Source organism: Streptomyces sp. URMC 129 (assembly GCF_051386415.1).
In the GTDB taxonomy this organism is placed as follows: domain Bacteria; phylum Actinomycetota; class Actinomycetes; order Streptomycetales; family Streptomycetaceae; genus Streptomyces.
In genome coordinates, this window is sequence record NZ_JBPQTQ010000018.1 from 1 (window position 1) to 56,086 (window position 56,086).

The 56,086-nt window shown below is 72.7% G+C and carries 52 protein-coding genes and 2 CRISPR repeat arrays (1 of these 54 cut by a window edge); of the genes, 36 read left to right on the forward strand and 16 right to left on the reverse strand.

Features of this window, described 5'->3' with window-relative positions; translation table 11 throughout:
• Positions 1-256: 256 nt before the first annotated feature.
• Positions 257-1,144: a CRISPR direct-repeat array (repeat unit 28 nt; unit sequence GGAACACCCCCGCGTGCGCGGGGACCAC).
• 266 nt (positions 1,145-1,410) lie between these two features.
• The 6 genes from ACSNOC_RS05970 (at position 1,411) to ACSNOC_RS05995 (ending at position 6,558) form a co-directional block, all read left to right on the forward strand.
• Complete coding sequence (locus ACSNOC_RS05970; protein WP_436746188.1) at positions 1,411-2,610, forward strand: helix-turn-helix domain-containing protein; 1,200 nt, start codon at positions 1,411-1,413, stop codon at positions 2,608-2,610.
• Between the two features lie 235 nt (positions 2,611-2,845).
• Positions 2,846-3,340, forward strand: a complete 495-nt coding sequence (locus tag ACSNOC_RS05975) for a hypothetical protein (protein ID WP_436746189.1) — start codon at positions 2,846-2,848, stop codon at positions 3,338-3,340.
• Positions 3,337-3,594 carry a hypothetical protein gene (locus ACSNOC_RS05980; RefSeq protein ID WP_436746190.1) on the forward strand — a complete coding sequence of 86 codons (258 nt, stop codon included), beginning with the start codon at positions 3,337-3,339 and terminating at the stop codon, positions 3,592-3,594. Before ACSNOC_RS05975 ends, ACSNOC_RS05980 begins: the two co-directional genes overlap by 4 nt.
• Positions 3,595-3,681: 87 nt before the next feature.
• Positions 3,682-4,136: direct repeats of the CRISPR family, unit length 28 nt; unit sequence GGACCACCCCCGCATGCGCGGGGACCAC.
• A gap of 266 nt (positions 4,137-4,402) precedes the next feature.
• Complete coding sequence (locus ACSNOC_RS05985) at positions 4,403-5,590, forward strand: helix-turn-helix domain-containing protein (RefSeq protein ID WP_436746191.1); 1,188 nt, start codon at positions 4,403-4,405, stop codon at positions 5,588-5,590.
• Between the two features lie 108 nt (positions 5,591-5,698).
• Entirely contained in the window at positions 5,699-6,286 is a 588-nt protein-coding gene (locus tag ACSNOC_RS05990) for a hypothetical protein (RefSeq protein WP_436746192.1), read from the forward strand.
• The gene (locus ACSNOC_RS05995; RefSeq protein ID WP_436746193.1) at positions 6,283-6,558 is read left to right on the forward strand and encodes a hypothetical protein; all 276 of its coding nucleotides are present in this window, start codon (positions 6,283-6,285) and stop codon (positions 6,556-6,558) included. The genes ACSNOC_RS05990 and ACSNOC_RS05995 overlap by 4 nt, the downstream gene beginning before the upstream one ends.
• Before the next feature lie 60 nt (positions 6,559-6,618).
• On the opposite strand, the gene ACSNOC_RS06000 is transcribed toward ACSNOC_RS05995, so the two are convergent.
• From ACSNOC_RS06000 to ACSNOC_RS06010, 3 genes are all read right to left on the reverse strand, one after another.
• The gene (locus ACSNOC_RS06000; RefSeq protein ID WP_436746194.1) at positions 6,619-7,416 is read right to left on the reverse strand and encodes an aminoglycoside phosphotransferase; all 798 of its coding nucleotides are present in this window, start codon (positions 7,414-7,416) and stop codon (positions 6,619-6,621) included.
• 738 nt (positions 7,417-8,154) lie between these two features.
• Positions 8,155-8,667, reverse strand: coding sequence for a DinB family protein (locus ACSNOC_RS06005; RefSeq protein WP_436746195.1), 513 nt, complete (start codon positions 8,665-8,667; stop codon positions 8,155-8,157).
• 200 nt (positions 8,668-8,867) lie between these two features.
• Complete coding sequence (locus ACSNOC_RS06010; protein WP_436746196.1) at positions 8,868-9,617, reverse strand: class I SAM-dependent methyltransferase; 750 nt, start codon at positions 9,615-9,617, stop codon at positions 8,868-8,870.
• A 1,488-nt stretch (positions 9,618-11,105) separates the two neighbouring features.
• Between ACSNOC_RS06010 and ACSNOC_RS06015 the strand changes: the two genes are divergently transcribed.
• The 4 genes from ACSNOC_RS06015 to ACSNOC_RS06030 all read left to right on the forward strand — a co-directional run bounded on the left by ACSNOC_RS06015 (position 11,106) and on the right by ACSNOC_RS06030 (position 13,372).
• Positions 11,106-11,339, forward strand: a complete 234-nt coding sequence (locus ACSNOC_RS06015) for a hypothetical protein (RefSeq protein WP_436746197.1) — start codon at positions 11,106-11,108, stop codon at positions 11,337-11,339.
• A gap of 400 nt (positions 11,340-11,739) precedes the next feature.
• Positions 11,740-12,000 (forward strand): hypothetical protein, encoded by a 261-nt coding sequence (locus ACSNOC_RS06020; RefSeq protein ID WP_436746198.1) that lies wholly within the window; start codon positions 11,740-11,742, stop codon positions 11,998-12,000.
• Positions 11,972-12,502 carry a DUF6879 family protein gene (locus ACSNOC_RS06025; RefSeq protein ID WP_436746199.1) on the forward strand — a complete coding sequence of 177 codons (531 nt, stop codon included), beginning with the start codon at positions 11,972-11,974 and terminating at the stop codon, positions 12,500-12,502. The genes ACSNOC_RS06020 and ACSNOC_RS06025 overlap by 29 nt, the downstream gene beginning before the upstream one ends.
• Positions 12,503-12,523: 21 nt before the next feature.
• Positions 12,524-13,372: a helix-turn-helix domain-containing protein gene (locus tag ACSNOC_RS06030; RefSeq protein ID WP_436746200.1), complete on the forward strand. Its 849-nt coding sequence runs from the start codon at positions 12,524-12,526 to the stop codon at positions 13,370-13,372.
• Between the two features lie 345 nt (positions 13,373-13,717).
• Here the strand turns inward: ACSNOC_RS06030 and ACSNOC_RS06035 are convergent, their stop codons facing one another.
• The gene (locus tag ACSNOC_RS06035) at positions 13,718-14,113 is read right to left on the reverse strand and encodes a YunG family protein (RefSeq protein ID WP_436746201.1); all 396 of its coding nucleotides are present in this window, start codon (positions 14,111-14,113) and stop codon (positions 13,718-13,720) included.
• A 63-nt stretch (positions 14,114-14,176) separates the two neighbouring features.
• Here ACSNOC_RS06035 and ACSNOC_RS06040 point away from each other — a divergent pair, with 63 nt between their 5' ends.
• The 8 genes from ACSNOC_RS06040 to cas2e all read left to right on the forward strand — a co-directional run bounded on the left by ACSNOC_RS06040 (position 14,177) and on the right by cas2e (position 23,638).
• Complete coding sequence (locus ACSNOC_RS06040; RefSeq protein ID WP_436746233.1) at positions 14,177-17,077, forward strand: CRISPR-associated endonuclease Cas3''; 2,901 nt, start codon at positions 14,177-14,179, stop codon at positions 17,075-17,077.
• 221 nt (positions 17,078-17,298) lie between these two features.
• Positions 17,299-18,957 carry a type I-E CRISPR-associated protein Cse1/CasA gene (gene casA / locus ACSNOC_RS06045; RefSeq protein ID WP_436746202.1) on the forward strand — a complete coding sequence of 553 codons (1,659 nt, stop codon included), beginning with the start codon at positions 17,299-17,301 and terminating at the stop codon, positions 18,955-18,957.
• Positions 18,954-19,526 carry a type I-E CRISPR-associated protein Cse2/CasB gene (gene casB / locus ACSNOC_RS06050; RefSeq protein ID WP_436746203.1) on the forward strand — a complete coding sequence of 191 codons (573 nt, stop codon included), beginning with the start codon at positions 18,954-18,956 and terminating at the stop codon, positions 19,524-19,526. The genes casA and casB overlap by 4 nt, the downstream gene beginning before the upstream one ends.
• A gap of 68 nt (positions 19,527-19,594) precedes the next feature.
• Complete coding sequence (gene cas7e, locus ACSNOC_RS06055) at positions 19,595-20,791, forward strand: type I-E CRISPR-associated protein Cas7/Cse4/CasC (RefSeq protein WP_436746204.1); 1,197 nt, start codon at positions 19,595-19,597, stop codon at positions 20,789-20,791.
• Positions 20,792-20,795: 4 nt separating this feature from the next.
• Positions 20,796-21,590, forward strand: coding sequence for a type I-E CRISPR-associated protein Cas5/CasD (gene cas5e, locus ACSNOC_RS06060; RefSeq protein WP_436746205.1), 795 nt, complete (start codon positions 20,796-20,798; stop codon positions 21,588-21,590).
• 5 nt (positions 21,591-21,595) lie between these two features.
• Positions 21,596-22,399, forward strand: a complete 804-nt coding sequence (gene cas6e / locus ACSNOC_RS06065; RefSeq protein WP_436746234.1) for a type I-E CRISPR-associated protein Cas6/Cse3/CasE — start codon at positions 21,596-21,598, stop codon at positions 22,397-22,399.
• Positions 22,392-23,363 (forward strand): type I-E CRISPR-associated endonuclease Cas1e, encoded by a 972-nt coding sequence (gene cas1e / locus ACSNOC_RS06070; protein ID WP_436746206.1) that lies wholly within the window; start codon positions 22,392-22,394, stop codon positions 23,361-23,363. The genes cas6e and cas1e overlap by 8 nt, the downstream gene beginning before the upstream one ends.
• Positions 23,360-23,638, forward strand: a complete 279-nt coding sequence (gene cas2e / locus ACSNOC_RS06075; RefSeq protein WP_436746207.1) for a type I-E CRISPR-associated endoribonuclease Cas2e — start codon at positions 23,360-23,362, stop codon at positions 23,636-23,638. The genes cas1e and cas2e overlap by 4 nt, the downstream gene beginning before the upstream one ends.
• Before the next feature lie 308 nt (positions 23,639-23,946).
• Here the strand turns inward: cas2e and ACSNOC_RS06080 are convergent, their stop codons facing one another.
• Together ACSNOC_RS06080 and ACSNOC_RS06085 are read right to left on the reverse strand one after the other, a co-directional pair.
• Complete coding sequence (locus ACSNOC_RS06080) at positions 23,947-24,870, reverse strand: 1-aminocyclopropane-1-carboxylate deaminase/D-cysteine desulfhydrase (RefSeq protein ID WP_436746208.1); 924 nt, start codon at positions 24,868-24,870, stop codon at positions 23,947-23,949.
• A complete protein-coding gene (locus tag ACSNOC_RS06085; protein ID WP_436746209.1) occupies positions 24,867-25,379 on the reverse strand; it encodes a CGNR zinc finger domain-containing protein in 513 nt (170 codons plus the stop codon). Before ACSNOC_RS06085 ends, ACSNOC_RS06080 begins: the two co-directional genes overlap by 4 nt.
• 110 nt (positions 25,380-25,489) lie before the next feature.
• On the opposite strand from ACSNOC_RS06085, the gene ACSNOC_RS06090 reads away from it, so the two are divergent.
• Positions 25,490-25,864 (forward strand): VOC family protein, encoded by a 375-nt coding sequence (locus ACSNOC_RS06090; RefSeq protein WP_436746210.1) that lies wholly within the window; start codon positions 25,490-25,492, stop codon positions 25,862-25,864.
• A 72-nt stretch (positions 25,865-25,936) separates the two neighbouring features.
• On the opposite strand, the gene ACSNOC_RS06095 is transcribed toward ACSNOC_RS06090, so the two are convergent.
• Positions 25,937-27,265, reverse strand: a complete 1,329-nt coding sequence (locus ACSNOC_RS06095) for an LCP family protein (protein ID WP_436746211.1) — start codon at positions 27,263-27,265, stop codon at positions 25,937-25,939.
• Between the two features lie 109 nt (positions 27,266-27,374).
• Between ACSNOC_RS06095 and ACSNOC_RS06100 the strand changes: the two genes are divergently transcribed.
• Positions 27,375-27,899, forward strand: a complete 525-nt coding sequence (locus ACSNOC_RS06100) for an acyl-CoA thioesterase (protein ID WP_436746212.1) — start codon at positions 27,375-27,377, stop codon at positions 27,897-27,899.
• A gap of 6 nt (positions 27,900-27,905) precedes the next feature.
• On the opposite strand, the gene ACSNOC_RS06105 is transcribed toward ACSNOC_RS06100, so the two are convergent.
• The 3 genes from ACSNOC_RS06105 to ACSNOC_RS06115 all read right to left on the reverse strand — a co-directional run bounded on the left by ACSNOC_RS06105 (position 27,906) and on the right by ACSNOC_RS06115 (position 30,625).
• On the reverse strand, positions 27,906-28,322 hold the full coding sequence (locus ACSNOC_RS06105; RefSeq protein WP_436746213.1) for a DUF1992 domain-containing protein: 417 nt from the start codon (positions 28,320-28,322) through the stop codon (positions 27,906-27,908).
• A gap of 80 nt (positions 28,323-28,402) precedes the next feature.
• Positions 28,403-29,320, reverse strand: a complete 918-nt coding sequence (locus ACSNOC_RS06110; RefSeq protein ID WP_436746214.1) for a DNA-3-methyladenine glycosylase family protein — start codon at positions 29,318-29,320, stop codon at positions 28,403-28,405.
• A gap of 36 nt (positions 29,321-29,356) precedes the next feature.
• Complete coding sequence (locus ACSNOC_RS06115) at positions 29,357-30,625, reverse strand: peptidoglycan recognition protein family protein (RefSeq protein WP_436746215.1); 1,269 nt, start codon at positions 30,623-30,625, stop codon at positions 29,357-29,359.
• Between the two features lie 258 nt (positions 30,626-30,883).
• On the opposite strand from ACSNOC_RS06115, the gene ACSNOC_RS06120 reads away from it, so the two are divergent.
• The 4 genes from ACSNOC_RS06120 to ACSNOC_RS06135 all read left to right on the forward strand — a co-directional run bounded on the left by ACSNOC_RS06120 (position 30,884) and on the right by ACSNOC_RS06135 (position 36,265).
• Complete coding sequence (locus ACSNOC_RS06120; protein ID WP_436746216.1) at positions 30,884-31,636, forward strand: TIGR03089 family protein; 753 nt, start codon at positions 30,884-30,886, stop codon at positions 31,634-31,636.
• 39 nt (positions 31,637-31,675) lie between these two features.
• Complete coding sequence (locus ACSNOC_RS06125) at positions 31,676-32,437, forward strand: hypothetical protein (protein ID WP_436746217.1); 762 nt, start codon at positions 31,676-31,678, stop codon at positions 32,435-32,437.
• Between the two features lie 403 nt (positions 32,438-32,840).
• Positions 32,841-34,412 carry an LCP family protein gene (locus tag ACSNOC_RS06130; RefSeq protein WP_436746218.1) on the forward strand — a complete coding sequence of 524 codons (1,572 nt, stop codon included), beginning with the start codon at positions 32,841-32,843 and terminating at the stop codon, positions 34,410-34,412.
• A 62-nt stretch (positions 34,413-34,474) separates the two neighbouring features.
• On the forward strand, positions 34,475-36,265 hold the full coding sequence (locus ACSNOC_RS06135; protein WP_436746219.1) for an LCP family protein: 1,791 nt from the start codon (positions 34,475-34,477) through the stop codon (positions 36,263-36,265).
• 25 nt (positions 36,266-36,290) lie between these two features.
• On the opposite strand, the gene ACSNOC_RS06140 is transcribed toward ACSNOC_RS06135, so the two are convergent.
• The gene (locus ACSNOC_RS06140; protein WP_436746235.1) at positions 36,291-37,307 is read right to left on the reverse strand and encodes a glycosyltransferase family 2 protein; all 1,017 of its coding nucleotides are present in this window, start codon (positions 37,305-37,307) and stop codon (positions 36,291-36,293) included.
• A 102-nt stretch (positions 37,308-37,409) separates the two neighbouring features.
• Here ACSNOC_RS06140 and ACSNOC_RS06145 point away from each other — a divergent pair, with 102 nt between their 5' ends.
• Positions 37,410-38,483, forward strand: a complete 1,074-nt coding sequence (locus tag ACSNOC_RS06145) for an LCP family protein (RefSeq protein WP_436746220.1) — start codon at positions 37,410-37,412, stop codon at positions 38,481-38,483.
• A gap of 36 nt (positions 38,484-38,519) precedes the next feature.
• Here ACSNOC_RS06145 and ACSNOC_RS06150 read toward each other — a convergent pair whose 3' ends face one another.
• Genes ACSNOC_RS06150 through ACSNOC_RS06160 form a run of 3 tightly spaced genes read right to left on the reverse strand, consistent with a single transcriptional unit; the run spans position 38,520 to position 41,381 of the window.
• Entirely contained in the window at positions 38,520-39,905 is a 1,386-nt protein-coding gene (locus tag ACSNOC_RS06150; RefSeq protein WP_436746221.1) for a coenzyme F420-0:L-glutamate ligase, read from the reverse strand.
• On the reverse strand, positions 39,902-40,867 hold the full coding sequence (cofD, locus tag ACSNOC_RS06155; protein WP_436746222.1) for a 2-phospho-L-lactate transferase: 966 nt from the start codon (positions 40,865-40,867) through the stop codon (positions 39,902-39,904). Before cofD ends, ACSNOC_RS06150 begins: the two co-directional genes overlap by 4 nt.
• A gap of 13 nt (positions 40,868-40,880) precedes the next feature.
• On the reverse strand, positions 40,881-41,381 hold the full coding sequence (locus tag ACSNOC_RS06160) for a cysteine dioxygenase (protein ID WP_436746236.1): 501 nt from the start codon (positions 41,379-41,381) through the stop codon (positions 40,881-40,883).
• Positions 41,382-41,898: 517 nt separating this feature from the next.
• Here ACSNOC_RS06160 and ACSNOC_RS06165 point away from each other — a divergent pair.
• The 3 genes from ACSNOC_RS06165 (at position 41,899) to ACSNOC_RS06175 (ending at position 47,426) form a co-directional block, all read left to right on the forward strand.
• Positions 41,899-42,162 carry a WhiB family transcriptional regulator gene (locus ACSNOC_RS06165; RefSeq protein ID WP_049578918.1) on the forward strand — a complete coding sequence of 88 codons (264 nt, stop codon included), beginning with the start codon at positions 41,899-41,901 and terminating at the stop codon, positions 42,160-42,162.
• A 138-nt stretch (positions 42,163-42,300) separates the two neighbouring features.
• A complete protein-coding gene (locus ACSNOC_RS06170; RefSeq protein WP_436746223.1) occupies positions 42,301-45,876 on the forward strand; it encodes a glycosyltransferase in 3,576 nt (1,191 codons plus the stop codon).
• Positions 45,873-47,426: a DUF5719 family protein gene (locus ACSNOC_RS06175; protein ID WP_436746224.1), complete on the forward strand. Its 1,554-nt coding sequence runs from the start codon at positions 45,873-45,875 to the stop codon at positions 47,424-47,426. Before ACSNOC_RS06170 ends, ACSNOC_RS06175 begins: the two co-directional genes overlap by 4 nt.
• A gap of 39 nt (positions 47,427-47,465) precedes the next feature.
• On the opposite strand, the gene ACSNOC_RS06180 is transcribed toward ACSNOC_RS06175, so the two are convergent.
• Positions 47,466-47,855 (reverse strand): metallopeptidase family protein, encoded by a 390-nt coding sequence (locus ACSNOC_RS06180; protein WP_436746225.1) that lies wholly within the window; start codon positions 47,853-47,855, stop codon positions 47,466-47,468.
• Between the two features lie 215 nt (positions 47,856-48,070).
• On the opposite strand from ACSNOC_RS06180, the gene ACSNOC_RS06185 reads away from it, so the two are divergent.
• From ACSNOC_RS06185 to ACSNOC_RS06215, 7 genes are all read left to right on the forward strand, one after another.
• Complete coding sequence (locus ACSNOC_RS06185) at positions 48,071-48,451, forward strand: DUF3499 domain-containing protein (RefSeq protein WP_436746237.1); 381 nt, start codon at positions 48,071-48,073, stop codon at positions 48,449-48,451.
• A gap of 76 nt (positions 48,452-48,527) precedes the next feature.
• Positions 48,528-49,886: a phosphomannomutase/phosphoglucomutase gene (locus ACSNOC_RS06190; RefSeq protein WP_436746226.1), complete on the forward strand. Its 1,359-nt coding sequence runs from the start codon at positions 48,528-48,530 to the stop codon at positions 49,884-49,886.
• 119 nt (positions 49,887-50,005) lie between these two features.
• A complete protein-coding gene (locus ACSNOC_RS06195; protein WP_436746227.1) occupies positions 50,006-50,179 on the forward strand; it encodes a Trm112 family protein in 174 nt (57 codons plus the stop codon).
• 27 nt (positions 50,180-50,206) lie between these two features.
• Entirely contained in the window at positions 50,207-51,358 is a 1,152-nt protein-coding gene (locus ACSNOC_RS06200) for an SIS domain-containing protein (RefSeq protein ID WP_436746228.1), read from the forward strand.
• Positions 51,359-51,434: 76 nt separating this feature from the next.
• Positions 51,435-52,619, forward strand: a complete 1,185-nt coding sequence (gene manA / locus ACSNOC_RS06205; protein ID WP_436746229.1) for a mannose-6-phosphate isomerase, class I — start codon at positions 51,435-51,437, stop codon at positions 52,617-52,619.
• A 284-nt stretch (positions 52,620-52,903) separates the two neighbouring features.
• Positions 52,904-54,337: an adenosylhomocysteinase gene (gene ahcY, locus ACSNOC_RS06210; protein ID WP_436746230.1), complete on the forward strand. Its 1,434-nt coding sequence runs from the start codon at positions 52,904-52,906 to the stop codon at positions 54,335-54,337.
• A gap of 79 nt (positions 54,338-54,416) precedes the next feature.
• Entirely contained in the window at positions 54,417-55,055 is a 639-nt protein-coding gene (locus tag ACSNOC_RS06215; protein ID WP_436746238.1) for a hypothetical protein, read from the forward strand.
• On the opposite strand, the gene ACSNOC_RS06220 is transcribed toward ACSNOC_RS06215, so the two are convergent.
• On the reverse strand, positions 55,039-55,953 hold the full coding sequence (locus tag ACSNOC_RS06220) for an RDD family protein (protein ID WP_436746231.1): 915 nt from the start codon (positions 55,951-55,953) through the stop codon (positions 55,039-55,041). The genes ACSNOC_RS06215 and ACSNOC_RS06220 overlap by 17 nt on opposite strands.
• 38 nt (positions 55,954-55,991) lie before the next feature.
• Here ACSNOC_RS06220 and ACSNOC_RS06225 point away from each other — a divergent pair, with 38 nt between their 5' ends.
• Positions 55,992-56,086: the beginning of a stage II sporulation protein M gene (locus ACSNOC_RS06225; RefSeq protein WP_436746232.1), read on the forward strand. The gene runs 913 nt beyond the window's last position; the window shows 95 of its 1,008 coding nt (coding positions 1-95); its start codon is at positions 55,992-55,994; its stop codon lies off the right edge, out of view.

Here is a 56,086-nt window from a genome sequence, read left to right on the forward strand (position 1 = left end):
CCCCCAGAGCCACAGCCAGCACCCCGACCACCCCCACGACCCTGCGCCTCACCGCACGTGCCACGGTCATCCTCCCGAATCACACCGACCGTAACCTATGGTGCACGCATAGCCGCACAGCGTGAAGACGGCTAAGCCCCACGAACCCCGCGTGCGCGGGCCACCGGTCACGGTGATCGACTCGGGGCCTCGTTTTCGGAACGCCCGCATGCGCGGGGACCACCGCGGCCGGCGCACCCCGTCCCCGGACTGCGACGGAACACCCCCGCGTGCGCGGGGACCACGAAGACGATCGGCGACGCCGAAGGAGGTGGACGGGAACACCCCCGCGTGCGCGGGGACCACAGGCGGTAGCCGCGGGGGCGGTCCTTGGCGTACGGAACACCCCCGCGTGCGCGGGGACCACTCGTCCCGGGCGACCACGGTGGCGACGTCGCGGGGAACACCCCCGCGTGCGCGGGGACCACGGGTCAGGCGGGTGCGCAACAAAGTAGACGGACGGAACACCCCCGCGTGCGCGGGGACCACCGCAGCACTCCGGCATCTCGACCGGTCAGAACAGGAACACCCCCGCGTGCGCGGGGACCACACGGGGCGGCGGACCGGCCGCTCCACGTGTCCGGGAACACCCCCGCGTGCGCGGGGACCACCGCAGAAGGGACTGGCGGTCGAACCTGCCTGACGGAACACCCCCGCGTGCGCGGGGACCACGACTCCGCGGTGGCGGAGGCCGGGAGTTCGAGGGGAACACCCTCGCGTGCGCGGGGACCACGACTCCGCGGTGGCGGAGGCCGGGAGTTCGAGGGGAACACCCCCGCGTGCGCGGGGACCACCAGCCGTCCGAAGTCGCTCAGTACCGCAAGGCGGGAACACCCCCGCGTGCGCGGGGACCACAGGACCGCGTGGCTGGTCTCGGCGGGGTCGTAGGGAACACCCCCGCGTGCGCGGGGACCACGACAGTGTGCGCACCGAGTGGCCCCTCATCCCCGGAACACCCCCGCGTGCGCGGGGACCACCCCAAGGCCCCGGCCACGCGCCCCGCGCCGTGGCGGGGCGGAACACCCCCGCGTGCGCGGGGACCACGTCCGCCAGTCGGTTCTGCCCGTGCTGACCACCGGAACACCCCCGCGTGCGCGGGGACCACGCTAGTTGACCTGCGGCTTCTCCGAAGGATGAGGCCGTTTTCGTTTAGTGCGCACGACCTCTGTGACCTCATGCACGTTCCTTGGCAGTTGCCTTCGGTGCCTACCTGCACATCACCGTACTGCCCACCCGCCCACCACAGCAGGACCCGCGCCCCAGGGGCAGGACCGCACCCACCGCAGCGTCAACCCCGCGTAGTCGCACGCTGTTCCGCTGCCACCCCTCACGGGTACCGTCCTGGTGTCATCCCGAACGGAGCGTAACCCCATGGCCGCCAGCAGTTTCGGAGAGCGCCTGAAGGAGGCCCGCAAGCGCGCCGGCCTCCACCAACGGGACCTCGCCCGCGAATCCGGCGTATCGCTCTCCCTCATCCGCAAGCTCGAACAAGGCGACCGCCAGGACACCCGCCTGGAGACCGCCCGCAAACTCGCCGCCGCTCTCCGTATCCCCACCACCCGGCTCATCGCCGCCGAGGCCGGTGACGCCGACCCCGCAACCGGCTCCGACGCCGCACGATGGGCCGGTGTCCGCGCCGCCCTCACCACTACCCCACCCCGCGACGACATCGACGCACCCCCCACCGCCGCAGGCGTCCTCGACGCGCTGGACTCCGCAATCGCCTTGTACACAGGCGGCAATCTGGACGCGGTCGGTGAACTCCTCCCGCGCCTGATCCGTGACGCCACCACCCTCGCCGATCTGGACCCCAAGGGCCCGGCAGTCCGGATGCGCGTCATGCAGATCACGGGTCGACTCATGACCCAGACCCGGAACTACGACGCCGCCGAGCTGGCGTTCGCCACGGCCGAGCGCGACGTCCCGGACGCCGTCCACGGTGCCGCGCTCGCCAACAACCAGTGCTGGCTCCTGCTCCGCCGGGGACGGCTCGCGGAGTCGCGTGCGCTGGCGATCCGTTGGGCCGACGACCTCGAACCTCGCCTCTCCCAAGCCGGCGCGAGCGAGTTGAGCGCGTGGGGCTGGCTGTTGCTGCGGGTGGCCGCTACGGCATCGCGTGACAACCGGCCCGATGAAGCGCAACACGCCCTCCGTCTCGCGACAGCGGCAGCGGTCATGCTCGGGCCCGCCACCACCTCCGCCACCACACGCCGCGCCGGTTTCATCAGGCGCTTCTCGCGCCTCACCGTGGCGATGCAGCACGCCGAACAGGCCATGGTCGAAGAACGCCCCGACCAAGTGCTGCGCCTGGCAGGCAAGATCCATGCCACAGCCCTCCCGCCGACCTTCGGCAACCGGAACCGCCACCTGCTGGACCTCGCCCACGCACAGGTGCTCACCCGGCGACACGGCGACGCGATGGAAACCCTGCTCGGCGTGCACCGCGATGCCCCCCAGTGGCTGCCGCATCAGCGCTACGCCAAGGAGACCTTGGCGCTCATCGTCCGTAAACGCCGGACACTCACACCAGAGATGCGGGCCCTCGCGGAGGCGGTACGGCTTCCCCTGTAGCAGTGTGTGGCACTCCCCGAATCCGCCAGGTGATAGTGCCGTTGAGCAACGATCACCCAACTCCATAGCGTGCAGGCAGAGACGGTGCGTACACGAAACGTCACAGGAGAGGAACATGCCTGCTGCTCCACAACGCTCTCCCTTCCCACACCCCAGCCGTTCGCCCGAATGGCTGCCCGGCACGGGGCAGGGTGTGCGGACGCTGCCGTGCGGTCGGTGGTTCGACGCGGTACGGGTGCCGAGCAACACCGCCCTCTACGCGGTCGCGCGCCTTCGGGATCGGTCGGGTCCGGTGATCGAGGCCCAGGTGCAGCAGATACTGGCCTGGCTGGTCCTCCCAGGTGCGGCCGAGGACTGGCACCTTCCGGGCATCAAAGTGGCCGGCCGGGGACGTTACTTGGCGGTGCCACCCGCGTCATGGGTGAACGGCCAATGGTCGGGAGCTCCTTCCACCCGGTGGCTGATTCCGCCGCACGGCACGTGCCTGACGGACGCGAAGAGCCTTCACGACGTGCTGGCCGAGGTCATCAGGGAAACACCCGCCATGAACGGGACGGCCGGGTACCGCAGTCCGGAGTGCTGCATGAACGACCACGAGGCGTGCACGAAGGCCGAGGCGCCGCCTCCGCCGCGCGAGAGTTCGGTGATCTACGAGGCGTGCGACTGTCCGTGCCATGAGGCTCTGCGCCGGGCCCTGCGCCGGATCTCGCAGACGGGTGGTGAGCGGTGACGGCCGTTTCGGCGGGAGCCGGGGTGATGGTGACGGTGGAGGTCGACGCGTCCACGATCCGGCGTGGCGACCAACTCCTGGTCGGCGGCCAAGCGTTCACCGTCCAGGACATGTCCGCCCTCCCACAGGGCGGGAAACGCGTGCAGTTCGCCACCGGCGAGATCCTGACCCTCCGCCCCACCACGGTCCTGTGGGCCACCCGCCGCCAGACACCACACCGTATCCGCACCCGAAGCGGCAACGCCGCTCGCTGATCCACAGCGAATACCTGCTCCTTACCAACGCGCACCCGCATGCGCGGGGACTACCGCAGCCGCACGGCCTCGCGCTCGCACAGCACCGGACCACCCCCGCATGCGCGGGGACCGCGATGCGTACGTGGGCCGTCTCCGTGGGGACGCAGGACCACCCCCGCATGCGCGGGGACCGCACGACGGCGAGGGAAGAGGAGCTGGCGTCGAAGGGACCACCCCCGCATGCGCGGGGACCACCCCGGCGTCCACCGCGTTGTAACAGCGCGGGGAGGACCACCCCCGCATGCGCGGGGACCACTTCATGGCCGTGCCGCTGAACACGCCCATACCGGGACCACCCCCGCATGCGCGGGGACCACGCCGCAGCCAGCTCCTCCAGGTGGTCGCTCGTGGGACCACCCCCGCATGCGCGGGGACCACATAGCCCAACCCGAACGATGCACCCCAAAAGAAGGACCACCCCCGCATGCGCGGGGACCACCGATTAAGTCTCCGCCGCATAACCGGCACGGAAGGACCACCCCCGCATGCGCGGGGACCACACTAATTGACCTGCGGTTTTTCCGGGGGCAGTGGCAGTTTTCGTTTGGTGCGCACGTCATCTGTACCCCCGCGTACCCCCTTGGCAGGTTCGTCGCGCCCCCGAACATCAGGACCTCACCGTACTGCCCACCCCACTTCACGACCACAGAGTCCGTGCCGGGAGCAGGAGCCCCGCACCCCCGCCGTCAACCCGGAGGGGGCCGTTCGCTGTTCTCGCGCCACCGCTCACGGGTACGGTCTTCTTGTCACGCAGAACGGAGCTGGCATGCCATACAGCAGCACTGGCGAGCACACCGGCGCCCGTATCAAGCGGGCCCGGAAAGTCCGTCGTCTCACGCAGCGCGAGCTGGCGGATCTGTCCCATGTCTCCTACTCCACCATCACCAAAGTGGAGCAGGGCGTGATGCCGGCCAGTCCCTCCGTCATCGGTGCCCTCGCCCGCGCGCTCTCCGTCCCGGTCACCGAACTGACCGGCCAGCCCTACATGGACGAGTTGCGGCATGACCAACTCGACGGACTCATCCAGCCCATCCGCGAGGCACTGGATGTCTACGACCTCGGCCCCGACGAAGACGTGACGCCACGACCCCTGGCCGAGCTGGAGACACACGCCGAGGCACTGTGCGCCCTCGTCCGGGCCACCGACATCAAGAAGGCTGCCGCCCAACTCCCGGGTCTGATCCACGAGGCCACGACGACCGCCTACTCCACGCCGAGCGACCGATCATGGCGGCTGCTGGCGTCCACCTATCGCACTGCGTACGACGTCACCACGAAACTCGGCTTCACCGATCTCTGCACGGTCGCGCTGGACCGCATGGACTGGGCGGCCCAGCGCGGCTCCGCCGCGCCGCTCTCCAGCATGCGCCAGTACATGCGTGCGCTTGCCTACCTCCGGGACGGCAACTACCGGCGAGGGCAGCAACTCGTGGCCCGTGGCCTGGCAGTGCTGGAGCAGGCGGACTCAGGGCAGGAGCGCAGCGTCGTCACAGGGCAACTGCACCTCGGCGCAGCCGTACTCGCCGGCCGGGAAAAGGATCAGTCCGCAGCCGAGGGGCACTTGGCGGAAGCCGAGCGCATCGCCGACCAGACCGGCCCTGCCGAACGCGTGCACTGGTTGTCCTTCGGCCCCACGAATGTCATGGTTCACCGGGTGTCCGTACTGGCCGAACTCGACCTCTACGACGAAGCGGTGACCAGCGCCCGGCAGGTGACCGCACCGGCCGACTGGCCGCGCTCCCGGCTCGCGCATCACCACGCCGAAGTGGCCAGGGCACAGTTGTGGACCGGACATACCGACGCCGCCTTCGCCAGTCTTCAGGAAGCACGAAGGCTGGCGCCGCAGCAGACCCGGTACCACCCCACCGTTCGTGAGACGTACGCCGGACTGGACGCGGCGAAGCGGCAACTGCCGCACTCGTTCATCAGCTTCGGCTCCTGGCTCGGCATGTAGCCGAGCGTGAGGCGTTGCCCCTGACTATCAGTCGGCTCTGATAGTTGGGCCCCTTCCATGCCACCACCATGTGAGTGTCACTTCACTGTCTGTGCATGGGGGCCGACCATGACGACAACCTCGGCGGTACCCGAGTGGGTGCCCACCGACAACCACGGCGTGCGGACGCTGCCGTGCGGTCGGTGGTTCGATGCGGTGCGTGTGTCGAGCAATACCGCCTTCTATGGGATCGCGCGTCTCCACGATCGGTCGGGTCCGGTGATCGAGGACCAGGTGCAGCAGATACTGACGTGGCTGATTCACCCGGCGACGGCTGAAGGCTGGTGTTTGCCGGGCGTGAAGGTCGTCGGTCGGGGCCGGTACGTGGCTGTTCCGCCTGCCTCGTGGGTCAAAGGTTCGTGGTGGGGTGCTCCCAGCACTCGGTGGCTGATCCCGCCGCGGGGTTCGTGTCTGACGGATGCGAAGTATCTCCACGACGCGCTGGCCGAAGTGATCGGTGGGCCGGTGGAGGGCGGGATCCTGGCGGGGTACCGCAGTCCGGAGTGCTGTATGAACGATCACGAGGCGTGCACGAAGGCTGAGGCGCCGCCTCCGCCGCGCGAGAGTTCGGTGATCTACGAGGCGTGCGACTGTCCGTGCCATGAGGCTCTGCGCCGGGCCTTGCGCCGGATCTCGCAGACGGGTGGTGAGCGGTGACGGCCGTTTCGTCGGGGGCCGGGGTGATGGTGACCGTGGAGGTCGACGCGTCCACGATCCGGTGCGGCGACCAACTCCTGGTCGGCGGCCAGGCGTTCACCGTCGAGGACATGTCCGCCCTCCCACAGGGCGGGAAACGCGTGCAGTTCACCACCGGCGAGATCCTGACCCTCCGCCCCACCACGGTCCTCTGGGCCACCCGCCGCCAGACACCGCACCGCCGCGATAACCACAGCACCGGCTGGACCCCGTTTGTACAGCCACCTCGCTGAGGCGGCGACCCGGGTCCGAGCACGCCCACGGCCGCCGGAGGAGCGGGCAATCGCGGCCTGCTACTTGCTGCCTCGGTGTTCGGCCCAGGCACGTGCGGCGGTGGTGAGTGCGGCGCGGTGTGGGAGCGGGCGGGTCCGCTCCCATGTCTCCCATGCGCTGTGCACCGTGCGCGCGAACGTGGTCACGGCCTCGGCGGGGGCGGCGCGGAACGCGGGCACCTGCCGGACCGTGGCCTCGGCCTCTGCCGGGGTGTGGCCGGCGGCGATCAACCGGGGCACGCTGAGCGCGGCATCGGCCCAGACCGGTCCGGGGCAGGCAAGGGCCCAGTGCAGCAGCAGTTCACCGTTCGGGACGACAAGCATGTTCAGCGGTGACATGTCCGTGTGGGCCAGTGAGCGGCCGAGGAGTTCGGGCGGCACCTCGGGGGGCAGGAATTCGGCGTAGCGGTCGTTGAGCGGACGCTTCCGCAGCGCCTCGGGCCAGGGAGTTGCCGACACGGCGACGAGGGTGCGCATCAGGGCCGCGACGTCCGGCGACCCGGGGGACAGGTCCGGGTGTTGCCCGTCTACGTACTCGTATCCGGTGAGCAGCCATCCTCCCGCCTCGGCCTCCCACAGAACGCGCGGCGCGCGTGGCGCCACGCGGGTCACGGCGGCTTCGTGCCGGCACACCCATGCCCGCGGGTCTGTCACCCGTCCACCCTTGACGAACACGCGGCCCTCCCGGGAATGAACGGTGCACGCGAGCCGGGACATGACCCCGTGCGGCGCCCCCTCGGCCTTCACCACAGGCCCGGTATGCCGCTCGACGACGGCCCGCGCCGCCGACGGCAGATCGTGCCACTCGGTGCGATCCACCAGCGTCCTCCTGCCGGTTGTGTGCGAGGGGGCGTCCCCGCCCGGGCACAGCGTGGCACAGAGCGGGGACCGGCGGACAACCGTCCGGGTGGCCGAATCGGGGGTGGTTCGGGCACGGGAGGTGCCTCGGCAATCGAAGGCTGATCCGAGATCTGTCCCTCGTCCATGCCGAAGACACCTACGTGGATGACGACCGCCTTCCCCCCGACTGGGTATGAGGGTGAAGGCAGTCGTCGTCTCAGGGCCGGGCAGCGGGAGGCTGCGCCTGGCCCGCCGGGGGCTGATCAGATCAGCCAGCCCGCGAGGCGGGCGAGGTGGGCGAGCATGTTCGTCAGCATGGGAACTCCTCGGAGTGTGGGACGGCGCACGGCCCTTCTCCGGGGAGCGAGCCGTGCGGTCAACGCGACTGGTATGTCACGGGCGTTGGCGGGAAGCAATCGGTTGTGGGAGTAACTGTCCGAGATGGAGCGGGCCGGGCATCCAGGCAGAAATTTTTGATCAGGCGCCTGAAGACCATGCTCCTCCTGCGGAGCACTCCGGATTCCCGCGCGGGACGAGGTGTCGCCGCACGTTTGCTCCGGAGAAAGGAGATGCCTTCCGCGCCGAGCCTCGGCGACCGGGGAAGCGGCCAGTCCGGTCAGGCTCCAGATCGGAACGGCAGGTATGTCCTGCACGATGCTGTGACAGAGACCGGAACCGCGACGCGAACGGCCGGCGCCCGCGCGCCGTCGTCGGCAGCTATACGCCGGTGACGCCGTCGATGCGTTCCCGGATCAGGTCGGCGTGGCCGTTGTGGCGGGCGTACTCCTCGATCATGTGGACGTAGATCCAGCGGAGGCTGACGTCCTGTTCCATGAAGCGGCCCGTGTCCGTCAGGGCACGGTCGGCGCAATGCTCGCGGGCACGGGCGACTTCCGCGCGCCAGGTGGCGAGGGCATCGCGCAGGGTGGCGCCCTCAGCGAGCGCGAAGCCACCGTCGGGACCGTCCGGATCGGCCCGCGGGTCGTAGAGGGGAGGGGCCTGTTCTCCGGCGAACACCCGGCGGAACCAGTTCCGTTCCACCTCCGCCATGTGCTGGACGAGGCCGGTCAGAGTGAAGCCGGACGGTGGTACGGACGCGACGGCGGCCTGCTCATCGTCCAGACCCTCGCACTTCATGGCGAGGGTGGCACGGTGAAAGTCAAGCCATCCTTCGAGCGTGGTGCGCTCGTCGGCGTTCATGGGCGGAATCGGGCGTTCGACGACACTCACCGGTCAATTGTCGCCAGCGGCCGTAGCAGTCGACAGGCCGGGCCTTACGACAGGGCGAACGTTGGCTGCCCCGGCGCTCGTTGCTGCCTCGCTGCTCGGCCCGGCACCGACCGGGGAGGACCGAGAACTGTCAGGTCGCCCGCGGCGAGAACCCGTGATCGTCGTTGGCAGCTGCCAGGGGCGGCGACGGAAGGGCTGCTTCAGTCGGCCGGAGCCTCGGCGTCGCGGCGGAAGAGGGCCGTCCACAGGAATGCCTCGCCGAAGTACGGGGACTGAGGCGGTTCGTCGTGCATGCGGCGCAGTTCGACCTCCGTCAGGTCGGAGAAGATCCAGCGCAGGGACTCCGGCGTGTACGCGAGGCCGCCGTGGAGGCGGGCGTCGCGGTAGAACGCCGCGTCCGGGAGTTGTGACCCGCCCCCGTCCCCGGCCGCGAAGCAGGTGAGGGCGAAGTGGCCGCCGGGGGCGAGCGTTTGGTCGAGTAGGGCCAGGTAGCTGATGCGGCGGTGGGGTGGCAGGTGGTGGAAGCACCCCGAGTCGTAGATGAGGTCGTACGGGCCGCCGAGTGCGGTCGCGGCGAGGGGGAAGGCGTCGCCGCAGCGGAACCGGACATCGGCCCCGGCCTCGCGGGCGCGTTCCTCGGCCCAGGCGATGGCGGCGGGGGAGAGGTCGACGGCGTCGACCTGGAACCCGAACGAGGCGAGATGGAGGGCGTTACGACCCGGACCGCACCCCAGGTCGAGAGCGCGGCCGGGGGCGATGAGACCTCGGTCGAGGTACGAGACGAGATTCTCGTCCGGCTTCGCCACGAAGAACGGGACGGGCCGCGAGCGGTCGGCGTAGAAGCCGTCCCACCAGGCGGCGGCATCACCCGTCCACCGGTCGGCCCCCGGCACGAACAGATCGTCCAGGAGCTTCAGCACGTCTTCGACCGTGCGGATGTTCCGGTCCATCCGGCCCCCTCTCAGGTCCGGTAAGACGGTACGGCCGGATGACGCGAAAGCCCAGTTCAGAGCACATCACCCCAGGCCGCGGACGCGCGCTGACGGGGCCCGCGCGAGGGTCGAGACGGCAGCCCTTCAAGGGGCGCGCTGGCAAGCAGCCAGGCCCCCACCGAAGGCCGTCACGGCGGCTTCCTGGCCGACTCCCAGGCAGGTTTCTTGGCGATTCTCGGGACACCGCCCGGCCAAAGCAGAACTGCCGCACGCGGTGACTCGCACATCCCCGCGCGCGGGGACAACCGAGACGCCCAACGCGGCCACGCAACCCAGCAGGGAACACCCCGCGTGCGCGGGGTCGGCGGCATCGCGATCGCTGCGGCCGGAACCCTCGTACGTCCCGACAACCGCCCCCGGGGACACCGCGGGGAAAGACTGTCGCACACGTGGGAATGACCGCCCGCTCTCCGGTACAGAGCCGTTGCGAAGGAACACCCCCGCGTGCGTGGGGACGACGCTATCGCCCCCACGCGCGTGGTCTCACAGGGTGTCTGGAGGGTGCCTGCCTTCTGGGCGACAAGCATCGGTACCCCGGGGTTCGGCATGGTCCGGTGCAAGGAACGTCGGCCCAGGGCGTGCCTGCCCGAAGCCAGCTACATTCCGTGATGCCCGAGTGGCTAGTTCGTTCGGTTCTGGCTCAACAACGGTGGCGGCAGTCACTCTCCGTTATGTCGGGTCTCTCATGCCGATTGCGGCGGCTGTCGGGAATCCGTCCGGGGTCACGGCGCCGTGGTGGAGACTCGTGAGGACGGCGGGAGGGCGTGGAATTCGGGTCCGTCATAGATGTGACGAATGACGTGGCATCCCACTCGGCCTCAGCTCTCCGTCTCCTGCCCGAGGAAGACGACAACCGCCTGTGCCGGCCGGTATTCAGGAGAGACCTATGCATACGTGCGGGCTCGCGTTTCGTTCGCCACGCCCACTTCCACCCGATGAAGCGGCGTTCCGGCAGCTGGTCTACGCCAGCGATGCTCCGCGGCTCGGATCCTTCCGTCTCCGCCCTGTACGTGACCGGGCGACCGGGAGGGAAGGCACGCTTCGCGGTGTGCTGGTGTGTTGGTCAGGGGACGGGAAAACGGGCCCGAGGAAGCGGGAAACCGAAATTTACATCCGTCCTCCCGGGGGCGGGTACGAGTGGAGGGCGGCTCCCGAGGACATCGAATTTCTTGGGGACGCGGCATGAGCGGTGCGATGGGTCTGGCATTCCTGCGCCAGGCAGATCGCAAGTACCGGGATGGCGCTTGATCTGCGCCTTTCGTATCCGCGACCAGTCGGAGAACGGGAAGGACCGGCGATGAGCAGCCAATGCGCGCACCCCGGGGCGGAACTGGAAGATTCACCGGAGGGAAAACGATGCCCGTCCTGTGGTGTGGTCCTCTATCTGCCGCCGGAGCGGCTCGTGGCTGCCGACACAGATCAGATCCAGGAACAAGAAGGAAAGACGTGGTTCACGACCTGAAGGGAAAGGAAGCGCGCGACTGGGGGGTCGCCAACCGGGAGCAAGTCACGGGTCGTTATCTCGACGGTCAGGAACCGATGAGCGGTCTCGCGCGGAGCCTCAAGGTCTCCGCCACGTGGCTCACGCGTCAGTTCGACACATGGGGCGTGCCACGGCGCGACAGGGCGAAAGCCTCGGAACTACGCGGCCCCGGCGTCAACCCGTACAAGAGCCGGTAGAAAGAGGCTCACCGCTCGGCCGCCCTGGCCCCACGTGGCTGTGGGCCGGGATCGAGAAGTTCTTCCCGGACACGGTCTGCGGTCTGCGGTCTGCGCGCCGACTGCCCTGGGCGGAGTCGCCGGGCATGTATCCGGTCGCCCGCCCGAGTGCACGGCTGAGCCTGCGGACGAACCGTGGACGAGGTAGTGGACGACCTCGTTCGAGTGGATCGCCCAACCGCGTGGCTCACCGCCGACGATCGGCCACACGAGGAGAAATGCCCCGTTCACTGCCCCCTCCATGGGGGCGACGAACGGGGCATTTCGTCGTTGGGCGGGACCAGGTCCCCCTTGACGCACTCTGTCGCGGGCGTGATGGTCGTGCAAGCTGACGTAACCCACGCGCACGTAGGAGACGGCCATGGCACTACGGTTCATCGCGGTGGACCCGGAGACCGGCCAGCAGGGGTCGCCCACGATCTGGCTGGACGAGGAGAACGCAGAATTGGTCGTTCAGGGCTGGCGGCCGGGACCCGCGCTCGAGGCCGAGGTCATCGCGACTCCACCGCCGGGACACGAGCCCGGCATCCCCCCGCACGAAGCGGTGATCCGGATTCCCGCCAGGATGGTGCCGATGCTGAGGGAGGCATGCGATGTCGCAGAGCGGGCCGGGCTTTCTTGACCTGCTGAGCGCCGCGCGGCGCTCAGCCGCGCACCTGGAGATGCGCGACTCCTACGGCGTGGGCGACGAGGCCGCCGATTTCGAGCGCTGGCGGACAACCGGGGAACGCGATACGGACCCCGCTTCGGCGTACTGGGCGCCGTGGGTGGATCTCGTCCGGGAAACCGTTGCCCGGGGCGTCACGATGCGTCGGGCGCGGGTTGTCTCCGAGCCGGTGAGCGACTACATCAGGTACGAGCACGCCGGTACGTCGGTCAACATCACCGCTGGTGAGGCTGTGCGGTGGCTTCCCCGGCGGCAGGCGTCGGATCTGCTGCTGCCGGGAAACGACCTGTGGGTCTTCGATGACACGTCGGTACTCTTCAATCACTTCGACGGCCGTGGCAACTGGAGCGAGCCGCGCTGGGAGGTGCGCACGGAGCCGCACATCGTCGCCCGGGTGCTCGCCGCGTTCGAGGCCGTGTGGGAACTCGGCATTCCGCACGAGAAGTTCTCGGTCTGACCCCGCCTCATCACCCCACCCATGTCATCGCACCCGTCATCACGAGCCCAGGAGGCCCGTCGGCTTCTCGCCGCGAGACTGCGGGACCTCCGGCTCGACGCCGGGCTGAGCGGACGCGCCCTGGCCGGCCGGTGCGGCTGGAGCGACGCGAAGACCTCCCGCATCGAGAACGCGAAGACTCCGCCCTCCGACGCGGATATCCGGGCGTGGTGCGCGGCCTGCGGCGCCGAGGACCAAGCCGCGGAGCTGATCACGGTCAGTCGGCAGGCGGACCAGATGTACGTGCGCTGGAAGAAGCTGCACGGACACGGTATGCGGCGGGCGCAGGATGAGGTACTGCCGCTGTACGAGCGGACCCGGCACTTCCGCGTGTATGTCTCCAACGTCGTCCCCGGCGTCCTGCAAACCGAGGCGTACGCGACAGCGCTGCTCGCGCGGATCGCGGCGTTCCAGGGCACACCGGATGATTCGCAGGAAGCGGCGGCATCCCGGATCGAGCGGTCACGCGTGCTGTACGAGGGCGGCCGGACCTTCGCCTTCCTGCTGGAGGAGACGGTACTGCGGTACCGCATCGGGAACGCCGAGACGATGGCGAACCAACTCGGCTATCTGCTCGCCGTGATGGCCCTGCCGAACATCAGTCTCGGCGTTATCCCCTTCACCGCCGAGCGATCGGTGTGGCCGCTGGAGGCGTTCTACCTCTTCGACACCCAGCAGGCGAGCACGGAGCTGCTGACCGCCGCAGTCAATGTCTCCGCCCCCAGCGAGGTCACGCTGTACGGCAGGGCCTTCTCGGAGCTGGCGAAAATGGCCGTCTACGGCCGTGAGGCCCGCGCCCGGATCACCGAGGCGATTACCTCTCTCGGGTAACCCCGTGCAAAACGGTGTAATGCCATGGTCGTCATCGGCGCCCGCTCCCTACGGTCGTCCGCACGGACTTCCGCCCTGGAGGCGAGCATGAGCACCCGGCCCACGCCTGCGCCCGCACCCCCATCCCATGCCCCGGCCTGGGTCCCCGTCGGTTAGGAACACCCCCGCGTGCGCGGGGACCATACCCTGCGTCAGCACAAGGCCCGCCGTGACGACGGAACACCCCCGCGTGCGCGGGGACCATGCTTGTTGACCTGGGGGTTCTTCGGGGTGTCAGGCGGTTTTCACTCGGTGCGGTGGGCTGAGGGGCGACGATCAGGCGGTCAGCACCTTCCGGGGGGCGGGTCAGTCAGCATGCCGCCGTCGCGAGAGCCTCTCCAGTACCCGGTCGCGCAGCAGCTCGTACTCGGTCCGGAGGCGGACAAGTGTCGGTGGGCGGGGGATCACGATGCCGCCGACGATCGTTTCTTCCGGGCCGAACTGGCCTCGGGTGAGGTCCACTTCCACGCCCATGCCCAGGCGGTTCCACCAGTGGTAGTCCGTCCGTTCGCCGTTGACGTGCACCTCCCCGCGGATCAACTCACCCCCGAGCAGATCGTTCAGGACCATGGCAGTGACGCCGCACTGGTCCCGTGCCGGGTTGGCCGGGTGCCAGTGCGGACGGTACTCCGGGGTGCACGTATCAGCGTCCCAGCTGCTGAACACGGCGTCTTCAATGTCACTGAGCAGTAAGGGAGTCACAGCCGCCATGCTCGCAGCAGGCACTGACAACCCCGGGGTGAGAAGGAGACCGAATCGGTGGAGATGGACGATCCACGCGTGCGGCAGTGGCTCGATGCCCTGTGGGGGAAGTCCCCGGCGAGAGGCGGCGGTACGCGGAGTGTGCTGCTCGCGCATCTGCTCGACACCGCTGCCGTCGCCGAGCGGATCTGGGACAACTACCTTGACGACGCGCTCACACGGGTGCTGGACGATGTCGCCGGGGGTGCGGGGCGGGGGAAGGGGCTGTTCGTCTGGCTCTGTGGGATTCATGACTGCGGCAAGGCCACTCCCGCTTTCCAGTGCGTCGACCCCACATGTGCTCAGGCCGTCCGCGATGCCGGGCTGAGCTGGGATCGGGCCATTGTCGAGAACCCCCGGAACAGACGTCGGCATGACGTAGCCGGTGCCGCCTTGCTCGATCGACGCCTTGCGCAGGCCGGGTGGGCTCCCGAACACGTCGCCTGGGTCTGGCCCTTGGTCGCCGGGCACCACGGCTCGTTCCCCGATGAGGGTGGCCTGGCCGAAGGCAGGAGAACCCGCGGTCACCTTCAGGGGCGAGGCCCGGACTGGGCAGCCGCGCAGGAAGCGGTGGTCGGCGTCTTCACCCGGGCCGTCGGCTACCCCGACCTCACCGCCGTGCAGCCAACCGCCGTGCCGTCCCGAGCCGTTCAACTCGCCCTCAGCGGCCTCATCGTCATGGCCGACTGGATCGCCAGCGATCACCGTCACTTCGACGGCCTGGACAGCATCGACAAGGTCAGTCTCGCCGGCTCCCGCGAACGCGCCCGCGCCGCATGGAACGCACTCCGCCTCCACGGCGGTTGGCGGCGCATGCCCGTGCCCGGTCCCGAAGCGTTCCGTGACCGCTTCGGGCACGGCACGCGGCCCTCGCAACGGTTCGTGATCGACATCGCCCACCGCATGGCCGAACCCGGCCTGTTGATCGTCGAGGCACCCATGGGTGAGGGAAAGACGAAGGCCGCCCTGATGGCCGCCGAGATCCTCGGTGCCCGGTTCGGCGCCAACGGCACGTTCCTCGGCATGCCCACCCAGGCCACGTGCGACCCGATGTTCACCGAGATGCGTCAGTGGACCTCCCGCATCCGCCCCGGCCTGGAGAGTGAAGTCGCCCTGCTGCACGGCAAGCGCCGTTTCACCAAGGAGTGGAAGGAACTGCTGGAGGGCGCCACTGCCGACGCGGACGACGCCGATCCCTTCGGCATGGCGGACGACGACGCGCTCTACGGCATGGGCATGGGCGCGGGCATCGCCATCGACTGCGGGGAGGACGGAGAGGCGGAACGGCGTGCCCCCGCCGAGTGGTTCCTCGGGGCCAAACGCGGCCTGCTCACCCCCTTCGTCGTCGGCACCATCGACCAGCTCCTCTTCGCCGCCACCCGCACCAAGCACGTCATGCTGCGCAGCGCCGGGCTGGCCGGGAAGGTGGTCGTGCTGGACGAAGTCCACGCGGCCGACGTCTACATGTCCCAGTTCCTGAAGGAGGGCCTGTGGTGGCTCGGCCAGGGCCGGGTCCCGGTCGTACTGCTCTCCGCGACCCTTCCGCCCGCGCAGCGCGAGGAGTTGGTGAGCGCCTATCTCGCGGGCGCGGCGTCGGCCGACGTGTTCGAGGTGGGGGCGCTGCTGCCGGAGCCGGGCGGCTACCCGAGCGTCACCGCGGCCTGGCTGGACGGGAAGGGCGACGCGCAACTCCTGGTCGAGCACGCGCAGTCGTGGCGTGACGACCTGGCGGTCGCGGTGCGCGTCCTGGACGAGGAACGGGACGAGCGGCCGGACGAACGACCGGACGAGGACCACCGGCCGCCGGGCCACGTGCGGGCCGGGGACCGGGCCGTGGCCGGTCTGCTGGCCGACCGGCTGCGGGACGGCGGCTGCGCGTTGGTCATCCGCAACACCGTGGCACGGGCGCAGGACACGTACCGGGCTGTCGGAGAACACTTCGGCGCCGACGCCGACGTACGGCTCCTGCACGGCCGCTTGCACGCCGCCGACCGGGCCGAACGGACGGAAGCCTGCTTGCGGTTGCTCGGCCGGCCGGGTCCGGGGCGGGTGGCGCCCGGCAAACGGCTGATTCTCGTCGCGACACAGATCGCGGAACAGTCGTTCGACGTCGATGCGGACATCCTCATCACGGATGTGGCGCCCATCGACCACCTGCTCCAGCGGATCGGCCGTTTGCACCGGCACGCGCATCCGGCGGCGCGGCCGAAGGCGCTGCGGACGCCGGAGGTCGTGGTGACCGGCTTCGCCCGCCGGGGACAGGGACGGGGACTGTGGTGGGACCCGGGGACGAAGGCGATCTACGGCGAGTACCTGCTGCTGCGCACCGCCGTGGAGGTCCTGGCGGCCGATGGCGGTGCGTGGGCCATCCCACGGCAGGTGCCCGAGCTGGTCGCGCGTGTCTACGACGGTGATCCGGCGGCCGACGAACGAAAGGCGTTCGAGGAGTGGGCGCAACGGCAGACCGAGCGGGCGGCGAAGGCGGAGAAGTATCTGCTGACCCGGCGCGGCGAACATGGCCGCCCGACGCTCGCCGGACTGCATTACGCGGGCCGGCGCGGGGAGTCGGACGACGAGCGGTTCCGGGCGCTGGTGCGTGACGGCGAGCCGAGCGCGGAGGTGATCCTGGTGCGGCGCGACGACGACCTCGGCTACCGGACCCTGGCCGGCCGCCGCCTGTCGGTCAACGGCGAGGTCGCGCCCGAGCAGCTGGACGAGGTCCTGGGCGCAACGGTCCGCCTGCCGAGCGGCGGGTTGAGCGAGGCGGCGGAACGGGACCTGGGGCCGCTGGCGGGGTGGCGAGACGATCCGTGGCTCCGGCACAGCAAGGCGTTGGTACTGGACGCAGAACTGGCCGCCGTGGTCGGTGAGTTCGCGGTGCGATACGACCCGGAGCTGGGACTCGTGACCACAAGGGGCACGTGAAATCCCGCCGGGAGGCGCGGTCGCCGTGAGCGGCGAGGCAGCATAGTCACGAACGCCTGTGCTCATGCCGGAAATCGCCAACCTTCCGGATCCGGCCTCTTTCCCGTCTCCGTTGTCAGTGGGCGGCTCTAGGGTTCTTGGCCTCGGACCTGAGGAGGCGATCGGTGCCTGGGGACAAGGCCCAAGTGCGCGACCAAGACAGGGAGTTCAATCTCTGTGACATGCCCTGGCTGCCGCTGCGGGAGCTCGGTGGCGGGGGCGTCGTCGATCTCGGGTTACGGGATGCCCTGTTCAGTGCTCACCGCCTCAGTGGCTTCGTCGTCGAGGTGCCGACTCAGGTGCCTGCCCTGCTGCGGCAGGTCTTGTTGCCCGTTGTCATCGATGCCCTGGGGAGCCCGGCCGGCCAAGCCGAGTGGGGGGAACGCTTCCGGCGCGGGGAGTTCAGCGGCGAGGAGCGGAAGCGGCTGGGGGATTACCTCGATGAGTATCGGCGCCGGTTCGATCTCTTCGACGCCGGGACGCCTTTCGCCCAGTCCCCCCGGCTCCAGCAGTCGAACAAGGAGACCAAAGGCGCCGCGCTTCTCGTGCCCACCATGGCCACCGGCAACAACGTGCCGCTGTTCTCGTCCCGCACCGAGGGAGACGTGCTGGAGCTGACGCCGGCCGAGGCCGCGCGGTGGCTGCTGCACGCCCAGTGCTGGGACACCGCCGCCATCAAGTCCGGGGCGGACGGGGATCCCGCCGTCAGGAACAACAAGACCACCGGCAACCCCACCGGCCCGCTCGGACAGCTCGGGGTGGTCGTTCCCCTCGGGCGGACCCTCTACGAGACGCTGCTGCTCAACATCCCCATCGCCGCCAGTCAGATGTCGCTCGGTACGCCTCGCTGGCAGCGGGAGCCGGACGGGCCCGGGTGGGAGGCCAGGGCGGCCGAAGGGCTGCTCGATCTGTGGACGTGGCAGGCCCGTCGCGTTCGGCTGATCCCGGAGGACACGCCGCGCGGAGTCCGCGTGACCCGCGTCGTGCTCTGCGCCGGGGACCGGCTGTCGGACATCCCCGAGTACGAGCCGCACACCGCCTGGCGGTTCGTGCCGGACCGGAAGAGCGGCACCGGGACCGGATGGCGGCCGGCCCGCCACCAGCCGGGGAAGGCCGTCTGGCGGGGGCTCGAAGCCCTGCTCGCGCTGGAGGGCCGATTCGCCCCCTCGGACGGGAAGTTCGAGAGCAGCACCCTGCTGCGGCAGCTCGCCGGCCTGGAGAACCGCGACGTCGTCCCCGACGACTACCCGCTCCGCCTCGCCACATACGGCCTCGCCTACGGCAACCAGTCCGCCGTCATCGAGGACTTGATCCACGACACCATCCCGCTGCCCGTGGCCTCCCTCGCCGCCGACAGCGAGGTGTACGGACTGCTGCTCGAAGTCACCGACCAGGCGGAGCAGGTGGCGATCGCCGTCAACCGCCTCTCCGACACCGTCCGCAGGGCCGCCGGGCTCGACCCCATCCCCTGGGACAAGGGACACCGGCCGGGGGAGCGGTTGTTGCACGTGCTCGACCCGTACGTGCGTCGTTTCCTCGCCGGGGTGCAGCGGGCCGGGGGCGACGAAGAGCTGATCGAGCGTGGCCAGCTGGCGTGGGAACAGACCGCGATGACGCGCGCGCACCAGGCGGCCGACGCCGTTCTGCTGGCCGCGCCGCCGCAGGCGTTCGCGGGGCGCGAGGTGGAACTGCCGGGCGCGAGGGGCCGGAAGACCCTGCTCAGTCTCGGCACGGCGGAGGACGGCTTCCGGCGGCGGCTGCGCGCCGTCCTGCCGCGCGCGGCCGACGCGGCCAACCCGCGACTCGCCACCCGCACCGGAGGAGAAGAGGACCGAGGATGAGCACCGAGCCGCGCTACTACTGGCACAGCACCTGGCGCTGGGGCAACGGGGCCGGGCTGCCCCCGGGCGAGGACCTGGCCGCCTTCCGGTCCGGGCTGGGCAAGCCCGCGATGTCGGTGCCCGGCATGTGGCCGTTCTACGCGTCCCCGGCCCACGACGACCTCGCCCGGCTCGGGAAGGTCACCGTCGAGCAGGAAGCCGAGCACGCCGCGCTCGCGCTCTTCGGGCTGCATCAGCAGAGCCAGCGCACGCTGATGCACCGGGCCGGATCCGCGGCCTGGCTGGGCGCGGCCGTGCTGGGGCTGCGGCGCAGCGGCAAGTTCAGCGAACAGGCCGTGGACGCGCGGATGAACGCACTCGCGACATCGACCACCGTGCCCGCCCTCCTCCACCGGCTGCGCGGCATCGTCACGCAACTCCGGACCGTGGGACAGCCGTTGGACTATGACCGGCTGCTGCTCGACATCAAGGACTGGCACTACAGCGAGAGTCGCCAGCGGGTCCGCCGCCGCTGGGCCCTCGGATACCGCTCCTGGGAACAGGCCGGGGACCACCCGGACGAGCCCTGATACGCGTCACCGCGCACCACCCCTCGCCCCTGACCAAGGCCCCACCACCACGGAAGACTGAGACAGGCATGCCACAACGGCTCTACATCGATGTCCACATCCTCCAGACCGTCCCGCCCGCCAATCTCAACCGGGACGACAACGGGAACCCGAAGGAGGCGTACTTCGGCGGCGTGCGGCGCTCCCGCGTGTCCTCGCAGGCGTGGAAGCGGGCGACCCGGAAGCTGTTCACCGAGGAGCTGCCCGAGGAGCAGCTCGGCACCAGGACCAAGCGCATCGCGTCCGAGCTGGCCAAGCGACTGGTCGCGCAGACGCCGGGACTTGGGAACGAGCAGGCCGACCGGCTGGCGGTGTCGCTGCTGAAGCCGCTCGGCATCAAGGCCGGGCGCAAGGCCGAGGAGACGGCCTACCTCCTCTTCTACGGGCACCGCCAGTTGAACGACATCGCCGGGCTCGTCGCGGGCCGCGCCGGGGAGTTGGCGGCACTGGACGACAAGGCGCTCGCCGCGGAACTCGACGCGTTGCCGGTGCGCGAGCAGTTGCGGCAGCACCACCCGATCGACGTGGCCCTCTTCGGCCGGATGGTGGCCGACATCCCGGCCCTCAACGTGGACGCGGCGACGCAGGTCGCCCACGCGCTCTCGACGCACGCCGTGGAGTTGGAGAGCGACTACTACACGGCCGTGGACGACAAGAACGAGAAGGACGAGACCGGCGCGGGCATGATCGGCACCGTCGGCTTCAACTCCGCGACGCTGTACCGCTATGCCACGGTCGGCGTGCACCAGCTCGCCGCCAATCTGGCCGAGCCGGAGCGGGTCGTGACCGCCGCCCGTCTGTTCGTCGACGCCTTCGCCCGGTCGATGCCCACCGGCCACGGGAACACGTTCGCCCACCGCACCCGGCCCAGCCTGGTGGCCGTGGTGGTCCGGGACGACCAGCCGGTCAACCTCGTGTCCGCCTTCGAACGGCCGGTGTCCAGCGCGGTCGGCAGCGGGATCGCGGCCGGTTCGGCGCGGCGGCTGGCGCGGGAGTTCCAGACGGCCGTCGAGCAGTGGGGCGACGAACCGGGACACGTCGGCGTGTGCCACATGTTCACCGGTCAGGGCGGCGGCACCGGCGGCGTCGGCGGCAGCGTCGGTGACGTGGACGAGCACGACGGCGTGCGGGACGACCTGGCGAAGGCGTTCGGGGAGAACCGGACGTTCCCGGCACTGCTGGACGGGCTGACCGAGCACCTCGGCGCCGTGTGGAAGCAGGGCTGACCCGGTGCCGGTTCTTCTTCTCCGTCTCGCCGGGCCGCTCCAGTCCTGGGGCGACCGCAGCGCGTTCAACCGGCGCGAGACGCGACCCGAGCCGACGAAGTCGGGCGTTGTGGGGCTGCTGGCCGCCGCCCAAGGGCGCCCGCGCCAGGCGCCCTTGGACGACCTGCGCGAGCTGTGCCTGGGCGTGCGCGTCGACCAGCCCGGCAGCCTGCTGCGCGACTACCACACCGTCAGCGACTACCGGGACCGCCCGCTGCCGCAGGCCGGGGTCAACGCGAAGGGCGTCCAGAAGCCGACCGGACCGCCCAAGTCCACGCATGTCACGCAGCGTTATTACCTTCAGGATGCCGTGTTCGTCGTGGCCGTCGCGGGGCCGGAGGAGCTGGTGGCGGCGCTCGACACGGCGGTGAGGCGGCCGGCGTTCCCGCTGGCGCTCGGCCGCCGGTCGTGTCCGCCGACGCAGCCGGTCAGCCTGCGAGTGCGGGACGGCGACGAGGTGGAGCATGCGCTGGCGGCCGAGCCGTGGCAGGCCGGCGAGCCGGCGAAGGCGGCGTTCGTCCGCCGGGCGGGCGGCGCGGCACCCGCCCGGGTGGACCTTCCCTGCACGGTGGACGACGCGGCGGGCGATGACGTGCTGGACGACGCGCCGCTGTCGTTCGATCCGCGTGACCGGCGCTTCTCCAGCCGCCGGGTCCGGCACGGCTGGCTGTCCGTTCCCACGGGGCTGGCGGGCGCCGGCGCGCCGGGCGCCGGGGAGGGCGACCACGTCCATGATCCGTTCGCTCTGTTGGGGTGGTGAACCACGTGAGCTATCTGTCCCGTGTCCGAATCAATCCGCTGCGAACGGCCAGCCGCCAACTGCTCGACAACCCACGAGCGTTGCACGGCGCCGTGCAGGGCGGCATCCCCGGTGACCCGCGGGGTGAACGCGTGCTGTGGCGGCTGGACAGCGACAATCCGCGGCGCCCGCACCTGCTGGTGCTGACCGGGTCACGGCCGGACTGGACGCATCTCGTGGAACAGGCCGGGTGGCCGGGGGCGGACGGCGAGCACTGCACGGTGCGCGACTACCGGCCGCTGCTCGAACAGCTCGCGCCCGGGCGGGAGTTCGCGTTCCGGGTGACGGCGAATCCCGTGCAGAACGTGGCGCGGCCGGTGAAGCCGAGCGCGATCCAGAAGGAACGGATGGAGCGGATGGAGCGGATGGCCGCCGACGGGGAGGGGCGGCAGCGGTCCTTCCGGCTCGGGCACCGCACGGCGGCGGCGCAGTTGGGGTGGTTCCTGGGCCGCACGGCGAAGTGGGGGTTCGAGGTGCCGGAGGCCCGCATGGACAGGGCGGCTCCCGGGCTGGAAGGCCGGGACGGAGGGGCCGGGCCGTCCCCGGTGGAGGTGCGGATCACCGCGCGGCATCGGCGGGCGTTCCGGAAAGCGGGGCTGGCGCGGCCCGTTGTGCTGCAGACGGTGACGTTCGAGGGGCGGCTGCGGATCGTTGACGTGGCGCGGTTCCGGCAGGCGCTGTTGGGCGGCATCGGGCCGGGGAAGGCGTACGGTTGCGGGCTGTTGACGCTGGCGCCGGTGCGCGGGGCGGCGGTGACGGCCGGTGGCTGACATCTGGTGGAAGGCGGACGCCCTCGACCTGCACCAGCTCTCGGACCGGGTGTCGAGCGTGTACGTCGAACGCAGCCACGTCGACCGGGAGGACAACGCGGTCGTCATCGTCAACCGCCAGGAAACGGTGCGGGTTCCGGCCGCCATGGTGGCGGTGCTGCTGCTCGGGCCGGGAACACGGGTCACGCACGGCGCCATCGGGCTGCTGGCCGACTCCGGGACGGCGGTCTGCTGGGTCGGCGAGCAGGGCGTGCGGCTGTACGCGGCCGGGCTGGGCCTGAGTCGTGGGGCCGGACTGCTGACGCGGCAGGCGTGGTTGGTGTCGCGGCCGAAGGAACGGCTGGGTGTGGCGCGGGCGATGTACGGGATGCGCTTCCCGGGGGAGGACGTGTCGGAGGCCACGATGCAGCAGTTGCGGGGGCGGGAAGGAGCGCGGATCCGCAAGCTCTACCAGGCGCACTCGCGGCGTACGGGGGTTGCGTGGACGAAGCGGGAGTACAAGGCCGGGGATGCGTTCGCGGCGGGCGACGACCTGAACCGCCTGCTGTCGGCGGCGAACGCGGCGCTGTACGGGATCTGTCACGCGGTGGTCGTGGGGCTGGGGGCGAGTCCGGGGCTGGGGTTCGTGCACACGGGGAGCGCGTTGTCGTTCGTGCTGGATGTCGCGGATCTGTACAAGGCCGAGTACACGATTCCGCTGGCGTTCGACCTGGCGGCGCAGGGGCTGACGGAGGAGCGCGACGCGCGGATCGGCCTGCGCGACCGGATCGCGGAGGACCGGCTGCTGGGGCGGATCGTGCGGGACGTGAAGGAGTTGCTGACGCCGGGCGGGGTGGAGTTCCCGGAGGAGGACGTCAACGAGCTGTGGGACGAACGGCTCGGGTCGGTGCCGGGCGGGGTGAATTGGTCGATGGCCGATGCGGCGTACGTGTCGGTGATCGGCCCGGAGTTGGAGGCGGGATGACGGTCATCGTCCTGATCGCCGCCCCGGAGGGCCTGCGCGGCCACCTGACGCGGTGGATGGTGGAGGTGAACGCGGGCGTCTTCGTCGGCAACCCGAACCGCCGGGTGCGGGACCGCTTGTGGACACTGCTGGCAGAACGCATCGGAGACGGCCAGGCGGTCATGGTGGAACCGGCGAAGAACGAACAGGGCTGGGCGGTAAGGACGGCCGGCCGCGACCGCTGGCGCCCGGTGGACTTTGATGGATTGATCCTGTCGGCACGGGCGAGGCGTTGACCGACCCGCGGAGCCGCTGCGCTGGCTGGGCACGACTCAAGCGAAGAAGAACACGGCGAACGAGCGGTGAACGCGCAGGTCAACAAGTATCGGCTCCGCAGGCGCGGGGATGGCCCGCTCGCGCGGTCGTTGCCGCCGAGGCGGGGGCGATCGGCTCCGCAGGCGCGGGGATGGCCCGGGCTGGCGGTTCACCACCCCGGAGAGGGGTGGGTCGGCCCCGCGCACGCGGGGATGGCCCTTCGGCCAGACACCATGGGGTTGCGGCGTAGGTGTCGGCTCCGCATGGGCGGGGAGGCGCAACTCCGGTCTCAGGTCGTGCTGTCCGGGGTCTCCGTCGGAGGGCCGGTGACCACCACCGTCACGCGTGTGCCCGGGGGGAAGGATCCGGCCTTGGCCAGGTCGTGGACGCAGTGCAGGGTCTTCGCCACGTAGTGGCGTTCCACCTGCACGCCGTGCCGGGACTCGAAGTCCGCAGTGAACGAGGCCAGTTCGGGGGAGATCCGGGCGTAGCCGCCCGCGTGGTGGGTGTGGTGGATCTGCCAGTTGTCGAACGGGCGCTGCCAGCCGTCCCGGTGGAGGCGGGTGACTTCCGCTTCCAGGTAGCCGGTCGCGCCCTTCAGGGCCGCGACGCCCATCGCTCGTGTGCCCGGGGGGAGGGCCGTGGCGATACCGGCCAGGGTGCCGCCGGTGCCCACCGCGCAGCAGATGATGTCGTTCGGGCCGAGGTCGGGGAGTTCGGTGGGGATGTCGGCCGCGCCCCGGGCGGCCAGTGGGTTGGAGCCGCCTTCGGGGAGGACGTAGCACCGGCCCCAGGACAGGGACAACCGCCGTCGCGTCTCCGCGGTCGACAACGACCGCAGCGTCGCACGGTAGGTGCGGCGGTCCAGGAACGACAGGTGCATGCCGTCCGCCTCCGCCTGGGCCAGGGACCAGTTGCGGGGGGCGGCGGCCAGTTCGTCGCCCCGGATCAGGCCCACGCTCTCCAGGCCGTGCGCCGCCGCCGCAGCCGCCACCGCGCGTATGTGGTTCGAGTACGCGCCGCCGAACGTCAGCAGGCGGGTGTGCCCCCCAGCCACCGCCGCCCGCAGATTCGGCATCAGCTTGCGGTACTTGTTGCCGGGTATCCGGGCGTCTATCAAGTCGTCGCGCTTCAGGCGGAGTTCGACTCCGGCCCGGGCAAGGGCCGGGTCCGGCAGGGACTGCAGCGGCGACGGGAGTGCCAACGTGCTCACTCCCCGCGCTGCTTCGCCCGGTACGACCGCATCTTCGCCCGCGCCCCGCACACCTGCATCGAGCACCAGCGCCGGCGGCCCGCCGGGCTGTGGTCGTAGAACGCCCAGCGGCACGAGTCGGCCTCGCACGCCTTCAGCCGCTGCCACGTCCCGTCCGCCTCCGCCATGGCGATCGCCGCCGCGACGCGGGCGGTGAAAGCGGCCTGCGGCGGGAGGCCGGGGGCCGGGGTCAGCGAGGCCCGGCCGGCGGGGTCCACCGACAGGATCAGGGGAGCCGCGGCCAGCAGGGCGGCCAGACGGGCCGGGTGCGGCGCGCGCATGTCCGGGCCGGTGTGCGCGACACACGCCTCGCGCAGCGCCTCGCGCAGCGTGGCCAGCCCGGCGAGCGGCAGGCCCTCGCGCGCCGCGAAGTCCGGCAGGGAGTCGTGGCCGTCCTCCACGTCGAGGGTGTTGATCAGGTCCTCGATCAGGACCAGACCCCCGGGCGTCCGTCTGTCTCCCGCATTCACGGTTGCCACGTTACCGGTACTGCGCCATCATGGGGTAACGGAGTTACCGGTAGGAGTGATGAGCCGGTAACGCGGGCACACCTGTAGGCAGAGCTGTAGGGAGACATGCCATGGCCGTCGCCACGATGGGGGTAACCGTTCTCGACTGTCCCAATCCCCGGGACCTCGCCGCGTTCTACGCGGCCGTCCTCGGCTGGGCGGTCGGCAAGGACAGCGACGACGAGTGGGTGGACCTCGTCGGTCCGGACGGGCACGCGCTCGCCTTCCAGCGGTCGGAGGGGTACCGGCCGCCGCGCTGGCCGAGCACCGACATGCCGCAGCAGCTCCACCTCGACCTCAAGGTGCCGAAGGAGCGCCTGGACGCCGCCGAGCAGGAGGTGCTTCGCCTGGGCGCCACGCTCCTCGAAGGCGACGGCGGCGGCAAACGCGGCTGGCGGGTCTACGCGGACCCCGTCGGCCACCCGTTCTGCCTCTGCGCCTGCTGACGCCCGCCGACGAACGGACGAACGGACGAACGGACGAATGAATGAACGGACGGCCCGCCGCCGTCATCGTCGTCACTCGACGCCGACCGTCACCTCTTCGTCGTTGATCAGCTGCTGCATCAGCAGGTCGACCTGTGCCTCGTCCCACAGCACCGCCGACCCCTTGTCGGTCGAGTAACCGGGGTCCGCGACCGGGATGTTCATGCGGTGCGCGCCGCGCATCGCCCAGAACATGCCGCGCAGGTCCCACAGGCTCATGTCCTTGTCCACGATCAGCGCGTCGAGGCTGGCGCTCATCGTCGGGTACAGCGTGAACGGGTTCAGCAGCGTCGACGGCGACGCGGCCTGGTCGGCCAGCGTGCTCAGGAACTCCTGCTGGTTCTGCGTGCGCCCCAGGTCGCCTTCCGCCTCCTGGTACCGCTGCCGGTTGAACGCCAGCGACTCGGCGCCGTCGAGCCGCTGGCAGCCCGCCTCGAAGTCCGCGCCCGAGTTCTCGTCGTGGATCGGTTCGTCGAAGCACATCTCGACGCCGCCGAGCGCGTCCACGACGTTCGCGAAGCCGCCGAAGCCGATCTCCACGTAGTGATCGATGTGCAGGCCGGTGTTGTACTCGACCGTGCGGACCAGCAGTTCGGGACCCTCCGACGAGTACGCCGCGTTGATCTTGTTCTGCGACTCCGGGATGCGGTTCCCCGTGACCGAGCCGGTGAACGCCGGGATCGTCACCCACGAGTCGCGCGGGAGGCTGACCATCGTGTTCCCGTTGTTCCCGATGTGCAGGATCATGATCGTGTCGGTGCGCTGGCCCTCGGTGCTGCCGGTGTGCAGCTCCTGCTGCTCCTCCTCGCTCAGCCCCTCGCGGCTGTCGGAGCCCACGATCAGGAAGTTGGTGCCCTCGCCCGGCTCCGGCCGGTCCTCGACCGACGCCAGGTCGACCTCGCGGCGCAGCTTCCCGTCGGCCCAGAAGTACGTGCCGATCGCGGTGACGAGCAGGACCATGACCAGCCCGAGCGCCGAATAGCCGATGGTGCGGCGCCAGTTGCGGGGACCGCGCGGGCCGCGCGGGCCGTGCGGCGGGCGCGGGCCGCCGTCGCCGGGGTAGCGGGGGCCGGGGACCGGCCCCTGGCCCTGCGGCGGGACCGGCGGCGCGGGGCGGGAACGGGCGGCGCCCCGGTAGACCTGGCCTTCGTTGTAGCCGGAGTCGAAACGCGGCGGCGTGTCGGGAACGGTGTCGTCCACCGGCTCGCCCCCCCGCGGGCGCGGGGGCCGCTGGACGTGCGGCATGACCCGGGCGTTCTCCGGGCGCGGGTCGTTGCCCGCTCCCCGGCCGTAACGGTTCCGGTTCCGGTCCCGATCACGGTTCCGCTCGTCGTCGCTCCACCCGGATGGCCAGTCGCTCATAGGAGCCAAGTGTGCCTGGCCCCGGCGAACGGCAGGAGGGCGCTGGTCATGACTGTGTCAGATCTGATGCAATCCGCCGGTGGCGCGCGCCCCGCTTAGGCTGGCCCTCATGACCGATCTGCCAGGAAAGCCCACCGCGGCCTCCCGCACCACGCTCTCGCACATCATGACGCAGGCCGATGTGAACCTCCTGGGCACCGTCCACGGCGGCGTGATCATGAAGCTGGTGGACGACGCGGCCGGGGCCGTCGCCGGGCGGCACTCGGGCGGTCCCGCGGTCACGGCGTCCATGGACGAGATGGTCTTCCTGGTGCCGGTGCGGGTCGGTGACCTCGTTCACGTCCACGCGCAGGTCAACTGGACGGGCCGCACCTCCATGGAGATCGGCGTGCGCGTCATGGCCGAACGGTGGAACGAGTCGACCCCCGCCTCCCAGGTCGGCAGCGCCTACCTGGTCTTCGCGGCGGTCGACGAGGACGGCAGGCCGCGCGAGGTCCCGCCCGTCGTCCCGGACAACGACCGCGACCGGCGCCGCTTCCAGGAGGCCCAGATCCGCGGCACGCACCGGCTGGCGCGGCGGCGGGAGATCAAGGAACTGCGGGAACGGAAGACCACGCCCACGCCGCCCGCATAACCCCTGTCAGTCGGCGGAGCGCGCCTCCGAGCGCCCCTCCCGCCACTCGCGGACGATCCGCTCCACGTCGTAGGGGACCAGGTTCAGCGGGGGCCCCGACATCGGCCGCCGCAGTGCCGCGTCGATCTTCTCGTTGATCTCCGTCACGATCCGCCGCACCTCGGCCTCGCTCCGGGCGCGGCCCGCCGCCGCGAGGGCGTCCTCCGCCTCCTTGCGCAGCGCGAGCGTCGGCGGCAGGAACGACAGTCCCTCCTCGGCCATCTTCCGCTTGACCCACCACATGTCGTCGTGGGGGCGGTCGAGGTGCGGCAGCGGCCGGCCCGCGCCGGGCAGGTCCTGGAACGCGCCGCGCTCCTCCGCCTCACGGATCTGCCGGTCGACCCACGACTCGAAGGGAAGGCCGGGGGGCTTGCGTTCGGTCATCGTCCGTCTCCCGTCCGCCGGGCTGCTCGATGCTCCTCCCAGCCTACGGGCCACGCTGCCATCACTCCCCGACGGCCGCCTCACAGCCGCGCGATGTTCGCGTGCCGCTGGCGCGGCGCACGGCGGGGCGGGGCGACGCCCGTCAGCAGGATCAACCGGGCCGCCCGGTGCCGCTGGCCCGCGTAGGGCGCGAGCAGCTCCAGCATCCGTGCGTCGTCCGCGCCGCGCTCGCCGCCGCCCAGCGCGTAGCCGATGACGCCCGGCAGGTGCAGGTCCCCGACCGTGATCGCGTCCGGGGCGCCGAGCACGCGCTGCAACGTCTCGGCCGCCGTCCACGGCCCGATGCCCGGAACGGCCTGCAACCGGGCCATGGCGTCGGGGAGTTCCATGCCCGCCGCCTCCTCCATCCGCCGCGCCAGCCGCACCGCCCGCAGCACCGCCGCCGAGCGCTTGCCGTCGACGCCCGCCCGGTGCCAGTCCCACGACGGCACGCGGGCGAACACGCGCGGCTCGGGCATCACCCACATCCTCAGCTCCGCCCCGCCGGGACCGGGCGCGGGCTCGCCGTACCAGCGCAGCAGCCGCCGCCACGCCCGGTACGCGTCCTCCGTCGTCACCCGCTGTTCGAGGATCGACGGGATCAGCGACTCCAGCACCAGGCCCGTCCTGATCAGCCGCAGCCCGCCGTGCCGGCGCAGCGCCTCCGCGACCAGGCGGTGGTGCGGCACGAACGCCTCCGGCTCGTCGTCCGCGCCGAGCAGCGCGGGCAGCCCGTCCAGCACCCAGTCGGCGCCCGGCCCCCACGCCGTGGCGTCCACCGTCCCCGCCGCGCCACGCGCCACGCGCAGCGTCGCCGGGCCCTCGGGGGTGCGCGTGGCACGCCAGATGGCGCCGTCGCGGCCGGTGCGGAACGCGGGGTCGTACGGCCCGCGCCGCAGCACGATCAGGCTGCGGCGCAGGTCGTACGGCTCGGGCGGGGCCCAGGTGCGGTCCGGCATGATTCCGGCAATCTACTGGCCGGTGCCGGGCGGGCGTCACCTGCCCTGGAGGTCGGCGGCGGTGCTGCGGATGTACGGCAGCTCCGCGTACAGCTCGTCGCCGGGGCAGTCGGTGTTGTAGCCGTCGCGGTGGCCGGAGACGTTGTTGAGCTTGACGGTCGTGCCCTCGGGGTACGTGCCGCCCGTCGACGTGCGGTTCTGCGCGCCCTCGGGGTCGCCGTCGTGCAGGCCGAGCTTCCAGGCGGTCAGCAGCGAGAGGGAGTCGAGGATGTCCTGGTTGGGGGCCTCGTCGGAGTAGGTGCCGAGGACGGAGACGCCCATGCTGTTGTGGTTGAAGCCGAGCGTGTGGGCGCCCTGTACGGGCTGGTCGACGCCGCCGGCCCGGCCCTCGTAGATCTCGCCGCACTTGTCGACGAGGAAGTTGTAGCCGATGTCGCGCCAGCCCTGGCTCTCCACGTGGTACGCGTAGATGCCGCGGATGATCGCGGGAGCGTCGGAGCAGGAGTAGTCGTTGGTGCCCGCCGTGTGGTGGACGAAGACCGTCTTGATCGTGTCGGTGTAGAGGAAGTCCGGCTCGCGCAGGCTCTCGTCCGCGCCCCATCCGGCCCGGGTGGTGATCGGGGGACGCGGTCCCTCGAAGTCGCCCGCCGACCTGGGCTCCCCGGTCCCGGGCTCGCCGGTCCCGTCCCCGGGCTCCTGACCGGGTTCCCCGGTCCCGTCCCCGGTCCCGTCCCCGGGTTCGCCGGTCGGCGGCGGCTCGGGAATCTCGCCCGGGTCGATCAGCTCCAGCCGCAGCCCCTCGGGCAGCGTTCCGGCGCTCGCTCCGGGAGTGGTGGCCTCGGCGCCCTCGCCGGGCACGACCCGGATCTCCACCCCGTCCGAGGGCCCGACCCACACCGGGACGGTGCCGCCGCGCACCCCGGGGTCGCCCGCCTCGGCCGTGTCCGGGTCCGGGGCGTGCGCGCTGTTCCCCTCGACGTGGATCCACTCCGACCAGGCACCCGTGGACGCGGCCCGGGTGCGCACCTCCACGTCGCCGTTCAGCTCGGCCGCCGGGTCCGACCAGATGACGCCGAGCATCGAGAACGGATCGGTGTCGGTGGACGGGAGGCCCTGGGTGCCCTCGGGCGCGACCGGTTCGCCGGTCTCGCCGCCTCCCCGGGTGTCGCCCTCCAGCGGGCCCAGCGGGAGCGACTGGATGCCGCCGCTCCCGGCGGCCCCGGTGGCGGACGGCTCCGCCGCCCCGGCCGCGGTGGCGCCGGACGGCAGGGCCAGGGCGGCCACCACGCACGCGGCCCCCACCACCGCGACGGACCGGAAGCCGGCCGATGAACCGGCCGATGAACCGGCCGACGAACCGGTCGACGAGCTGACCGAAGAAGTCGACAAAGACGCGAAGGACTGAGCAAAGGTGGAAGCAAGGCGTGATCGCATGACAACGATCATGGGCACATATCGCATGATATGTCTATCGCTCCGCAGTCGACCGGTGACGCCGGGTGAGTGACGGACGCCCCCCGCCCCCCGCCGTCCGGCGGTCCCGCCGGGCGTACGCTGACGCCGATGAACATCGCCGACCGCACCCCCGCCGACCTGCTGCGTTCCGCGCTGGCCACGGATGCCGCCCGCCCCCTGGTGACGTACTACGACGACGCCACCGGCGAACGCGTCGAACTCTCCGCCGCCACCCTCGCCAACTGGGTGGCGAAGACCGCCAACCTCCTCCAGGACGAGTTCTCCGCCGAGCCCGGCGACCGCCTCGTCCTGCTGCTCCCGGCCCACTGGCAGACGGTCGTATGGCTGCTGGCCACCGCCGCCACCGGCGTCGTCGCCGTCCTGGACGGAGACCCGGCCGAGGCCGACCTCGTCGTCAGCGGACCCGACACGCTGGATGCGGCCCGCGCCTGCCGCGGCGAGCGCGTCGCGCTCAGCCTGCGGCCCCTGGGCGCCCGTTTCGCGCAGCCGCCCGCCGGTTTCACCGACTACGCCGTCGCCGTGCCCGGCCAGCCCGACACGTTCGCCGCCTACGACCCGCCGGGCCCGAACCACCTGGCCCTCGTGGCGGACGGCCGGGAGCTGACCGGCGCCGAGGTGGTCGAACGCGCCCGCGCCGACGCCGCCGAGCGCGGGCTCGGGCCCGGTGACCGCCTGATGTCGCTGCTGCCGTTCGGGAGTTGGCAGGGCGTCTCGGCCGGTCTCTACGGCCCGCTGGCGGTCGGCGCCTCCGTGGTGCTGTGCCGCAACACCGACCGCCTCGACACCGCCGCGCTGGCCGCGCGCCGGGAGAGCGAACGCGTCACCCACTTCGCCGCCTGACGGTGGCCGGGCGGGCGCGGCGCCCGCAGGATCGTGCCCATGAGGGTGCCGCGCCAGGCCGCCTACCACCGGCCCACCACCGCCCCGCCCCCGCCGCGGCGGCCCGCGGCGCGGCCGGACCCGCCCGGTGCCGCCGGGCGCGGCCCCCACCGCGCCTGGGCCCGCTGGGTGGCCCTCGCCGCGGCGGCCACCGTGCTCGCCGTCGCCGCGGCCGGCTGGGCGGTCCTGCGCCGGGTGGGGGACACGGTCGCCGCCGACCTCGCCACCGCCGCGGAGCTGGCCCGCCACGACCGCGAACGCCCGCCGCCCGGTCCGGGCGCCGCCCGCACCCTGCTCGTCATCGGCACCGAGGACCGGGGCGCCCGCGCCGCCGCCCTCCTGCTGCTGCGCCTGCCCGCCGGGACGGCGGGGACGGACGGCGCGAGCGCCGCCGCCGTGGCCGTTCCGCCCGGCCTGCGGGTGGACGTGCCCGCCTGCACCGGCCGCGACGGCACCCCGCGCCGGGCCGCCCGCGCCTCCCTCGCCCACGCCTACGCCACCGGCGGCACCGCCTGCCTGATCCGCACCCTGGAACGGCTCACCTGGCTGCGCGTCGACGTCCACGCCACGATGCCCGTCCCCACCGGGTCCGGCGTCTGCGCGTTCCACCGCTCCGAGGCCGCGCCGCCCGAGCTGCGCGCGGTCCCGCCCGAGCGTCTCCGGGTGCTGGACGTCCCCGCGGACGACGACGGCGCCCGCACGCTGCTGACGCGGCTGCGCGCCGGGATCCCGGCCGCCGGAGAGCCGGTCTGCGCCGGGTGAGCAAGAAGCCGAAAACCCCAAAAAGGGTGGCTAGTCAGTGTTTTACCCCCACTGCTTCGGGTGGAATCCGTCACCGCGATCGCGACCTTCGGAACCTGGAGGCTAGTGTGTGCCGTCTGATCCTCTAGAAGGCACACGGAGGGCGCACGGAAACGTGGACGCGCAGGGACGTGGGGGAGCGGGAGACGTCGATCCCGCGGATCAGTGGGTGTTCAACCCGGACACCGGCGACTACGAGCTGAGACTGCCTGGCACGCACCCCGCCGGGCGCGGCGAAAGGCCGAGCCAGTCGTCAGCCTCCGGCGACCCCGCGCGCCAGGGCCGTAACGCTCCGCCACGGCAGCGTCGCGCACCGTCAGACCGGCCCCGGACCGGTGACCGGCCGGGGGACGGCGACGGTCCGATGCCGGGCCAGCGGGACCGCCGGGCCGCCCCGGCGCCCAGCCGCCGGAGGGGCAAGGACGTCAGGGGCGGGAAGGCCGCCAGGAAGCGCGGCCGGGCGAAGAAGGCGCTGATGTGGACCGGCGGCGGCCTCGCGATGCTGCTGATCGTGGGCTGCGCCGGCGCGTGGTACGTCTTCAACCGGCTCAACGGGAACATCAACAAGGTCGACGTCGGCATCGAGAACAACTACCAGTCCGACGAGCCGGTCAACATCCTCTTCATCGGCACCGACACCCGCACCGGCTCCGGCAACGACGCCTACGGCGGCGAGGCCAGCGAGGGCGCCGACACCACGATCCTCATGCACTTCTCGAAGGACCGGACGCACGCCACCGGCCTGAGCATCCCCCGGGACCTCATCACCGACATCCCGGACTGCGAGGTCAAGCTGGAGGACGGCAGCACGGAGGTCATCCCCGGCTCGCAGGACGTCCGGTTCAACCAGAGCCTGGGCACCAACGGCCGTGACCCCGGCTGCGTCTGGCGCACGGTCCAGGAGCTGACCGGCGTCGAGATCAACCACTTCATGATGGCCGACTTCAACGCCGTCAAGGACCTCTCGACGGCCGTCGGCGGCGTCCCGGTCTGCCTCGAAGAGCCCATCGACGACCCGAAGTCGGGCCTCCAGCTCGACGCCGGGCGGCACGAGGTGCAGGGCGAGCAGGCCCTGGCGTTCGTCCGGACCCGGCACTCGGTGGGCACCGGCAGCGACCTGAGCCGGATCGAGCTGCAGCAGCAGTTCGTCGCCTCGATGGCCCGCGAGATCACCCAGGGCGGGGTGCTCAGCAGCCCCACCCGGCTGCTGGAGCTGGCGGACACCGCGACCAAGTCGCTGACCGTCGACACCGGTATCGGCAGCATCCAGAAGCTCAAGGCCCTGGCGGAGGACCTCGGTCAGGTGCCGATGTCCGACATGAACTTCATCACGCTGCCCGTCGTGGACAACCCCGCCGAGCCCGAGGGCGCCAAGGCCACGGTCGTGCTGGACGAGTCCAGGGCCGCGCCGATCTTCCGGATGCTCCAGGAGGACATCTCCATGACGGACTCCGGCGAGGCGGCCGGGGACGCGGGCGGCTCCGGCGACGACGGCCAGGGCGGCGAGGGCGGCGAGGGCGGCCAGGACGGCGGCGAGGGATCCGGCGAGCCCGAGATGGCCCCGGCCGCGCAGGTCAGGGTCGACGTCTACAACGGCGGCAACGTGATCGGCGCCGCCCAGGAGACACTGGACTGGTTGCAGAACGTGCAGGGCGTCCCGCTCTCGACCAACGCGGGCAACGCGCCCGAGGCGCAGGAGGAGACCACCCTGGAATACGGCCCTGACCAGGCCGACCAGGCGGCGACCCTGGCCGAGATGATGGGCCTGCCCGACTCCGCGCTGCGCGAGCAGTCGGCGGACGCCGGCGACGAGCCCATGATCCTCGTGCTCGGCGACGACTTCCGCGGGGCCGGTGAGCCCATCGAGGTCCCGGCCGAGTTGCCGGAGGACGTCAACAGCATCACGGCGGACGACGAAGACGTCTGCGCCTCATAAGGCTCATCAGGGGGGCCGCCCGGCCGGGCGGAGCGGAGCGACAGCGAAGAGTGGGGGTTCCCGTGCGGAGGACCGGCATACGCGGCGAGGACGACAGCGGATCCTTCGCCGGGGTCGCCCGACCAGGACAGGGGATCCCCCGCACCACCACCGCACCGCACGGCGGCCCCCCCGCCCAGGACCATGACCCGGCCGGGGCCCAGGGCAGCCCGGCCGACCACGGCGGCCCGGCCGACGAGGGCGACAAGGCCGCTCCCGACGGCCGCCGCTCCCGCAAGAAACCCAAGCCCCTGTGGCGCCGCGTCCTCGTCTGGACGGCCGGCGGGCTGGCCGTCCTCATCGTGGCCGTGGCCGCCGCCGGCGGACTCTACATCTGGCACCTGAACCGGAACATCGACAAGGACCCCCTCAACCTCGGCAACAACGACATGGGGGAGTCGGAGCCGAACGCGGCGGGGCAGACCCCGCTCAACATCCTTCTCCTCGGCTCCGATTCGCGCGACGGCGAGGAGAACCAGGAGCTGGGCGGCGCCCGCGACCTGGCCGGCGGCCCGGTCCGCGCCGACGTCCAGATGCTGCTGCACGCCTCGGCCGACCGCAGCAACATCACGTTGATCAGCATCCCGCGCGACACCCAGGTCACCATCCCCGAGTGCACGGACCCCGACACGGGCGAGGTGTACCCGGAGGACGAGTCCGAGTCGATCAACATGGCCCTCTCGCACGGCGGTCCCGGCTGCGTCGTGGCCACGTGGTGGGAGCTGACGGGCATCCCCATCGACCACTTCATGATGCTCGACTTCGCGGGCGTCGTGGACATGGCCGACGCGGTGGGCGGCGTCCCGGTCTGCGTCCAGCAGAACATCCACGACCCGAAGTCCGGCCTGCGGCTGGAGGGCGGCACGACCGTGGTCGAGGGCGAGCAGGCGCTGCAGTGGCTGCGCACCCGGCAGGCGTTCGGCGACGGCAGCGACGTCGGCCGCACCCGCGCCCAGCAGATGTACCTGAGCAACATGGTCGAGGAGCTGCAGTCCAGCGCCTCCCTCAGCGACCCCGGCGAGCTGATGGACCTGGCGGAGGCGGCGACCGACGCCCTGACCGTCGATCACGGCCTCGGCAGCGTGCAGAAGCTGTACGACCTGGGCACGGACCTGCGGTCCGTCCCGAACGACCGCGTCAACATGGTCACCCTGCCCTGGATCCCCGACCCGGCGAACCCGGACGTCACGATCGTCCCGGACCCGGTGGCGGCGGAGGAACTGTTCGCGCTGGTCCGCGAGGACATCCCGCTGGACGACCAGGACGCCCGCCCCGCCGACGACGGCGAGGGCGACAGCGACGGCGAGGAGGGCGACGCCGGGTCCTCACCGTCCCCGGAGCAGACCCCCGACCCCGCGGCCGAGATCCCGGTCGCCGTGCGCAACGGCACGGGCCACGGCACGGAGTTCCCGTATCCCGTCGCGGGCCGGGCCAGTGTGATCACCGACGAGTTGCACCGTCTCGGCTTCACCGCCGCGACCACCGACGTCACGCCCGAGTCCGAGGGCAGCACGGCACTGCTGTATCCGGACATCGCGGACCAGGCCAACGCGGAGGCCGTCGCGGAGGCGCTGGGCCTGCCGGGCGGCGCGGTGCGGATCTCGCCGAGCGTCGACCGGATCACCCTGGTCATCGGGGCGGACTGGCGCGAGGGCACCACGTTCCCCGAGGCGCCGGACGACGCGGACCCGGGCGGTGCCGCCACCGGTGGCGGTGGCGGCGGCGCGACCGAGGAACCCGCTGTGGACGAGCAGGACATCCTCTCCGGCAAGGACGACACCTGCATGGAGGTCAACCCCGCCTACGTCTGGTAGCGCCCGCCCACCGCCGCGCGGTTCCTCAGCCCCGGGGCGCCGCGACCGGCTCCCGGCGGCTGGCGATGACCTTCCTCGCCAGCCCCCGCGGGCTGGTCAGGAACCCCCAGCCCCACGACATGTGCATGGTCGCCAGCGCCACCGGCACCCGCAGCCGTGCCCCGGCCGGCAGCCCCTTCCCGGCGGGCACCGAGCCGAGGGTGATGCCCGCGAGATAGCCCGCCGGCACCACCAGGCCCCACGGCGTCAGCACCGCGCCCACCACCACCCCGGCGGCGATCGCCAGCAGCGCGGCGGGCGGCGCCAGATAGCGCGGGTTGATCGACCCGGCGTGGTAACGGGCCACCACGCGCCGCCAGCGCCCGTAGTTCCGGTACTGCCGGGCCAGCTCGCGCACCGACGGGCGCGGCCGGTAGGAGACCAGCAGCTCGGGCGAGAACCAGATCAGCCCGCCCGACTGCCGGATGCGGTAGTTCAGCTCCCAGTCCTGCGCGCGGATGAACTCCTCGTTGTAGCCGCCCAGCTTCTCCAGCACCTCGCGCCGGAAGACCCCCAGGTAGACGGTTTCGGCCTCGCCCGCCTCGCCGCCGGTGTGGAAGGCCGCGTTGCCCACCCCGATCCGGGAGGTCATCGCGGCGGCGACGGCCCGCTCCCAGTCGTTCTCGCCCTCCGCGTGCATGATCCCGCCGACGTTCGCCGCGCCGGTCTCCGCCAGCAGCCGCACGGCGGTGGCGATGTAGTCCCGCGACAGCATCCCGTGCCCGTCCACCCGCACCACGACCGGGTGCCGGGAGGCGGCGATGGCCGCGTTGAGGCCGGCGGGCGTCCGGCCGGTCGGGTTCGGCACGGTCCGTACCCGCGCGTCCCCGGCCACCAGCTCGGCGGCGATCTCGTCCGTCCGGTCCGTCGAGGGGCCGAGGGCGATGACGACCTCCAGCTCGCCCGGGTAGTCCTGCTCCAGGATGTGCCGCACGGAGTCGCGCAGATGCCGTTCCTCGTTGAGCACCGGCATGATCACGGACACGGCGGGAGTCGTGGGAATGCTGCTCACCGGAGCACGTTACCGCGTACGGGCGACCCCGGTGCGCGCCGCCCGGTGCCGTTGATCCTATGGCCATACGGTGACGGGCGGGAGGTGCCCCACATGCCCGCTTCACGCCGCCGCCGCTGGGGCCTGCGCGCCGCGGCCCTCCTGGCCGGCCTGGTGCTGACGACCGGCGGGGTGGGCCACGCGGTGATCAACGCGGCCGAGCACGGCGTCGACCGCGTCGACCCGTTCCGCGGCCTGCGGGACCGGCCCGAGGCCGGGAGCGGCCTCAACATCCTGCTGATCGGCACCGATTCCCGCGAGGGGCTCACCGCCGAGGAGCGCGAGCGGTACCACCTCGGCAACGCGTCCTGCTACTGCGCCGACACCATCCTGCTGCTGCACCTGTCCGCGTCGGGCGACCGGGCCACCGTCGTCAGCCTGCCCCGCGACTCCTACGCGACGCTCCCCGAGCACACCTTCGCCGTCTCCGGCGCCCACCACGCCCCGCACGCCGACAAGCTCAACGCGGCCCTGTCGCACGGCGGCCCGCCCCTGATGGTGCGCACCGTCGAGGACATGACCGGGCTGCACGTCGACCACTACGTGGAGGTGAGCTTCACCGGCTTCGTGCGCGCGGTGGACGAGGTCGGCGGCGTCGAGGTCTGCACGCCGCGCCCGCTGCGCGACGAGCAGGCCGGACTCGACCTGCCGGCCGGCACGAGCAGGCTGGACGGTGCCGAGGCCCTGGCGTACGTGCGCGCCCGGCACGTGGACGGCGCTTCCGACCTCGGGCGGATGCGGCGGCAGCAGGAGTTCATGGCGGCGTTCGCGGAGGAGGCGATCAGCGGCGGCCTGCTCCTCGACCCGGCCCGGCTGGGCACCGTCGTCCGGTCGCTCCTCGCCTCGGTCCGCGCCGACCCCGGCTTCGGCGCCGAGGAGATGCTCCGGCTCGCCGAGGCGCTCCGGGACTTCAGGCCGTCCGACGCCCGGTTCGCGTCCGTGCCGGTCGAGGACACCGCGCGCGCCGTGCCGGGCCTGGGCTCCACGGTCGCCTGGGACGAGCGCGCGGCGGAGCGCCTCTTCACGGCCCTGGACGAGGACCGCCCGCTGCCCTCCGGCCCCGGCCCCGCCCCGGCGCCGGGGAACGAGCCCGCATCGGCGGAACCGGCCACCGGCGTCGCCTGCTGACGCCGGTGGCCGGTTCCCCCCGGCGCACGATTCCGGCTAGCGCACCGTGATGAACGCGTCGGCGGCGCGCGGCGGCCTCGGCCTCGGGGGCGCCGCCGCCCGGCCCACGGCCACCGCGCCCATCGGGTCCCAGCTCTCCGGCAGGCCCAGCTCCGCGCGCACCGCGTCCCGGCAGAACATCGTGGACGACACCCACGCCGAGCCGAGCCCCTCACCGGCCAGGGCCACCAGCAGGTTCTGCACCCCGGCGCCCGCCGCGACGACGAACATCTCGCGTTCCGCCGCGTTCCGCCGCTCGTCCGGGTAGGTGTGCGAGCCCTCCATCACCATGCAGGGCACCACCAGATACGGCGCGTTCCGCAGCACGTCGCCCCGGCGCACGCGCTTGGCGATGCTCTCCTCGGTCTTCCCGTCGCGCCGCAGGTCCGCGATCCACGCGTCCCGCATCACGTCCAGCAGCCGCGTCCGCGCCCGCGCGGACTCCAGCAGCACGAACCGCCACGGCGTGGTGTGGTGCGGCGCCGGAGCGGTCACGGCGGCGGCCACGGCCCGCCGCACCGCCGCCGGGTCCACCGGGTCCGCGGTGAACTCCCGGACCGTCCTGCGCTGCGTGACGGCCTCGCGCACCGCCTCCGAGGTGCCCAGCCGGAACATGTCCAGCGCCGGGTCGCGGATCAGGTCCCGCGCGCCCCCGCCGGCCGCGCCGTCGCCGACGCGGTGGCCCAGGCCCCGGACCACCGCCACCGGCAGCCCGGCCGTCTTGCCCTTGACCAGCTCGGCGGCGCCCGCCAGCTCGTCGGCCACGGCGGTGACGGTGACGTCGAACTGCTTGCCGAAGGTGTCGGTCCCGCCGCGCAGATCGTCCAGGACCGAGACCCCGGCCGCGCCGATCGCCACATCGGTCTGCCCCTCGCGCCAGGGCCGCCCGAACGTGTCGGTGATGATCACGCCGACGTCCACGGAGCGCAGCGCCCGCAGGCCCCGCCGGATCCGCTCCGCCGAGGCGTCCGGGTCCTCCGGCAGCAACAGCACGGTCCCGGCGGGGGTGTTGGAGGCGTCCACCCCGGCCGCCGCCATCACGAACCCGTGCCGGGACTCCACGATCCGGGCCCGCCCGCGCCGCGCGACGACCCGGACGGTCTCCTCGTCGATCGCGGCCTCGCGGTCGTCGGCCCGCCGCACCCGGCCCTCGGCCTTGCTCACGATCTTCGAGGTGACGACGACGATGTCGCCGTCCCGCAGTCCCGGCAGCCCGGCCGCGCAGGCGCGGTCCGCGACGATCTGAGCGAGGTCGTCGCCCGGCGCCACCTCCGGTATGCCCGGCACGGCCCACACCCGGTAGGACGGCGTCGCCCCGGCGGCCTCCGCCGCCTCCGGCCCGCCCGCCGTCGTGCTGGTCGTCGTGCCCGTCGTCTCCGTCACGCGGTTCTGACCTCCTCCGCGAGCGCCAGTGCCTCCCGCGCCATCGCGGCGGCGGCGTCGGCGTCCGTCATCAGCAGGGGCACGGCCCGGCAGCGGATGCCGTCGGCCTCCACCACCTTGACCGCCTCCGTGTCCACGGTGTCCACCAGCCAGCCGTCCAGCAGCCCGGAGCCGTAGTGCTGGGCCACGGCGGCGGCGGTCGCGGGCACGCCCACGGCGGCCAGCACCTTGTCGGCCATGCCCCGCACCGGGGCGTCGCCGATGATGGGGGAGAGGCCGACGACCGGCACCCCGGCGTTCGCGATGCCCTCCCTTATCCCGGGCACGGACAGGATCGTGCCCACGCTCACCACCGGGTTCGACGGCGGGAAGAGGATCACGTCCGCCGCCGCCAGCGCCTCCAGCACGCCGGGCGCCGGCGCGGCCTGCTCGGCGCCGACCGGGATCACCGCGTGCGCGGGCACCGCGGCCCGCAGCCGCACCCAGTACTCCTGGAAGTGCACCGCCTTCCGGCCGCCGTCGCCGTCGTCGATCAGCACGTGGGTCTCCACGCGGTCGTCCGTCATCGGCAGCAGCCGCACGCCCGGCTCCCAGCGCTTGCACAGCGCCTCGGTCACCGCGCTCAGCGGATACCCGGCGGCGATCATCTGGGTGCGGACGATGTGGGTGGCGAAGTCCCGGTCGCCCAGTCCGAACCACTCGGGCCCGACGCCGTACGCGGCCAGCTCCTCCTTGACGGTGAACGTCTCGTCCGCGCGGCCCCAGCCCTGCGCCTCGTGGATGCCGCCGCCGAGGGTGTACATCACGGTGTCGAGGTCGGGGCAGACCTTGAGGCCGAAGAGATGGATGTCGTCACCGGTGTTGCCGATGACGGTGATCTCCGCGTCCGGGGCGGCGCGCCGCAGACCGCGCAGGAAGCGCGCGCCGCCGATACCGCCGGACAGAACCACGAAGCGTCGCATGCCCGCCAGTCTGTCAGCAGGTGAGGACATCGCGCGGCACGGGTTCGGCATGCGGGCGCGCGTACATGCGCATGTCGGTGAGGCCGGGGAAGTACACGTGCAGGCTGACGGCGGGGTCCAGGGAGGCGTTCACCACCTCGTGGACGTACCCCGGCGCGAACACCCGCAGCGAGCCCGGCGTGAGCACCCGGCTGCCGCGGCCGTCGGCGTGCTCGGTGAGCGCGCCCGCCAGCACCGTGTACAGGCCGTTGGAGCCGCCGTGGTCGTGCCGCCCGCTGCCCTGTCCCGGCACCCAGCTCAGCAGCCACACCTCGTACCCGGGACCGGTCCGCAGCCGGTGGTACCAGCGGCTGACCGCGTCGTACCGCACCAGGGGCGCCCAACACGCGCGGTCACCCGCGATCGCGGTCGCCAGGGCGGCGAACTGCGCGACGGTGGACGGGTGCTCGGGAGCGGGGGGCAGCAGATGCGGGATCGCCAGCGGGTCGCCGGCGATTTCGTTGTCGTTGTCCATGAGGTGTGGTGTCGCCATCGATCGGTCGTGGAGGGATGCCCCAGGGGAGCGGCAGGGGCGCGCGCTTGTCAACCTCGCGCGCTGTCCGGGGCATTGTTTCATCCCTTCCGGTCCGGCCGCCGGGGAAAGGTTTATGCACCGCCGGACGAGGACAGATGCCGCATCATCCATGCCCCCGGGCGCCGTTGCGCTTCCGTGATCCGGCTGTGATCCACGTCGCTGCCGCACGCGATCCGCAACGCATTCGGTCCCCGGTTCGTCTCTCCCTTACGGACGGGACCTCAAGTGGGAGGAGAACGACCGGATTGTGCGGATCGACGTCGCGCGAGCGAGCATGCTTTGTGGCGATTTGAACACTTTCTGTATGGCTGTGGTGCCACAGGGTGAATCATCGGGTGAATAGCAGATCGTGGCTTGACTGCCGCAGAGCGCCCCACTTGTAATTTCACTCATGTCGTTCGAGCGGTATCGATAACGACGGCATCACGGGGAAGCAAAGACGACGAGGGGCGCGCATATGACCGAGCTGTTCCAACAACTGCTGGTCGACCAGGCGGACGAAGAGCTCGGCTGGCAGGAGCGCGCGCTGTGCGCCCAGACCGACCCCGAGTCGTTCTTCCCCGAGAAGGGCGGATCCACACGCGAGGCCAAGAAGGTGTGCCTCGCCTGCGAGGTCCGCTCCGAATGTCTTGAATACGCCCTCGCGAACGATGAACGTTTCGGAATCTGGGGTGGATTGTCCGAACGTGAGCGTCGCCGCCTGAAGAAGGCCGCCGTCTGATCGCGGCTGACCGATCCGGCGTCGACCCGGAGGGCCCCGACGGTCCCAGCCGCTAGTGTGTGGCTCGTCCGAGACGTTCCGCCGCCGGCGCAGCGCGGCAGCGTCCACACCGTCCAGCGAACCGGGGCCAGCACCTCGATGTCCGTGCACAGCCAGCAGGCGGCGTCGCACCAGGCCGCCCATCCCGAATTCCCCCGGCACGTCGTCACCGCCGTGCTCGTCTCGCACGACGGTGAACGCTGGCTCCCCGACGTCCTGACCGGCCTCCTCGGACAGGACCGGCCGGTGCAGGACGTCATCGCCGCCGACACCGGAAGCGCCGACTCCTCCGCCACGCTGCTCACCGAGGCGTTCGGCCCGGACCGGGTGCTGCACCTGGCGCGCCGCACCGGCTTCGGCGCCGCCGTCGCGGAGGCCGCCCGCACCGCGCCCGTGCTCACCCCCGACGACCTTCCCTACCTCAGGCGCCCCAGCGCCTGGGACCCGGTCACCCGCACGTGGGACACCAGCACCTACGACCTGCCCGAGCTGCCCTTCGGGGAGCCCGTCCACTGGCTGTGGCTCCTCCACGACGACGCCGCCCCCGAGCCCGGCGCCCTCGCCGAGCTGCTGCGGCAGGCCGACGCCAGCCCCTCGGCCGTCATCGTCGGCGCCAAGCAGCGCGGCTGGTACGACCGCAGGCAGCTCCTCGAAGTCGGCGTCTCCATCGCCAGCAGCGGGCGCCGCTGGACCGGCCTCGACCGCCGCGAGCAGGACCAGGGCCAGCACGACCAGGTCCGGCCCGTCCTGTCCGTCTCCACCGCCGGGATGCTGGTCCGGCGCGACGTCTTCGACCGGCTCGGCGGCTTCGACCGCAGGCTGCCCCTCATGCGCGACGACGTCGACCTGTGCTGGCGCGCCCAGGCCGCCGGGCACCGCGTCCTCATCGCCCCCGCCGCCGTCTTCCGGCACGCCGAGGCGTCCTCGCGCGAGCGCCGCTCCATCGACTGCGCCGGACGGCTCGGCGGCAGCCCGCACCGCGTCGACAAGGCCGCCGCCTCCTACACCCTGCTCGTCAACGCCCGCGCCCGCGCGCTGCCCTGGATCCTGTTCCGCCTCGTCCTCGGCACCCTGCTGCGCGTCCTGGCCTACCTCGTCGGCAAGCTGCCCGGCCGCGCCCTCGACGAGACCGCGGGACTGCTCGCCACCCTGCTGCGGCCCGGCCTCGTCGTCGCCGCCCGGCGCCGCCGCAGGCGCACCGCCGACGCCGCCACCGACCCCAAGGACCTGCGGCCCCTCTTCCCGCCCCCGCTCGCCACCGTCCGGGCCACCGTCGAGCAGGCCGCGGGCAGCCTCGCCCGCCGCACCGAGCCCGCCACCGCGTCCGGCGGCCGGCACGGCGGCGCCGTCGAGTCCGGGCCGACCGACGACGACGCCGACTCCCTGGAGGTCGAGCAGTTCGCCCGCGTCCGGCGCCTGGCCCGCCGACCGGGTCCCATGCTCTTCCTCGCGCTCCTCCTGGCCTCCCTGCTGGCCTGCCGCGACCTCATCAGCGGCGGCGTCCTCACCGGCGGCGCCCTGCTGCCCGTGCCCGGCGACGCCGGCGCGCTGTGGGACCGGTACCTGAGCACCTGGCAGCCCGTGGGCACCGGCGGCACCGAATCCGCTCCGCCCTACCTCGGCCTGCTCGCCCTGCTCGCCTCCGTGCTGCTGGGCGACACCGGACCGGCCATGACCCTGCTGCTGGTCGCCTGCGTGCCGCTGGCCGGCGCCAGCGCGTACTTCTCGTCCCGGCCGCTGCTGATGTCCCGCCTGCTGCGCGCCTGGGCGAGCGTCGCCTACGCCTTCCTGCCCGCCGTCACCGGCGCGCTCGCCGGAGGCCGGATCGGGACCGCGGTGCTGGCGGTGCTGCTGCCCCCGCTCGCCCGCGCCGCCGTCGCCGCCGCCGGGCTCACCACCCCCGACGGCCGCGGCTCCTGGCGCGCCGTGTGGGCCTGCGCGCTGCTGCTCACCACGGGCACCGCGTTCACACCGGTCGCCTGGCCGCTCGCCGCCGTGCTCGCCGTCTGCGCCGTCGCCCTGCCGCTGTCCGCCGACGCCGACCTGCGCAAGGCCAGGGCGGCCCGGCTCGGCGCGGTGCTGGCCACCCCGTTCGTCCTGCTCGGCCCCTGGTCCTGGTCGGTGCTGCTGAGCCCCTCGGACTTCCTGCACGAGGTCGGGCTCCGCTTCCAGACGGGCCAGGCCAGCCCGTTCCAGCTCCTCAACATCAACCCCGGCGGCCCCGGCACCCCGGGCACCTGGCTGCTCGGCGGCCTGCTGCTGGCCGCCCTCGGCGCGCTGCTGCGCAAGGAGCGGCGGCTGGCCATCACCACCGCCTGGACCGCCGCCCTGGTCGCCCTGGTCTTCGCCGTCTGGTCCGACGGCGACGGCTGGGCCGGCCCCGCCACCCTCGTCTACGGGATCGCGCTGCTGAGCGCCGCCGTGCTCGGCGCCGACGGCGCGCGGTACCGGGTCGCCGCCCAGAGCTTCGGCTGGCGCCAGCCCGTCGCCGTCGCCGTCGCGGGCGCCGCCGCGGCCGGGCCGCTGCTCGTCGCCGCGGGCTGGATCCTCGGCGGCGCGGACGGCCCGCTGGAGCGGGGCGAGCCCGAGCAGGTCCCCGCGTTCGTCGCCGAGGAGAGCACCACCCGCGACCAGGCCCGCACGCTGGTCCTCGCCGGCCGGGGCGACAGCTCCGACGGCCCCGCCGACCGCGTCACGTACACGCTCGTGCGCGGCTCGGGCGCCCGGCTCGGCGACGCCGACCTGGCCCGGCTGATCGGGGAGGACTCCGCGCTCAGCGAGGCCGTGGGCGACCTGGTCGCCGGCTCCGGCGCCGACCAGACCGCCGTCCTCGCGGGCTACGCCGTGCGGTACGTACTGGTCCAGGACGGCACCCCGCGCGAGCTGCACCGCGTGCTCGACACCACCCCCGGCCTCCAGCGCCTCAGCCAGGAGGACGGCAGCGCCCTGTGGCGGGTGGACCGCGAGGTCTCCCGCGTCATGATCACGCCCGCCGAGGAGGAGGGCGCGGGCGCCGAGCCCGTGCCCGTCCCGGCGGGCGCGGTCGAGGTCCACACCGAGCTGCCGGACGGACCGGCCGGCCGCACGCTGCGGCTGGCCGACGCCGCCTCCTCCGGCTGGCAGGCGACGCTGAACGGCGAGCCGCTGACACCGGTCACCGTCGACGGCTGGGCCCAGGGCTTCGAACTGCCCGCGGGCGGCGGGCGGCTGGACGTCGTGTACGACACCTCCGCCGGACACACCCTGTGGGTCTGGTGCCAGGGCCTGGGCCTGCTCGTCCTCGGCGTGCTCGCCCTGCCGGGCCGCCGCCGCGAGCTGGACGACGACCTGCCCGAGGAGCCGCCGGCCGACCAGGCGCCGCAGGGCCGCCGCGCCCGCAGGCAGGCCGCCGCCGGAGCCGCCGCGCCCGCCACCCCGGCGTCCCCCGACGAGCAGCCGGGCGTCCCGCCGCCGTACGCGCCGGAGCAGCGGCCCGAGCCCGAGCCCGTGGCCCAGACCCAGCAGCCCTACCCGGGTTACCCGGGCCCCTACCAGGACCCCGCGGGCTACTACCCCGGCCCCCAGCCCATCCCGGAGCAGCCCTACGGCGGCTGGGACGACCAGGGGTACGACCAGAGCTACGTCGCGCCGTACGACTACCCGGCCGACCACGGGGACGGGAGCAACCAGCAGTGAACCGCACCACCACCTCCCTGCTCGCCGCCGTCGCCGCGCTCGCCGCCGTCACGGGCTTCGCCTCGCTGCGCCCCGACGACGAGAGCACCCGGCGGGAGACGCTGGAGCAGCAGAGCCCGCGCCCCGTCGAGCGCACCGCGCTCACCTGCCCCCGGCCCACCGCCGCCGAGTCCGCCACCACCTGGTACACCGCGTACACCCCGGCCGCCGACGCCCCGGCCGGCGGCGAGGAGGGCGGCGACAGCGCCGCCCTGCTGCCCGCCCCCGAGTACGCCCCCGGCGCCGAGGGGGACGCCGCCGAGGAGGACCAGGAGGCGGAGCAGGCGGAGGGGGCCCAGGACGCCGAGGACGCCGAGCCGGTCGTCCCGCTCACCGAGCCCGGTCTCCCCGTCTCGGCCCGCGTGCGCGACGCCGAGGCGCCCGCCCTGACCGGCACCGCCGAGCAGGGCCTCGCCCCCGGCTGGACTGTGCAGCAGACCACCAGCATCCTGTCCGGCCCCGGGCGGGGCCTGCTCGGCACCTCCTGCCAGACACCGGACACCGAGTTCTGGTTCGCCGGCGCCAGCACCGCCGGCAGCCGCGCCGACTACGTCCACATCACCAACCCCGACGAGGCCGCCACCGTGGTCGACATCGACCTCTACGGCCCCGACGGCAGGCTGGAGACGGACGCGGGCCAGGGCATCACCGTGCCCCCCGGCTCCTCCGTCCCGATCCGCCTCTCCACGCTGAACAGCGAGCCGCAGGACGACCTCGCCGTCCACGTCACCGCCCGCACCGGCCGCATCGGCGCCCTCGTCGAGGCCGTGGACGAGGGCCTCGGGGCCGACTGGCTGCCGCCCTCCGGCGCCCCCTCCGGCCGCCTCGTCCTGCCCGGCATCCCGGCCGACGCGCGATCCGTGCGGCTGGTCGCCTTCGCGCCGGGCGAGGAGGACATCTCCCTCGACGTCACCCTGGCCGGCCCCGGCGGCACGATCACCCCGGCCGGCCACGAGACGGTGTCCGTCCACGCGGGCAGCCTCACCGCTGTCGACCTGGAGAACCTCACCCACGGCGAGCCCGGCTCCCTCGTCCTGACCCCCGACCCCGGCTCGGGCACCGGAACGGTCGCCGCCGCCCTGCTCGTCACCACGGGCGAGGGCGACGAGCAGGAGATGGCGTTCATCCCGGCGACCGCCCCGGTCGAGCGGCGCGCCAGCGTCTCCGGCAACACCGCCGACGGCACCGCCCTGTCCCTGGTCGCCCCCGACGAGGCCGTGGAGGTCGAGGTGACGTACTCGGCGGGCACCGACGGCGGCGAGCCCGTCACCGAGACGCACACGGTGGAGGCGGGCACCACCCTGGTCCTGACGCCCGAGCTGCCCGGCTCCACCGAGGGCCAGTTCGCGGCGACGATCCGGCACATGGGCGGCGGCACGCTCTACGCGTCGCGGACCCTCACCGTCGAGGAGGACGGCGCGACGGCGTTCACCGTCCAGACGCTCCCCGACGACCGGTCCACGGTCGCCGTCCCGGACACCCAGCAGGACCTGTCGGTCCTCACGGACTGAGGAAAGTCCCGCGGCGGAGCGCGGGGCCCTTCAGCCCGGTCAGTCCTGGCCGTACTTCGGGTCCACGGACTCCGGGCTGAGGCCCAGCAGCTCCGCCGCCTGCTCCACGACCACCTCGTGCACGAGGTGCGCGCACTCCTCCCGGCCGCGCGCCCGCAGCTCCACCGGCCGCCGGTAGACCACGATCCGGTCCGGCTGCCCGCCCCGGGCCCGGATCACGCCGCCCAGCGGCACCCCGTCCACGTCCGCCGCGCCGGGCGGCCCGGCCGCGCGCGGCAGCCAGGGCACCTCCTGCACGCCGAAGTCCACACCGGCGAGCTGGGGCAGCCGCCGCCGCAGCCGCTCCGCCGAGTCGTGCACCAGGGAGTCGAAGGTGTCCGCCCGGCTGATCGCCAGCGGCACCTGCGGAGGCGCCACGGGTCCGCGCATGCCGCGACCGTGCCGGTCCCGGTGCCGGTGACGGTCGGCCGGGCCGGACGGGACCGGTGGGACGCTGCTGGATTTGTCCATCGCCTCTGACCATAGAGGACATCGGGGCCAGGGGTGAGAACACGGGTCACCCCGCGCCACCGCACCGCTCGACACGGTGGGGTGACGCCGGTGGGAGTCGTCGCGGCCCGCTCAGGAGTGCGGTACGGTCCAACATCGTGAGCCCCGTACGTCGCTGTTCGCGCACCGCGTGCGCCCGCCCCGCCGTGGCGACGCTCACCTATGTCTACGCGGACTCCACGGCCGTCCTCGGCCCGCTCGCCACCTACGCCGAGCCGCACTGCTACGACCTGTGCGCCGAGCACTCGGAGCGGCTGACCGCCCCCCGCGGCTGGGACGTCGTCCGGCTCGCCGTCGACCCCGGCCAGGTCCGGCCCAGCGCCGACGACCTGGAGGCGCTGGCCGACGCGGTCCGCGAGGCGGCCCGCACCCCGGCCGGCCGCACGGCCAGAGCCGAGGGCCCGCCCGAGGGCGCCGACCCCATGGAGGTCGCCCGCCGGGCCCACCTACGGGTCCTCCGCTCGCCGGAGCAATAAAGCTGCCCGGTACATTGAGGACGCGCGCACCCGACAGCACCCGCCCATCAATCGACTCCCAGACAAGGGGTTAGCTGTGCCGGATCTGTCACAGATTGTGAAGGCCTACGATGTACGCGGCGTGGTCCCGGACCAGTGGGACGAGCGGCTGGCCGAGCTCTTCGGTGCCGCGTTCGCGGAGACCACCGGCGCTTCCGCGGTCGTCATCGGCCACGACATGCGCCCGTCGTCCCCCGGTCTCGCCCGCGCCTTCGGCCGCGGCGCCGCCGCCCGCGGCGCGGACGTCACCGAGATCGGCCTGTGCTCCACCGACCAGCTGTACTACGCCAGCGGCGCCCTGGACCTGCCGGGCGCGATGTTCACCGCCAGCCACAACCCCGCCCAGTACAACGGCATCAAGATGTGCCGCGCGGGCGCCAAGCCCATCGGCCAGGACAGCGGCCTCGCCGAGATCCGCGCCCTCGTCGAGCGCTGGTCGGAGGAGGGCGCCCCGGCCCCCGCCGCCACGACCGGCCGCCTGGCCCAGCGCGACGTCCTCAAGGACTACGCGGCCCACCTGCGCACGCTCGTGGACCTCACCGGCATCCGCCCGCTGAGGGTCGTGGTCGACGCCGGCAACGGCATGGGCGGGCACACCGTCCCCACCGTGCTCGAGGGGCTGCCCATCGCCCTCGACGCGATGTACTTCGAGCTGGACGGCACGTTCCCGAACCACGAGGCCAACCCGCTGGACCCGGCCAACATCGTGGACCTCCAGGCCCGCGTGAAGGCCACCGGCGCGGACCTCGGCCTGGCCTTCGACGGCGACGCCGACCGCTGCTTCGTCGTCGACGAGCGCGGCGAGCCCGTCCCGCCCTCCGCCATCACCGCCCTGGTCGCCGCCCGCGAGCTGGCCAAGGCGCCCGGCTCGGCCGTCATCCACAACCTGATCACCTCGTGGTCCGTCCCCGAGGTCGTCAAGGAGCACGGCGGCACCCCCGTCCGCACCCGCGTCGGCCACTCGTTCATCAAGGCCGAGATGGCCCGGACCGGCGCCATCTTCGGCGGCGAGCACTCCGCCCACTACTACTTCCGCGACTTCTGGAACGCCGACACCGGCATGCTCGCCGCCCTGCACGTCCTCGCCGCCCTCGGCGAGCAGGACGGCTCCCTGTCCCGGCTCGTCGCCGCCTACGACCGGTACGCGGCCTCCGGCGAGATCAACAGCCGGGTCGAGGACCAGGCCGGGCGCGCGGCGGCGGTCAAGGCCGCCTTCGCCGACCGGCCCGGCGTCACCCTCGACGAGCTGGACGGCCTCACGGTCACCGCGGCCGACTGGTGGTTCAACCTCAGGCCCTCCAACACCGAGCCGCTGCTGCGCCTCAACATCGAGGCCCGGGACGCCGCCACCGTCGACAAGATCCGCGACGAGGTGCTCGGCATCGTCCGCGCCTGAGCACCGGCCGCGCACCGGGCCCGGGCACCGGCCGGGCACCGGCCGCCTCGCGATGCCGGGGTGGGGTCCCTCCGGGTAGGGTGATCGGCGTAAGCCACTCACCCGCGGAGGGACGCCACATGCCGCCCGTCGAAGCCGCCCTGCTGGAGATCCTCGCCTGCCCGGTGTGCCACGCCGCCCTGCGCGAGGACGACCAGGAGCTGGTGTGCACCGGCGCGGGCTGCGGGCTGGCGTACCCCGTGCGGGACGGCGTTCCCGTCCTGCTGGAGGACGAGGCCCGCCGGACCGGCTGAGGCTCCCCGTCGGCGATCGGACCGCGCATGATCGACGAATCGATGCTCGACACCCCGGACGAGCTGCTCCGCGCCGACCCGCACGGCCTGCTCCGCGCCGTCGCCGCCGCCGGGGCCCACGTCCGCACCGCGGCCCGCGGCACCGAGGAGTCCGGGCTCGCCCGCATCTCGCCCGAGGGCCGTCCCGGCACACTGCTCGTCGCGGGCGCCGGGCCCGAAGTCCCGCTCGTGGCCGGGCTGCTGGGCGCGCTCACCGAGGACGGCACCCGTGTCGCCCGCCTGCGGCCCACCGGCCCCCTGGCCGCCCCGGGCGCGCTGACCTGGCCGCTGCCGCGCTGGGCCGGCCCGCTGGACCTGCTGCTCATCACCTCCGCCGAGGGCACCGAACCCGGCCTCACACGCCTGCTGGAGGCCGCCTACCGGCGCGGCTGCGCCGTCGTCACGGTCACCGCCGCCGGCTCCCCGCTGGCCGAGGTGACCGAGCACCGGCGCAACCTCACCCTCCCGTTCACGCCCGCGCCCCACCAGGAGGCCACCACTCACCCGGCCGCCCCCGGCCCGGCCTGGGCGCTGCTCACCCCGCTGCTGCTGCTCGGCGACCGGCTCGGCCTCTTCGACGCGGGCCCCTCCGCGGTCCAGGCCCTCGCCGACCGGCTGGACGCCGTCGCGGAGCGCTGCGGCCCGTCCGTGCGGACCCACGAGAACACCGCCAAGGCGCTGGCCGCCGACTTCGGCGCCACCCTGCCGCTGCTGTGGACCGAGGGCCCGCTCGCGCGCGCCGCCGCCCGGCACGCCGTGGCCACCCTGCACGCCCTGCCCGGCTGCCCCGCCCTCACCGCCGCGCTCCCCGAGGCCCTGACCGCCCACGGCGCGCTGCTCAACGGCACCCTCGGCCCCGGCGCCGACCCGGACGACTTCTTCCGCGACCGCGTCGACGAGCCGTCGCCGCTCAACGCGCGGGTGCTCCTGCTGCGCGGCCGGCTCCCGCACGCGGAGAACGGCGACGGCACGGCGAGCGCGGCCGAAGCCGCCCGCGACCTGGCGTTCGACCTGGGCGTCGCGTTCAGCGAGCTGCCGACAACCGAGGACAGCGCCCCCCTGGCGACCGCCGGCGAGCTGATCGCCCAGCTCGACTTCACCGCCGTCTACCTGGCGCTCGCCACCGGGGCCCGCGTGTAGCCACCGCGGCACCGCGGCCACGGACCCACCGCACCCGCACCGTACGCACCGACCGACGCAGAAAGCACCCGCGCGCATGGACCGCCTGAACAACACCGTCCGCACCTACGCCTGGGGTTCGGCCACCGCCATCCCCGAGCTGCTCGGCACCGAGCCCACCGGCGAACCGCAGGCCGAGCTGTGGATGGGAGCCCACCCCGGCGCGCCGTCCCGCATCGACCGCGGCGCCGGGCCCGTCTCCCTCGCCGACGTCATCGCCGCCGACCCCGAGCGCGAACTGGGCGCCGCCGCCGTCGCCGCGTTCGGGCCGCGCCTGCCGTTCCTCCTCAAGCTGCTCGCCGCCGAGATCCCGCTCTCCCTCCAGGTCCACCCCGACCGCGCCCAGGCCCGCGCCGGCCACGCCGCCGAGGAGGAGCGCGAGGTGCCGCCGGACGCGCCGGAGCGCAACTACAAGGACGCCAACCACAAGCCCGAACTCATCTGCGCCCTCACCCCGTTCGACGGGCTGTGCGGCTTCCGCCCCGCCACCGAGGCCGCCGACGTGCTCGAAGAGCTCGGCGTCGGCGCGCTCAAGCCGTACGCGGACGCCCTGCGCGCCCACCCCGAGGGCGACGCGCTGCGCGAAGTCCTCACCGCCGTCCTCACTGCCGACCCCGAGGCCATGGCCCGCACCGTCGCCGAGGCCGCCGAGGCCGCGGCCCGGCTCGGCGGCCCGTACGCCGTGTACGCCGACCTGGCGCGGCACTTCCCCGGCGACCCCGGCGTGATCGCCGCGATGCTGCTCAACCAGGTCCGTCTCGAACCCGGCGAGGCCCTGTTCCTGGGCGCCGGGGTCCCGCACGCCTACCTGCGCGGCCTGGGCGTCGAGATCATGGCCAACTCCGACAACGTGCTGCGCTGCGGCCTCACCCCCAAGCACGTGGACGTGCCCGAACTGCTGCGCGTGGTCCGGTTCGAGGCCGGCGACCCGGGCGTCCTGCGTCCCGCCGCCGCGCCCGGCGACGGCACCGGCGAGGAGGTGTACGCGACACCGATCGACGAGTTCCGCCTCTCCCGCCACGTCCTCGCCCCCGGCTCCGCCCCCCGCCCGCTGCCCGACCGCGCCGCCCAGATCCTGCTCTGCACCGACGGCCGCGTCACCCTGCGCACGCCCGGCGCCGAACTGACCCTCGGCCGCGGCGAGTCGGCGTACGTGCGCGCCGGGGAACGCGTCACGGCCGAAGGCGCCGGCACCCTCTTCCGCGCCACCGTCGCGCTGTAACCCCCGTGCCCCGCCCCCGGAAAGCGTCCCAGGAACGCGTCCCCGGAACGCGCCCCCCTGGCCGGGACGCACCGGGCGTCTTGAGCGTCCCCCCGGCACCCGGTGTAGATTCGGCAGCGAAGTCGACGTCGCTGCTGATGGCAGTCGGGCGGCCCGCGCGCCGGCCCGGCCGAGGGGAAAGAAGGCCCTCCGACGGACTGCGAAGCTCCGGACGCGCCGCCGAACGAGGGCGCGCCCGCTGTCGCATCGTGTCCGCCATCGCTGATCTGTAAGGAGCAGCCGTCATGACAACGAGCGCATCCGCCGCTCAGGACTTCAAGGTCGCCGATCTGTCGCTGGCCGAGTTCGGCCGGAAGGAGATCACCCTCGCCGAGCACGAGATGCCCGGCCTGATGGCGATCCGCGAGGAGTACGCCGCGTCGCAGCCGCTGGCCGGCGCCCGCATCACCGGCTCACTGCACATGACCGTCCAGACGGCCGTGCTGATCGAGACCCTGGTCGCCCTCGGCGCCCAGGTCCGGTGGGCGTCCTGCAACATCTTCTCCACCCAGGACCACGCCGCCGCCGCGGTCGCCGCCGCCGGCGTCCCCGTCTTCGCCTGGAAGGGCGAGACGCTCGAAGAGTACTGGTGGTGCACCGAGCAGGCCCTGACCTGGCCGGACAGCCCCACCGGCGGCCCGAACATGATCCTCGACGACGGCGGCGACGCCACGCTCCTCGTCCACAAGGGCGTCGAGTACGAGAAGGACGGCCGGGTGCCGGACGTGTCGACCGCCGAGAGCGACGAGCACGCCGTCATCCTCCAGCTCCTGACCCGCACGCTGGCCGAGTCGCCGCGGAAGTGGACCCAGCTCGCCTCGGAGATCCGCGGCGTGACCGAGGAGACCACCACCGGCGTCCACCGCCTGTACGAGATGTTCCGGGAGGGGACGCTCCTCTTCCCGGCCATCAACGTCAACGACGCGGTCACCAAGTCGAAGTTCGACAACAAATACGGCTGCCGCCACTCCCTCATCGACGGCATCAACCGCGCCACCGACGTCCTGATCGGCGGCAAGGTCGCGGTCGTCTGCGGCTACGGCGACGTCGGCAAGGGCTGCGCCGAGTCGCTGCGCGGCCAGGGCGCGCGCGTGATCGTCACCGAGATCGACCCCATCTGCGCCCTCCAGGCCGCGATGGACGGCTACCAGGTGGCCCGGCTGGAGGACGTCGTCGAGACCGCCGACATCTTCATCACCTGCACCGGCAACAAGGACATCATCCTGGCCTCCGACATGGCCCGGATGAAGCACCAGGCCATCGTCGGCAACATCGGCCACTTCGACAACGAGATCGACATGGCCGGTCTCGCGAAGCTGCCCGGCGTCGTCAAGGACGAGATCAAGCCGCAGGTCCACACCTGGACCTTCCCGGACGGCCACACCATCATCGTCCTGTCCGAGGGCCGTCTGCTGAACCTGGGCAACGCGACCGGCCACCCGTCGTTCGTCATGTCCAACAGCTTCGCGAACCAGACGATCGCGCAGATCGAGCTGTTCACGAAGACCAGCGAATACCCCACGGGCGTCTACACGATCCCGAAGCACCTGGACGAGAAGGTCGCCCGCCTCCACCTGGAGGCCCTCGGCGCCCGGCTGACCGAACTCCGCCCGGAGCAGGCCGCCTACATCGGCGTCCCGGTCGAGGGCCCGTACAAGTCCGAGCACTACCGGTACTGACCGGCACGAGGGCTGCCCCGGGGTGCCCGACCGCGCCGCACCGCGGCCGGGCACCCCGCGCCCGATGTCGACGCACCCCATGCCCCGCGGCCGCTACAGCCTCCACGACCCGCACGACGGGACACCGCTCGGCGAGGAGCGCTTCCAGTGCGCGCCCGGCCCCAGCGGCTGGCGCTACGTGTCCCGCACCTTCACCCCGGCCGGATCGCCCGCCGGGGCGCTCGACCTGACCCTCGACCGGCTCGGCCGCCCGATCCGCCTCGAACTGCGCGCCGGCGGCTGGCGGGTGCGCGGCGCCGCCCTCGACGGCGTGACCTGGGTCCGGATGGCCGAGGACACCGGCGAGCGGGCCCAGGAGGGCAACGCGCCCGCCCGCGCCTTCACCGGCGCCTCCCCGGCGTTCCTGGTCGCCACCGCCCGCCTGCTCCGGCTCACCGACACCGCCCCCGGCCGCGGCACCCGCGTCAGGCTGGTCGACTTCGCGCCGGGAACGCTCGCCGCCCGCGCCCGCGACGAGACGTGGGCCCTCACCGCCACCGAGGTGCACGCCGCGGGGGACGGGGAGGGCACGCTGACCGTGGACGCCTACCAGGTCGACGACATGGAGACCGGCGAGCGCCACACCGTGCACCTCGCGGGCGACGTCGTGCTGGCCGCCCCCGGCGTCGAGCTGGAGGAACTGGACACGCCGCCCACCGACTTCAGGACGGCGGAATGAACCCGGTCTTCCGCTCCGGCCCCGGCTCCGGCTTCCGCTCCGGCCGTGGCCCCGGGTGCTGCTCAGGCCGCGGCTCGGGCCCGGGCCAGGGCTGGGCAGCGACCGGGGGCACGGGCGGCATCCCCGGTGGCATTCCAGGCGGCGGCGCGCCGAACGTCCGCTCCGCCTCCCGCCGCTGCCGCTCCGCGACCACCCCGGACAGATACGCGGCCGGATGCATCCCCGGCGGCGCCGGCGCGCCGACCCGCCCGACCACGTCCTCGGCCAGCCGCACCGCCATCGACCACGCCACCTGCTGATCCAACTGGCCCATCCGCGCCAGGTACTGCCGCACCGCGAGCCACAGCCCGTCCGGCACCCGGGACAGGTCGAGAGCGGCGAACTCCCCGGCCAGCGCCGCAGGCGGCGGCGGCACCGGCCCGGCCGCCCGGCCGCTGCCCGGAATCCGCTCCCGCACCACCAGCGTCCCGGCGAAGACGTCCCCCAGCCGCCGCCCCTCGGCCGAGACCAGCGAGGCGATGACCGGAAGGGCCCCCGCGCTGATCATCGTCTCGACGAACCCGACCACCCCGCGCACCAGCGCGTGCCGGAAGCGGATGGGCCCGCCGTCCCGCCGCACCACCCGCAGCCCGAAGACCAGCTTCCCGAGCGAACGGCCCCGGCTCAGCGTCTCCACCGCGACCGGCGCGCCCACCAGGATCAGCACCAGCAGCGCCACCTGCACGGCCGCCGCGGCGGCCGTGCCGAGCGGCAGGACCGTGCTCACCAGGAGAACGGACAGCAGCAGATAACCGCCGACGTAGAGCACCAGATCCAGCGCGACGGCCATGATCCGGCTCGGCAGACGAGCCGGCTGCAGCCCGAGGACGACCGCGTCGCCCGTCACCACCTGACTCATCCGGCCAGTCTGACACTGTCATCTGAGAAGCTCTGACTATGGATCTCGACGTCTTCGTCGCCGCGCACCGGGCGGAGTGGGACCGGCTGGAGTCGCTGCTGGGCCGCTCCCGCCGTCTCACCGGCGCCGAGAC

What these genes read in the sequence shown, in the direction of transcription:
- ACSNOC_RS05970 (WP_436746188.1), top strand. Translation starts at nt 1,411, where the DNA reads ATGGCCGCCAGCAGTTTCGGAGAGCGCCTGAAGGAGGCCCGCAAGCGC.
- ACSNOC_RS05985 (WP_436746191.1), top strand. Translation starts at nt 4,403, where the DNA reads ATGCCATACAGCAGCACTGGCGAGCACACCGGCGCCCGTATCAAGCGG.
- ACSNOC_RS05990 (WP_436746192.1), top strand. Translation starts at nt 5,699, where the DNA reads ATGACGACAACCTCGGCGGTACCCGAGTGGGTGCCCACCGACAACCAC.
- ACSNOC_RS06010 (WP_436746196.1), bottom strand. Translation starts at nt 9,617, where the DNA reads ATGGACCGGAACATCCGCACGGTCGAAGACGTGCTGAAGCTCCTGGAC.
- ACSNOC_RS06020 (WP_436746198.1), top strand. Translation starts at nt 11,740, where the DNA reads ATGGCACTACGGTTCATCGCGGTGGACCCGGAGACCGGCCAGCAGGGG.
- ACSNOC_RS06025 (WP_436746199.1), top strand. Translation starts at nt 11,972, where the DNA reads ATGTCGCAGAGCGGGCCGGGCTTTCTTGACCTGCTGAGCGCCGCGCGG.
- ACSNOC_RS06030 (WP_436746200.1), top strand. Translation starts at nt 12,524, where the DNA reads ATGTCATCGCACCCGTCATCACGAGCCCAGGAGGCCCGTCGGCTTCTC.
- ACSNOC_RS06040 (WP_436746233.1), top strand. Translation starts at nt 14,177, where the DNA reads ATGGACGATCCACGCGTGCGGCAGTGGCTCGATGCCCTGTGGGGGAAG.
- casA (WP_436746202.1), top strand. Translation starts at nt 17,299, where the DNA reads ATGCCCTGGCTGCCGCTGCGGGAGCTCGGTGGCGGGGGCGTCGTCGAT.
- casB (WP_436746203.1), top strand. Translation starts at nt 18,954, where the DNA reads ATGAGCACCGAGCCGCGCTACTACTGGCACAGCACCTGGCGCTGGGGC.
- cas7e (WP_436746204.1), top strand. Translation starts at nt 19,595, where the DNA reads ATGCCACAACGGCTCTACATCGATGTCCACATCCTCCAGACCGTCCCG.
- cas2e (WP_436746207.1), top strand. Translation starts at nt 23,360, where the DNA reads ATGACGGTCATCGTCCTGATCGCCGCCCCGGAGGGCCTGCGCGGCCAC.
- ACSNOC_RS06090 (WP_436746210.1), top strand. Translation starts at nt 25,490, where the DNA reads ATGGCCGTCGCCACGATGGGGGTAACCGTTCTCGACTGTCCCAATCCC.
- ACSNOC_RS06095 (WP_436746211.1), bottom strand. Translation starts at nt 27,265, where the DNA reads ATGAGCGACTGGCCATCCGGGTGGAGCGACGACGAGCGGAACCGTGAT.
- ACSNOC_RS06100 (WP_436746212.1), top strand. Translation starts at nt 27,375, where the DNA reads ATGACCGATCTGCCAGGAAAGCCCACCGCGGCCTCCCGCACCACGCTC.
- ACSNOC_RS06105 (WP_436746213.1), bottom strand. Translation starts at nt 28,322, where the DNA reads ATGACCGAACGCAAGCCCCCCGGCCTTCCCTTCGAGTCGTGGGTCGAC.
- ACSNOC_RS06110 (WP_436746214.1), bottom strand. Translation starts at nt 29,320, where the DNA reads ATGCCGGACCGCACCTGGGCCCCGCCCGAGCCGTACGACCTGCGCCGC.
- ACSNOC_RS06120 (WP_436746216.1), top strand. Translation starts at nt 30,884, where the DNA reads ATGAACATCGCCGACCGCACCCCCGCCGACCTGCTGCGTTCCGCGCTG.
- ACSNOC_RS06125 (WP_436746217.1), top strand. Translation starts at nt 31,676, where the DNA reads ATGAGGGTGCCGCGCCAGGCCGCCTACCACCGGCCCACCACCGCCCCG.
- ACSNOC_RS06130 (WP_436746218.1), top strand. Translation starts at nt 32,841, where the DNA reads ATGCCGGGCCAGCGGGACCGCCGGGCCGCCCCGGCGCCCAGCCGCCGG.
- ACSNOC_RS06145 (WP_436746220.1), top strand. Translation starts at nt 37,410, where the DNA reads ATGCCCGCTTCACGCCGCCGCCGCTGGGGCCTGCGCGCCGCGGCCCTC.
- cofD (WP_436746222.1), bottom strand. Translation starts at nt 40,867, where the DNA reads ATGCGACGCTTCGTGGTTCTGTCCGGCGGTATCGGCGGCGCGCGCTTC.
- ACSNOC_RS06160 (WP_436746236.1), bottom strand. Translation starts at nt 41,381, where the DNA reads ATGGACAACGACAACGAAATCGCCGGCGACCCGCTGGCGATCCCGCAT.
- ACSNOC_RS06165 (WP_049578918.1), top strand. Translation starts at nt 41,899, where the DNA reads ATGACCGAGCTGTTCCAACAACTGCTGGTCGACCAGGCGGACGAAGAG.
- ACSNOC_RS06170 (WP_436746223.1), top strand. Translation starts at nt 42,301, where the DNA reads ATGTCCGTGCACAGCCAGCAGGCGGCGTCGCACCAGGCCGCCCATCCC.
- ACSNOC_RS06180 (WP_436746225.1), bottom strand. Translation starts at nt 47,855, where the DNA reads ATGCGCGGACCCGTGGCGCCTCCGCAGGTGCCGCTGGCGATCAGCCGG.
- ACSNOC_RS06195 (WP_436746227.1), top strand. Translation starts at nt 50,006, where the DNA reads ATGCCGCCCGTCGAAGCCGCCCTGCTGGAGATCCTCGCCTGCCCGGTG.
- ACSNOC_RS06200 (WP_436746228.1), top strand. Translation starts at nt 50,207, where the DNA reads ATGATCGACGAATCGATGCTCGACACCCCGGACGAGCTGCTCCGCGCC.
- manA (WP_436746229.1), top strand. Translation starts at nt 51,435, where the DNA reads ATGGACCGCCTGAACAACACCGTCCGCACCTACGCCTGGGGTTCGGCC.
- ahcY (WP_436746230.1), top strand. Translation starts at nt 52,904, where the DNA reads ATGACAACGAGCGCATCCGCCGCTCAGGACTTCAAGGTCGCCGATCTG.
- ACSNOC_RS06215 (WP_436746238.1), top strand. Translation starts at nt 54,417, where the DNA reads ATGCCCCGCGGCCGCTACAGCCTCCACGACCCGCACGACGGGACACCG.
- ACSNOC_RS06220 (WP_436746231.1), bottom strand. Translation starts at nt 55,953, where the DNA reads ATGAGTCAGGTGGTGACGGGCGACGCGGTCGTCCTCGGGCTGCAGCCG.